The organism is Gordonia sp. 852002-51296_SCH5728562-b (assembly GCF_001665475.1).
Lineage (GTDB): Bacteria > Actinomycetota > Actinomycetes > Mycobacteriales > Mycobacteriaceae > Gordonia > Gordonia sputi.
The window spans coordinates 1-57,671 of record NZ_LZMI01000065.1 but is presented as its reverse complement, the minus strand read 5'-3'; the positions used below and the strand labels follow the sequence as shown (position 1 = coordinate 57,671).

Genomic DNA, 57,671 nt, shown 5'->3' with positions numbered 1-57,671 from the left:
TCCATCGGAACGCGGTTCTTGCCGCCGGATACACCGACAACGACCTGCGCGCGTCGCTGCGTCGACGGGAGATCGAGCGTGTCCATCGCGGGGTCTTCGTCGTCCGCGCCGAGCGGACTCGGCTCGAACGCCACCGGCTCGTCGCGCTCGCGTCCGTGCGAGCCGTGAGGGGTGATGGCGTGGGCGCAGGGGATCTCGGGCCGGGCGAGTCGGGCGCTGTCGAGTCGGGCGCCGGGAAGCCTGAAGTGGAGGAGTCGGGCGCAGCGGTATCAGGAGTGGAGGAGTCGGGGCCGAAGGCTCGCGCTGCGCTGAGTCATCAGAGTGCCGCGGCGGTGCATGGCCTCGAGATGCTCTCGCCGACGCTGACGCGCGTCCATTCGACGACGGTGAGTGGTGCGGGATTTCGAACCGCGACCCATCACCGCCATGTCGCGGCACTGTCTGACGACGAACTCGTCGAGGTCGACGGCGTGCTGATCACCTCGATCGAACGAACGGCCGTCGACATTGCCTGCGGGGCACAGACGTTCGCCCAGGCGCTCGCCGTTGTTGATTCGGCTCTGCGGCTCGGTGCCGACCGCGACGGCATGACCAAAATGCTCGCCGGCAAGCGTCGTGGTGTGGGTCTTGCGCGCCGAGCGCTGCATCACGCCGATGGGCGGTCGGAGAATCCGGGCGAGTCGTGGAGTCGGGCGCAGATGATCGAGGCGGGTCTGCCCGCGCCGCGCCTGCAGCACACGTTCCGCGACGTCGACGGCGAGCACGTGGCGCGTACCGATTTCGATTGGGGCGGGAGGCTCGTCGGAGAGTTCGACGGCAAGGTGAAGTACGCGAAGCTACTCAAACCAGGGGAAGACGCCACTGAGGTCGTGGTGCGCGAGAAGCGTCGGGAAGACGAACTCCGCGCGATGGGCATCATGGTCGTGCGCTGGACCTGGGACGACCTTCGCGCAGGGAGAGTGACAGCGCTGATTCGACGCTGGCTGGTGACGTTGGCGCTGATCGTCGAACCTGCCAGCGCATGAATGTGTGTCGTATCGAAGGATGTGGGCGCTGCAGCACACACATCCTTCAAGACGACACACATTTACGACGCCGCGCACCGGCCCCGGTGGCCCGTGCAGCGTGACGTTCGGCGCCGGCGCCGGACCGCGGCGTCGCCAGGCGCGCTCAGCGCAGGGAGTCGTAGACCGCCTTCTCGAACTGTTGCGACGCGGCGACGGCGGCAGGGTCGAAGAATGGTAGGAGCTGGGTGGCCCAGAGTCCGCCGATGCCTCTTTGGGCATCGACCCAGAAGTAGAGGTTGGCCAGCCCGGCCCAGCCCATCGAGCCCGCGCTGCGTCCGGTCGGTGCCTGGGAATTGTTTGTCATCGCGATGAGATTCCACCCCTTGTCGACGCCGGGAAAGAAGTCGACGTCGTTGGTCTTGCGTGGGTTGACGCCGGGGAGCGGCGTGATCCCGAGCGCCCCGAGGTGGTTGCGTGTCGCGGCGTCGACCGTTTCCCGGCGGAGGAGCTGTTGCCCCGAGTCGGATCGGCCGCCGCGCAACCAGAAGCGGATGAATGTGAGGAAGTCATCGGCTGTGGAGTAGAGGCCCTGGCCGCCCATATCGAGTTCGGGGTCGTCGGGCGAGGTCGGTGGCCGCAATGCCTTGAGGTGACCGTCGCCGATGCGCACGTGCAGGGTCGCGCTCCGCTCGAGCATCTGTGGTCCGCGTCGAAAAGTGGTGTCGCGCATACCTAGTGGTGTGAGTAGCCGTTCGGTCATGACGTCGCCGAGTCGGCGTCCGGTCGCGCCCTCTATGACCCTGCCCGCCCAGTCGAGGTTCGTCCCGTACTCCCATCGGGTTCCGGGATCGAACATCAGTGGTGCTTGCAGCGATGCCTTGGTCGCGGTCGCGACGTCGGGCAGGCCGAGGTCCGCGACCGCTCGCGCGCAGTCGGCGTCGAAGAAGTCGTAGGCGAATCCTGCTGTGTGAGTGAGTAATTGGCGGGTGGTCACAGGAGTCCGTGGCGCGCGTATCACCGGTGTGTCTCCATCGAACCCGGTGAGGACGCCGATCCCGGAGAGGTCGGGGGCGTACTCGGACGCGGGGGCGTCGAGGTCGAGGAGGGCGTCGAGGTCGAGGAGGGCGTCGTCGACGAGTTGCAGTGCCAACGTTGCGGTCAGCGGTTTGGTCATCGAGAACAGTGCGAGAACGGCATCCGCGGCCAGCGCCTCGTCGGTGCCCGCGGTCCGTGGACCTGCAGCTTTGAGGTAGATCGTGTCGTCGGCGGTGGTCACACCTGCGACGACGCCGGGTAGCGCGCCATCCGCGGGCGCGGCGTCGACTATGTGGTCGAGTGCGGCGGTGTCGAGGTCTGCGTCGTCGGGGGCAGTGCCGTCGAGGTTCATGACGCCAGACCTTCGACGAACGATGCGAGACGTCGGAGTCCTTCGGTGAGATCGGCCGTCGATGCCGCGTATGACAGTCGGACGTGATCATCGGCCGTTGCGACGCCGAAATCCTTTCCGGGAGTGAGTGCTACGTGCGCTTCGGTGAGTGCGCGCTCGCAGAATTCCCACGAGCCCAGTCCGGTGTCGGAGACGTCGATGTACACGTAGAACGCGCCGTCGGGGATGACCGGCACACGCAAGCCCATCGCAGTGAGTGCGTCGAGTACGAGTTGTCGGCGCGAGACGAACTCGCGGCGTCGATCTTCGCATACCGCAAGGGATTCCGGACTGAAGCAGCTCAGCGCAGCGTACTGTGCCGGCGTGGGTGGGCACACGTAGAAGTTCTGCGCGAGGCGCTCGACGACGTCGACCATGTCGGGTGGCAGGATGCACCAGCCGAGCCGCCAGCCCGTCATGCCGAAGTACTTCGAAAAGCTGTTCACCACAACAACATCGGGGCCGGTGGTGGGATCGGCGAGGACGCTGCGTGGAGGCCGGCCGTCGGGCCCGGGATCGGAGAGTCCGAGGTAGATCTCGTCGACGATGCTCCACCCGCCGCGCGCGGCAACGCGGTGGCACAGCTCGACGAGCTCGTCGTAGGGCAACGACGTGCCGGTCGGGTTCGACGGCGACGCCACGATCACCCCGCGTGTGCTCTCCGACCACGCGGCGTCGACGGCATCCGGGGTGAGCTGGAAGCGATCGGAGACGCCGGTCGGCACCAAGCTGACGCGCGCGCCGAACGCCTGCGCGAACTGTCGATTGCACGGATACGACGGATCGCCGATCAGCACACCGTCGTCCGGGTCGATCAGCGCGGCGCATGCGAGAAGCAGCGCCGCCGACGCTCCCGAGGTGACTGCGACCTGCTCCGCCGTGACGCCGTTGGCGCGGAAGTGGTGGCGATAGAAGTCGGCGATGGCCTCACGTAGTTCGGGGAGGCCAAGTGCGCCCGTGTACGTCAGTGGGCGGCCGTCGGAGACCTCTCGGGCTGCCGCGAGAAATGCAGGCGGAGCACCGAAATCGGGTTCGCCGATGCTCAGCCGAATCACCGGGCTGCCCTGCGCCTCGACGGCGGCCGCTCTGCTCGCGAAGTCCATCGCGTAGAACGGTGCGACCTCCTGGGCGCGCTGCGAGATCTTCATTCATCTCATTGTGCGCGACGGTGCTCGCGAGATGTTTCGGGGTGGGGGAGTGATCTCGACTCGGGTGCTCGCTGCGCTCGCGCCCGCTCGATCAGCGGAAGGGGTGATCTCGACAAGCTCGATCAGCGGAAGAGTGGCTCGATCAGCGGAAGAGTGGCTCGATCAGCGGTGGACCAGCTCGATTGGCGAAAGCCGCCGCTCCCGCTCGGCTTTTCGCCGAGCGGGAGCGAACCGTTTGCGCGGCGCAGGTCAGGGCACGTAGTTGAAGGTGTCCGGGTCGGGGCCGCGGCGCTTGTTCTTGTTGAGGCCGTCGATGGCTGCGACGTCGTCGCCGGACAGCTCGAAGTCGAAGATGTCGAAGTTCTCCTCGACGCGCGAGCGGGTGACCGACTTGGGGAAGATGATGTCGCCGCGCTGGATGTGCCACCGCAGGGTGACCTGGGCAGTCGACTTACCCTTCTCCTCGGCGATCTTCTTCAGGACCGGGTCGTCGAGGACGTCGCCTTGCGCGATCGGCGACCACGCCTCGGTCGCGATGCCGTGGTCGGCGTTGAATGCCCGCAGATCGTCCTGCGTCAGATAGGGGTGCACCTCGATCTGATTCACCGCGGGCACGATCTCGGTCTCGGCGAAGAGCCGCTCGAGGTGGTGCTTCTGAAAATTCGACACTCCGATGGCTCGCGCCTTGCCGTCGGCGTAGATCTTCTCCAGCGCCTTCCATGTCTCGACGAAATCCCCGACCTCCGGCAGCGGCCAGTGGATCAAGAACAGGTCGACGGCGTCGACGCCCAGGTCGGCGAGCGTCTGGTCGGTGGCCTTGAGTGCGTCGTCGTACGCGTGGAATCCGTTGTTGAGCTTGCTGGTGATGAACACCTGGTCGCGCGGGATGTCGGACCCGTTGACGCCCTCACCGACCTGCTTCTCGTTGCCGTACATCTCGGCCGTGTCGATGTGGCGGTAGCCGACGTCGAGCGCGGTCCGCACCGCGTCGACCGTCTTCTCCGGCTCGATCTGGAACACACCGAAACCGAGCTGCGGGATCTCGACGCCGTTGTTGAGGGTGATGATTGGGACTGTCATGGAACACCTTTCGCGTCTATGGAACTAGCAGATACATCGCGATTGCCGGGGGACTCCGTGCACGCTCGGTCTGCATGCGCGGCGCCGTGGCCGAGGCCTACCCGGCGAGATTGATCGATCCGACTTCGGGTCAGAGATCAGCGGTCAGGGCAGCAAGACGAACTTGCCGCGCGGATGCGACGACAAGATGTCGTCGAGTGCCTTGGCGGCCTGGTCCAACGGATACGTCCCGGCGACATCTGTCATTAGAGCGCCCGATGCCGCGTCGGCGATGAGGTCGTCGATTGCGTTGCTGCGGTTCTCCTTGCTCTGCGGAGTGGAACCGTTGATCAGCACGATGCCGTCGTCGCCGCGTCCGAACGCCGCGATGCTGACGATGCGGTCGCGGTCGCGGTCGTCGACGAGCGCGAGGGACACGTCGATCGCCTCGTCGGTGCCCACCGTGTCGATGGCCACCGTGACCGGGCTTTCTGCAGCCGCCGCTTGTACGCGCTCGAGAAGGCCGTCGCCGTATGCGACGGGGATGGCCCCGAGTTCGCGCAGATGGTCGTGATTGGCGGGCGCGGCGGTGGCGATGACGGTTGCTCCGATCTTGCGTGCCAACTGCACCGCGATGACGCCGACGGCTCCGGCGCCGCCGTGGATGAGCACGGTGTCGTCGGCCTGCACGCCGGCGGTGGCGATCGCGTCGGCAGCGGTGACACCTGCCAGCAGGAGACTCGCCGCATGTTCGTCGTCGAGTCCTGCCGGTTTGCGGTGAACCGACCTCTCGTTGACGACGACGTGGTCGGCGTAGGCGCCTGAGATCGGGTAGGCGATGACCTCGTCGCCGACCGCGAAACCGGGTGTCTGGCCGTCGAGTGGATCGCCGACGGCACGGACGACGCCTGCGAGTTCGTTGCCGATGGGGATGGGAAGTTTCGATTCGTCGGTGCCCATCACTCCGCGCACGGTCTTGGCGTCGGCGGGATTGACGCCGATCGCCGTGACATCGATGACGACCTGTCCCGGGTCGGGGAGTGGCAATTCGGCCTTCACGATTTCGACGACCGTCGAAGGTTCGCCGTACTCGTTGGCCACAGCCTGCCGCGCGGTGACGGCGGCCGACTCGATGTCGAGTGTGTTCTCGTTGGTCGGTGTCTTCGCTGAGTCAGTAGTCGAGGAGTCTGAGTTCGTTGAATCGGCCATAGCTGCTTCAAGGCGTAGGCACCGTCGCGCTATTCCGATCCGAAGGTCACTGTCCGGTGTCGATCGCGCGAACTCGGGCACCGCGCATCACGACCGCATCGCGTCTGGGCCGATGCGCGTGATCGACCTCACGCGCGAGTTGGCGGCCGAATCTGCGATCTCGCGATGTCGGCGGAGTTGGCTCAGCGCTGAAACCATGCTTCCGCATTGTCGGCCAGTGCCTTCTCGATGCGCAGCTTCGACGTCTCGGAAAGGCTCGCGGGCAACGCATCTGGCGCGAACCATGCGACGTCGGTGTTCTCGTCGTCGGCTGCGCGTGGCGTACCTGCGACGTGGCGGACCAGGAAACACACGTCGAGGTATTGCGTCTGATCGCCGTTGGGATAGGTGACCATCGGAGTGACGTCGACGCTGGTCAATCGAACCACCTCCGCGTCGACGGCGGTCTCCTCGGCGATCTCCCGGATGATCGCTCGTGCGGGCTCTTCTCCCGGTTCGAGCACGCCGGAGACGACCGCCCATTCGGCGGTGTCGGCGCGCTGCGTGAGCAGGATGCGTCCGCGGTCGTCACGGACCACTCCGCTCACACCGGAGAGCCACAGCGGCATATGCCCTACGTGGGAGCGCAGTTCGGTGATGAATCCGGGAATCGGCATGAGGCCATCTTGCCGTGGTCGGTTGGTTTTGTGTCGTAGGTCCTCGGGTCGTGCGGTGGAGTGGCAGGATCGGCTACGAGCGATCCGGGTCGAGCGTGCGGGCAGGAACATGCAGGCGAAAGGTGTAATCGATGCGCGGTAAAGGTGTCTTCGTGGTGCTGGTCGGCATCGGACTGGTCGGGGTTGTGTGGGCGATTGTCGACGTTGTCGATCGCGGGTGGTCGAGTGTTCCGGGTAGCACGTGGGTGTGCGCGGTGCTCGGGCTGGTGCTCGTCGTCTTCGCGTTGTATCGGGAGTTCGGCGGGTCTCCCCTGATCACTGTCGACCACGAGAACATCGCCGAGGAGTACGAAGCGCAGAAGCGCGCCGACGGCCTGGAGGCCAACTGGATCACCAAGCCCGGGTATGCGGACGCACAGACCGACGCCGCCCTCGGCCGCGACGACCCGGAGAAGAAGTAGCTGCGACACGAGCCTTGTCGAGTATGTGTTCGACGAATCTGTCGGTGGTGGGTGCTTCACTGTGATGTGCGCGTGTAAGAGCACATCCGATCGCCGAGATGAGGCATGGCAGTATGAACACCCCTACTTCGCACAATGTGTCGCGCGGGCCGTCCGCATTGCCCGGTTGGGCGGAGATGCGGACGTGGCTGATCCGGGAGCTGGGCGCGATGCCGAACGCGGCTGTACTCGATCTCGGACCCGCCGGACTCGACACCACAGTTGCTCCTGACGCCGACGTCGAGTGCGCCCAGGTGCACGTCCTGCACGGCGATGTCTACCTGGTGAGATTGTCGACGGCCCTGATGGAACATCCTCGACTTGCCGGCTATTCAGTACCGCGCTCGGTGCGCAATCGGTGGCGCCTCGACGACCGCTTCGACGACTGCACCCACGGTTATCTCGTGAGCGCCTCCGCAGAACTCATCGCCGACATCTGCATCGGCTGGTTCCGGGACCGGTGTGCGTGGGGCAATCCGGCATCCCTCGGGTGGAGTTACACCGCGCCGCAGCCGGCTCGGGGATGCCCCTGATCTTTCCCCCAGATCGGCTCCGAACAGGTGATTTCCCTGCAGATCTCGCGCATCGTGGAGTCATGACCACTTCATATGACAGCACCAGCACATCGTCGAACAGCAATAACAACAATGGCTCGGGAATGGGCTTCTGGAAGATCCTGGGGATCGTCGTCGTGGCGCTGATTGCGCTCGCGATCATCGGCCCGGTACTCAAGGGGCTCTTCTGGGTCGGACTCATCGCCCTCGCGATCTACGGCGGCTACATGCTCTTCCGGTCGTCGCGGTCCTCGAAGTCGAGTGGTGGTTCATCCGGCTTCTGAGTACGGCGAACGATCACCCGCGAATTCGCTAGCGCGACAGCATGATTCAGTTCAGCGGATTCGGTGAGGTGTGGGACGTCCAACTGCCGCGCGAGATGGTCACCAGGTTTGTTACGTGCGTACCATTGTCCGGTGTCCGTTGACAGCGATGCCGTACCGGTGACCCGGCTCCTCGTGCAGACCGGCCCGGATGCGCCCGACCCAGCCGTGAAGAGCGAGTCGACCACGCTCGCCGAACCGATCCACCCACCAGAGGCCGCACAGGCCTCCGAACCGACCGAGCCCGCGGACCCCGCCGAGTGCCCAGACGACTCGACGGGGATCGCTGACTCGATGGGGATAGCCGGCTCGACAGGGATTGCTGCCGGCTTTGCCGACCAGGCCGATTTCGGCGCCGTCACAGGCGAAATCGATACGCGAACGGGCGAGTTCTTCACGCGGATGAATCGTCGTGACCGGCCCGGAGCCGCGTCGACCCGTACGGGTGGACACAGCGCGCACGCTCCGCGCAGCGCCGGCGCGGCACGGCGTCGACGATCAAGCGAAGCTGCGCGGTCGGCGGCCGATGCCCCGGTGCCGATCCTCGACCGACTCACCCGCATGGCGGTCTCCGCGCATCGGGTCACTGATCCGATGTCAGTACCCGGCGAGATCACCATTGACCTCGACGACGCCTGGCAGGCCGCACAGTCGCCGGGATGTCTGCGCCTTTTCGTCGCGGGAAACGGTTGTGAAGGCACCATCGCGATCGTGCTCACCCGGTTCATCGTCGACCATCACACCGACCTCGGTGCACTTCTCGACCATGCGCCTGTCGAGGCCCGCGCCCTGCCGGACTGGGATGAAGACGACGTCGTCACCACTGCTCGGGGATTCCGGACGGAGGGGGCGTCGCTGCAGACCGGGACGTACCTCGATCTCGGCGAGCGTAGGTTCTGCGCACTGCGGTACGAGGTCTTTGCGCGCGGGAACGTCGCGTACCTGGTCCACACGACCGGCATAGTGCCGCTCCGCGAAGGGCGCGAGCTGTGTCGTGAGGTCGTCGCCGCGGTCAGCAGCGTGGGGCTCGACGACTGAGCTCGGGGTAGTCGGGGTTTCGAGGTGACGCCCGGGGTGGATCAACGAGGGGGAGAGCAATGGTGAGTCGTGCCGATCGCGTCGTCGACTTGGAGTCGGTACTCGCTGCGGAAGCCCAGTTCGTCGACGATCCGACCGACCAGGGTTGGCTGACCGCGACGGCAGCGGGTGAACGGGTCTACGTGCGGATGGGCGATTTTCCCGACGAGGATCTCTGGTCACTCTGGCTCGGCGACGGTCGGTGGATGGATTTCACCGTGCCTCCTGCTCGCTGGAACCTGCGTGTCCGCGCCGCCCGCTGGTCGGCCGACGCCCGAGAACGGCTCCCGAAGAACGAGTTCCACGACTGAGGGTGGTCTCGACAAGCTCGACCAGCGGGGGAAGCTCGAGGAGCGGCCCCCACTCCGGCCTAAATGTGTGTCGAACGTAAAGATGTGGGTGCTGCAGCACCCACATCCTCACAAACGACACACATCTACCGAGCCAGGGGCGTGGTCTCGACAAGCTCGACCAGCGGATCGGGCTCGACCAGCGGGCGTGAGCTCGATCCCTCCGGATGTGGCTCGACCAGCGGTGGTCTCGACAAGCTCGACCAGCGGACCAGCGGCGGCGGCGTCAGGAACGGCGCGACGAGTCGGGGGTCACCAGTTCGCCGGGCATCTCGCTCGCGTCGGCGGCGACGGCGGCGAGCTCTTCGCCGAGTGATTCGGCAGGCTGATGCGACTCCGCGGCGGCACCGTCGACCGTCTCGACCTTCATCGTCTTGCTGCCGGTGAACAGCGACGCGATCGCGCCGATCACGCAGCAGATCATGGCGAAGGTGAACGCCGCGGTGAGGCCGTCGGAGAACGGATCGCTGATCAGGTGCGGGAAGAAGTTGAGCCCGGTGAGGTGATCGGCGCTGGCCTGCGGAAGTGACTGCAGTGCCTGGCCCCCGACCTCCTTGATCGGGTTGTACCCGAGGAACGCGGCGAACAGAATGCCGACCGTCGGCAGGTGCGCGATTCCGTTGGCAGCTTCCGACGGCATGCCGTTGGACGTGAGTCCGCTGTACATGGCCGTCGGCAGGTGCTGGCTCAGACCCGCGATCATCAGCGAGAAGAAGAGGCCGATCGACAACACCATCGCAGCGTTCTGGAACGTCGTCATCATGCCCGCGCCGGAACCACGAGACGTGATCGGAAGGCTGTTCATGACCTCCGCTCGGTTCGGCGAGGCGAACAGGCCCATGCCGACGCCGTTGATCAGCAGGATCAGTGCGAACACCCAGTAGTCGAAGTCGACGGGGATCGCGATGAGTGCCGCGAAGGTGCCTGCAGTGATGAGCATGCCGAGCGTGGTGAACCACTTGGTGCCCAGCTTGTCGCTGAGCGCGCCCGACACCGGTGCGCTGAGGAGGAAGCCGATGGTCATCGGAACCATGTAGATACCTGCCCACAGCGGGGTGCGGCTGTAGTCGTAGCCGTGCTGCGGTAGCCAGATTCCCTGCAGCCAGATGATGAGCAGGAACTGCAGTCCACCACGACCGATCGACGCCATCAGGTTGGCGAGGTTGCCGTATGCGAAGGAGCGGTTGCGGAACAGAGAGAGTTCGAACAACGGGCTCGCGACCTTGGTCTCGATCAGCACGAAGATGGCCAGGACGATGACACCGCCGATCAGGCCGGCGAGGACCCACGGGTTCGTCCACCCCATGTTCGAGGTGCCGTAGGGCTGGATGCCGTAGGTGATGGCGATGAGGATCGCGACCAGGCCGACGGCGAAGGTGACGTTGCCCCACCAATCCATCTTGGCGTGCTTGCGGACACCGGTGTCACGCAGCTTGAGGTAGGCCCAGATGGTTCCGACGACGCCGAAGGGCACTGAGACCAGGAAGATGTAATGCCACTGAATCGGCGCGAGCAAACCGCCGACGAGCAGGCCGAGGAACGAGCCTGCGATGGCTGCGACACCGTTGATGCCCATTGCCAGACCACGCTGGTTCGGTGGGAAGGCGTCGGTGAGGATGGCCGACGAGTTGGCCATCAGGAACGCTCCTCCGACGCCCTGAATGATGCGCCAGAAGATCAGCCAGATAGCTGCCTCGCTGCCGTCGAACCAGGTGATCGCCAACAGGATCGACGAGACGGTGAAGATGGCGAAGCCCATGTTGTACATCCGGGCGCGACCGAACATGTCACCGAGTCGTCCGAAGCTCACCACCAGCACCGCGGTGACGACGAGGAATCCCATCATCATCCACAGCAGGTAGCTGGTGTTCTCGGGGAGAAGCGGATTGAGGTTGATGCCCTTGAAGATGTCAGGCAGCGCGATGAGCACGATCGATGAGTTGATGGTCGCGATCAGCATGCCGAGCGTCGTGTTCGACAGCGCTATCCACTTGTAGTGGGGATCGTGAGCGGGAGCCTGTGCCGGTTGGGCGGACCCGGCGCCGTTAACCGCAGTGGTCATGTGAATCCTTTTGCAAAGTCAGTGAACGGAGGAAGTCGTCAGTGGAGATATCTGGTGGTGGGGATGGGGGGCACTCCGCGGAGCAGGTGATGCCGTCAGGTCGAGATCTCCTCTGCCAGCGCGTCGGCGAGATCCTCGATGGCCGCGTGGACGCGCTCTCGCTGCTGAGAATCGAGCCGCTCCATCGCGGCTCCGAGTAACTGGGCTTTTTTGGTACGAGCGTGCGTGATCACATCCGCGCCTTCGGGGGTTGCCACCAGGAGACGCGCCCGACCGTCCTCGGGATCGGGTGTCCTGGTCACGTACCCGAGTTGCTCGAGGCTCGCGACGAGGCGTGAGATCGTCGGCAACGCGACCGACTCACGCTCGGCAAGTGCCGACATGCGCAGCGGGCCGTGCGCGTTGATCGTCCAGAGCGCCGATGCCGTTCCGACGCTGAGATTGCCGGTCCCACTGGTGCGAAGTGCGCGGGTGACGCGAACCAGATGATGGTGCAGCACCGCGACGTCGTTGGTGCCTGCCCCGTCGAGCGTCGTGGAGATGATTGAAGTGGAGTCGGACAGGGTGATCACCTTCTTTGTCAATCGTGCTCGATTGGTCGAACTTGTCGATAACTGTGTTGTTTTCCGGGCTACGAATGCCCTGATGACGAGAAGTCGGTCAAGGGACCCAGCCACGATCAATATAGTTGCTTGATGCTAAGTAATCGAATCGTAAACTCGGCGAAGGGTGTTCGCTCGAGGGGTGTCTGTGCTTCGGGAGGAATGAGCCGTCGGCGTCGGTACGTTGGATGTGGCGACCCATTCACCGACGAAACGAGGACTCTCATGACCCAGGTGATCATCATCGGCGGACACGGCAAGATCGCACTGCGACTGGCCAAGATCTTGAGCGACAGGGGAGACAAGGTCACCTCCGTCATTCGTAACGACGCCCAATCCGACGACGTCTCGGCGACCGGCGCGGAGCCGCTGCTCGCAGATGTGGAGAAGCTCGACACGGCCGGCCTCGCCTCGGTCCTGGCGGGACAGGACGTCGTCGTGTGGTCGGCAGGTGCTGGTGGTGGAAGTCCAGAACGCACCTACGCCGTCGACCGGGATGCGGCCATCCGGTCGATGGATGCGGCGAAAGCGGCAGGCATCGACCGATACATCATGGTTTCGTACTTCGGCGCCGGACCCGATCACGGTGTGCCGGAAGGTGATTCGTTCTACGCGTACGCGGAATCGAAGGCCGAGGCCGACGAGTATCTGAAGAAGACCGACCTGGAATGGACGATTCTCGGACCGAGTGCACTCACGGACGACCCGGGCACCGGCCGCATCGACGTCACGCACAAGGGCGACTGGACGAAGGGGCACACCAGCCGCGACAACGTCGCGCAGGTCGCGGCGGCCGTGATCGTCGAGCCGTCGACCATCGGCACGTTCATCGAGTTCAACGACGGCTCCACGCCGATCGCGGAGGCCATCAAGCCAGCATAATCGGGTGGTGACCCCTGACCTCGGTGATCCAGTGAGTGGCAGACTCAACGCCCTCGGCAGACTCGGCGACATCGTCGGGTCGTCGCACGTCCTCAGCGACGCCGATGCGATGGCGGGTTACCTCACCGACTGGACAGGTCGCTGGACCGGCAGCGCCGTCGCGGTTGTCAGACCCCGCACCACCGAGGAGGTGTCCGCGGTCGTCGGGCTGTGCACCGACGAAGGTATCGCGATCTGTCCGCAGGGCGGCAATACCGGGCTTGTCGGCGGGTCGATCCCGCCCGCCGATGCCTCGACTCCGGCGATTGTGCTGTCGACCACACGTATGACCGACATCGACGAGATCGACACGGTCGGTCGCAGCGTCGGCGTGCAGGCAGGGGTGACGCTTGCGGCACTCGATGCGCGGGCGTCGAGTGTGGGTCTCCGGTTCGGCGTCGATCTCGCGTCGCGCGAGTCGGCAACGCTCGGCGGAATGGTGGCGACCAACGCGGGCGGCACCCGAATGATCCGGCATGGCAACACCCGCAGTCAGCTACTCGGGATCGAGGCCGTGCGCGCAGATGGACAGGTCCTGCGCCGCTGGCGCAGTCTCGTGAAAGACAATGTGGGATACGACATTCCGGGCCTGCTCGCGGGGAGCGAGGGAACCCTGGCCGTTATCACGCGCGTGCTCGTCCGCCTGGTTCCGACGACCGGAGCGACCGTCGTATTCATCGCTGCGATCGACGACGTATCGGTTGCACTCGCGCTGATCGACGCCGTATCCGATGCCGGCCTGACTACAGAGGCCGCGGAAATCATGACCCAGGCGGGCGTCGACCTGGTGCACGAGCACGGAGTCCGACGGCCGTGTCGACTCCCGCGCAGTTCTATGTCCTCCTGGAGGTCTCGGGTCCGCACGACGCGGAAGACGTTGTGCTGCAAGTGCTCGACGGTCAGTCGGGCGTCGTCGACGCGGTCGTGGAACCGGGTCCTTCGCGCGATCTGTGGCTCGTACGTGAGAGTCATACCGAATCCATTGCGCGGTCGACGACGACGCCGGTGGTCAAGCTCGACGTCTCGGTTCCGCTGCGGGAATTGCCGGTGGCCTTCGATGAGCTCGCTGCCATCGCTGATGACGATTGTCGGCCAATCCTTTTCGGGCACGTGGGCGACGGGAACATCCACGTGAACCTGCTCGACGTCGCCGAGAAATCGGTGGAATCGTTGAGTGACAAGGTGTTTCGAATCGTCTCCGCCCACGGCGGCAGCATCAGCGCGGAACACGGAATCGGCCGCGCGAAAGTCGCCTGGACCGGGCTTGGCCGATCGGCAGTCGACCTCGACACGATGAGGGCGATCAAGGCTGCGCTCGATCCGTCGGGGCTTCTCAACCCGGGAGTTCTCTTCGGGTAGCGACCGCATCGCGGTGTTCTGAAATGCCTGATCTTTTGAATTGCCCCTGCCACGAATTGCCCGCATTAGCGCCGACCACCTCGAACAGGCGATGCGAGCGGCGACACACTCGGTTGAGCAACTACTGACCGACCACATGACCGGTCTTGCGCCCCCATTGGCCCCTATGCTCAATCGCGAATTTATGATCAAAACCAGTCAATTCACGGGGGAATCAGTGCTGCGCAACGGATTTCGTATTTGTCCGATTCGTTCACGTCGCATCGGGTCGACGGTCGTCACGGCAGTGTCTGCGGCGCTCCTGGCCGCAGCGCTTCTCGCGCCGACGGCGGATGCGGCGACAAGCGTCGGTGCAGACCCCGTGGGTAGCGGTCCCGTACAGTCCAACTTCCGCGCGGCGGCACGATTCTCGAATCCCGAAGCGAATCCACCGGGCGCAAACAACTGGGCCTGTCGACCATCTGCTGCCCATCCGCGTCCCGTCGTTCTGGTGCATGGAACCTGGGAATCGGCGTATCAGACTTGGGCAGGCTTTGCGCCGGTGCTTGCGAGGCACGGATTCTGTGTCTTCGCACCGAACCTGGGAATACTGTCTGCGACCGATGGTGGCGGAATACCCGCACGGCAGCACGGCGGCGAGTACGGCGCGGGCCACGTCGACGAGTCGTCGGCACAGCTTGGTGCGTTCGTTGATCGGGTGCTGCGGGCGACCGGTGCGCGCCAGGTCGATCTCGTCGGCCACTCTCAGGGCGGTGTCATCGCGCGCGGCTACCTGAAGTTCCACGGTGGTGCGGATGCGTCGAATCCTCAGCGCAACAAGGTGTCTCACGTGGTGACAATGGTCGCGACCAATCATGGTACGACGATGAACGGATTGGTCGGTCTCGAGAACGATCTCCGGGCAGTGAGCATCGACATGAGCTCCGAGGTTGGCGCAGCGTCGGGCCCCGCCGGTGCGGATCAAGAGGTGGGGTCGGCGTTCATCACTCGACTCAACCGCGGTGGTGACACTCTGCCGGGAATCGGCTACACGGTGCTCACCACTATCTACGACGAGGTCTCCACGCCGTACACGGCTTCGTTTCTGACGGCTGGTCCCGGTGCCCGCGTCGAGAACATCGTGATCCAGAACGGCTGCGCCGACGACCACACCGAGCACACCGACTTCACCTACTCGCCACGAGCGCAGTCCCTGGCGCTGCGGGGCCTCGGCGCCGACGCCCCGGTGGTGTGCGTCGCACGGTGACGGCCGGTGGGGATCACACTTAGTTGAGATCACCGTGATTCATGGTCTGGGCTCATCGGCGTGGTGGTGCGTAGCGTCGAATAACCGTGACTGCGACTCCCACGACCGCATCTGATCCGCTCGCCGGATCGCCGAACGCCGCGAGCACGCCGAACGCCGCGAGCACGCCGACCGCTGCAAGCGCGGAGCCGCGGACAGACGAGACCGACGGCGAGCGGCGTCGGCGGTTGCGGACCGTCGCGGTGGCGAGTCTGCTCGGGACGACCGTCGAGTGGTACGACTTCTTTCTGTACGCGACCGCGGCGAGTCTTGTCTTCAACACGGTGTTCTTCCCGCACCAGAGCGGATTCGTCGGCACTCTGCTCACGTTCGCGACCTTCGCCGTGGGGTTCGTGGTGCGTCCGATCGGCGGCGTCGTGTTCGGTCACATCGGTGACCGGATCGGCCGGAAGAAGACGCTGGCGTTGACGATGGTGATGATGGGCCTCGCGACCGCACTGATGGGCGTGCTGCCGACGGCCGCGCAGGTCGGGATCGTCGCACCGATCCTGCTCCTGGTACTCCGCGTCGTGCAGGGGTTCGCGCTCGGCGGGGAGTGGGCGGGTGCGGTCCTGCTCGCCGTCGAGCACAGTCCGCGGGGGCGTCGAGGCTTCTTCGGTTCGATTCCGCAGATCGGTCTGGCGCTCGGCCTCGCACTGGGCACGGCGATGTTCGCGCTGTTGCAGGTGGTTTTCGACGACGACGCGTTCCTCGCCTACGGATGGCGCATCGCCTTCCTCGGCAGCATCGTGTTGGTCGTCATCGGGTTCGTGGTGCGCCTGAAGGTCGACGAGACGCCCGCCTTCCGGGAGGTCGACAAACTCTCCCAGAAATCGTCTGCGCCACTCAAGGAGGTGGTGCGTCGACCGTATACGCGCAACACCGTGCTCGGGCTGCTCGCTCGCTGGGGTGAAGGGTCGGCGTTCAACACCTGGGGTGTGTTCGCGATCGCCTATGCGACAACACAACTCGTTCTGCCCAAGGTCTCGGTGCTGATCTCGGTGACAATCGCCTCGCTGGTGATGGCCGTGCTGCTACCGGTGTCGGGCGTGCTCACCGACCGGTTCGGCCCCAAGCGCGTGTACCTGGCGGGCATGATCGCCTACTCGCTTGCGGTGTACCCGGTGTTCGCGCTCTTCGGCACCGCCGACCTCATCTGGTTCACCGTGGGACTCGTGGCGGTGTTCGGCGTGGTGCACGCCCTGTTCTATGGCGCGCAGGGCACGCTGTTCGCGAGCCTGTATCCGACGCCGGTCCGCTACACCGGGCTGTCGGTGGTGTATCAGTTCTCCGGCATCTACGCGTCGGGTCTCACGCCGCTCATCTTGACCGCGCTGCTCGGCGCGGCGGGTGGCACGCCGTGGCTGGCCGCGGGCTACCTGGTGCTGACCGGACTGATCAGCGTCGTCGCCACCTCGCTGATCCGCCGCAGCGACCAGTTCTTCTAGGAGATCATCGAGCGCGCGCAGTCGTCGCGTGGTGATTGGGGTGTTGTGCGCGGGAGACGACAGGGAATGGCGCGGGTGTTCGAGGTGGTTGGCAGTGTCGTGCAGAACGTTTCCGACACGGCCAGTGACGCAGAGATGTCGCTGCTGCCGCTTCTCGACCAACGAGTGAGCGCATCGAACTTCGACGGGGCGTACGAGATCCTGCCGCACACTATGAGGCAACACCATGTCGGCGATAGGTCGGGTTGCCCGCGGCGTCGATCCACGTATCAATGCCGCCGGTGGCGCGACCTCGGCATCGGACCGCCGCTCGCCGTCTGACATCACGTTCGCACGGCATCACGCGGGCGTGGACGGGCGGGTGTGAGGCCCGGCCGGCACCTACAGCGCCGCGAGAACCTCCGACGATTCGACGGGCAGCGAGAACATCGGATAGTCGAACGAGATGGCGTTTTCGTGTTCGGCCGGCGACGTCGCGGCGGTGCAGTCGGTCAGCGTGATGACGCGGTAGCCGTTCTCGTAGCCTGATCGCATCGTCGACTCGACGCAGCAGTTGGTGAGGAATCCGGCGAGGATGATCGTCTCGATTCCCTTGCTGCGCAGAATGAAATCGATGTTGGTGCTCGCGAAGGTGTCGAGGCCGCGCTTGCCCTCGATGAGGATGTCGCCCTCCGTCGGGGTGAGATCGTCGACGATCGCGGCACCCCACGTGCCCTTCACGAAGGCGTTGCCGTCGACGACGCCCTTGAGGATTCCGTACGGGTGTCGGGTCAGTTCGCCGTAGCCCGGCGCGAAGGTGATGGGTGCGTGCATGATCGTCACGCCTGCGGCGCGGGCCTTGTCGACGAGTGTGACGGTGTTGGACAGCATCCCCGTCGAGTCCATGACCTCGGCGACGGCGTCGTGCAGAACGCCTCCGTCGCTGGTGAACTCGTTCTGGTACTCGATGAGAACCAGTGCGGTGGTTGCTGGGTCGAGGGTGAGCGTGTCGTCGGCCATGAATACTCCCAGTGTGCAGTGATCGGGGTCACAAGAATTCAACTGCGTGCTGGGTCGTCGCGCAAGGTTGTCGGTGAGCGCGCGTCCCCGCCGAATCGGTGAGACGATGCAGACGTGACGACCGATCAGGTGAGTGACCGGCTGGCCGAGCTCGCACAGCGCTGCGGAGTGAGTATCGGCTACACCGGTTGGGATCAGGAGTATCACGAGGTATCGCGGGACACGCTGGTTGCGGTGCTCGCATCGCTCGACGTCGCGGCAGGCACCGACGTCGAGATCGAGCAGTCCCTGGCAGAACTCGACGTCGCCCCGTGGCGGTCCTTCCTGCCCCCGGTCACCGTTGTCACCGAGGGTGATGACACGACATTTGCTGTGCACGTTCCGCACGGCGATCCGGTTGCGGTCTGCATCCGAACGGAATCGGGGGACACGCTCACGCCGACACAGCTCGACGTATGGATTCAACCGCGGGACGTCGATGGTGTGCTCACCGGGCGGGCGACGTTCGCGTTGCCGTCGGATCTGCCGCAGGGCTATCACGAGATCGTCGCGGCCAATCCGGCGCGCGACGTCAACGCGACTGCACCCTTGATCGTCACACCACGTCGGCTCTCGACCGCAGACGACCTGCTCGGCGCGCAACAGTGGGGGCTGGCACTGCAGCTGTACTCGGTGCGTTCGGCGTCGTCGTGGGGGGTCGGCGACTTTGCCGACCTCGCCCAGGTATGCGAGGTCGCGGGCAGTGTCTACGGCGCCGACTTCGTGCAGGTCAATCCGATGCATGCCGCGTCACCACGCCCACCTGTCGAGGCATCGCCATACCTGCCTGCGACGCGTCGTTTCGTCAATCCGCTCTACATCAGGATCGAGGAGATTCCCGAGACCGACGATCTGCCGAAGGCGCAACGCAAGTGGATCAAGGGACTGCAGAAAGAGTTCTTCACCGACGACCTCGATCCGTCGAGAATCAAGCGCAATAAGTCATACCGGGCAAAGCTCGACGTGCTCGAACTCGTCCACGACGTTCCGCGCAGTAAGCGTCGAGATCACGCCTTTCTGCGGTTCCGAAAGCGAGAGGGCAAGGGGCTCAAGGGTTTCGCTACGTGGTGTGTTCTCGTAGAACGGTTCGGAAGTGATGAGACCGCCTGGCCGGACAAGGCTTCTGATCCGCGATACCTCAAGCGAATTCGCCGTCGGTACAGCGATCGCGTCGACTTCTACATGTGGTTGCAGTGGATCTGCGACGAGCAGCTGGCCGCGGCCCAACACGCGGCGACGTCGTCGGGTATGAGTATCGGGATCATCACCGATCTGGCCGTCGGCGTCGATCGACACGGGGCCGATGCCTGGATGCTCGGTGACGTGCTGGCGTCCGGCGCGACCGTCGGCGCGCCGCCCGACGGGTTCAATCAGCAGGGGCAGGGCTGGAATCAGCCGCCCTGGCATCCCGGCCGACTCGCGGCGGCAGGCTATGAGCCGTATCGCGACATGCTGCGGACAGTTCTGCGGCATGCAGGTGGCCTCCGCGTCGACCACATTCTCGGGCTCTTCCGGCTGTGGTGGATTCCCGACGGTATGGGTCCCGCGGGCGGCACGTATGTCCGCTACGACCACGACGCACTGCTAGGCATCCTGGCACTCGAGGCGCAGCGGGCAGGTGCGGTGGTGATCGGTGAGGATCTCGGAGTCTTCGAGCCGACGGTGCAGACCGCGCTGGCGCAACGCGGAATCCTCGGGACGTCGATCCTGTGGTTCGAGCACGGCCCATACGCACCCATCCCGCCGGAGGAGTACCGAGAACTATGCCTCACCTCGGTGACCACGCATGACCTGCCGCCGACGCTGGGCTACCTCGCAGGCGAGCACATCGATCTACGCGCTGAGCTCGGATTGCTCGAGACGTCGGAGTCGGAGGAACGCGCCCGTGACGCGCGCGACCGCGACGCCATCCTCGACCTCGCTCGTGCACGCGGGCTGCTCGATCCGGACACCGCGCTGACGAGTGCTGAGACCGTGGAAGCGCTGTATCGGCTCATCGCGGCAAGCCCGTCGGTGCTGCTCGGAGTGGCGCTCGTCGACGCCGTCGGGGAGCGTCGGATTCAGAACCAACCGGGCACCGACAGCGAGCAATACCCCAACTGGTGCATCCCCCTCGCAGACGAGGACGGGACCGTCGTGCTTGTCGAGGATCTCGCCAGTAGTCGTCGGTTCGCCGACCTCGTCGCGGCCCTGGTGGGAGAGGGCGTCGGCGCGCATCGGCGCTCGTTGCCCGAGTAGTGACCGGCCGAGGTCTGACTTACCGGGATCGGTTGGCCTGAAGCGCAATCATGCGAAGGCGCGGGCGTTCTCGCGTCGCACGGCCACGGCGGTCAACACCAGCGCGATGAGCGCGAGCACACCGACGGCCACATTGAACACGACCCCCGACGTCTTGAGTCCCCAGTGCGATGCCGCGATACCCTCGCCGACGATGGGGATCGAGATGGCGACGTACGCGACGACGAAGAACGTCGACATCACCTCGGCGCGACGATCAGCGGGACTTGCGGCGACGACCGACGCGAGTCCCTTGCTGAACGAAAGGCCTTGTCCCGCACCGGCAATCAATGCTCCGATGACGAGCAGCGTGAACGAGGCGGCGAGTAGTCCGCCCACCAGGACGGCCATGCCGACGACCAGGAGCGCACAGCCCGCGATCAGTGCGCGTTCGGTGGGGATCGTGCGACCCGCGATCTGCGCTGCGGCGGACGCGCCGAACAGGAGGAACACCAGACTACCGGCGAGTGCGGGCGAGTGGATGCCGAGCACGTGCGAGACGAACGACGGGGTGACGCCGGTGAATGTGCCCATCACCGCGAAACCTGCGAAGGCCGCGATCGCGGCACGTGCGAAGACCGCGCGTGTCTCCGGCGGCACCGACAGCTTCTGAACCGACAGGCGGGTCCCTTCCTTGCGCGTCACGGGCTCGGTCATGAACCAGATGCCGACGAACACGATCGCCAGCAGCACGAGGTCGACGATGAACGCGGTGCGCAGCGGCGCCGGGGCGAACTGCGCGAGCAGTCCGGCGATCAGCGGACCGAGGCCGAGTCCGCCGATGTTGGCCGCGGTCGCGAGTGCGGGCGCGCGGTGACGCCAGCTCGGAGGTGCGAGTTCGATGACCGCTGCGGTCGCCGCACCTGCGTAGATACCTGCCGACAGGCCGGAGAGCACACGTCCGATCATGAGCTGCCACACCGGGCCCGCGGTCAGGAAGACGACGGCGCTGATCGCCGAGAGGATCGCGCCGGCGATCAGCAGGGGACGCCTGCCGAGGATGTCCGACCAGCGTCCGAAGCAGATCAGGGCAACGATCACCCCAGCCGCGTACACGGCGAAGATGATCGTCGTCGTGGTGACGCCGAATCCGAGGTCCTTCGCGTAGATCGAGTACAGCGGAGTCGGCAACGTGGTGCCGAGCATCACGACCGCGAACGCTGCGATGGCCGCGACGAACGACCGTGCCCCACCGGAGTGTGTTTCGAGGGAATCAGACCGTGCGGGAGCTGATCCTTCAGAGTGTGTGGGGCCGGGCGTCTTCGTCATAGGAGGCCTAGCGTCGAAGTGCCCCAGGGTATTCCGCAGCGGCATGTGGGTGCGCGACGGACCTGGTGCGCGCGACGAGGCCCCGGACCGGTGAGCTGGGGAAATGGTGAATGCGTGTCTGGTGAATGTGTGACGTACGTAAGGATGTGGGTGCTGCAGCACCCACATCCTTCGATTCGACACACATCTGGCGATCGATCGGAGCAGGCCGCTGCCGCAGCGTCGAATTCATGCCGTGAATGTCTCTATCGCCGCACACGGTGCACCGGCCCGTTACGGTGGATTCGTGCCAGCCATCGATCCCACGATTCTTGCCACCACGTCGCGCATGCCGTTCGCAGTCGACGAGATTCACAAGCTCGGCGTCACCGGACGTCGGGTGATCGCTGCCGATACGTTCAGTTCTGCGCCGGGAAGCCATTCGCGGGGAGCTGCCAAGCATTACACGGTGCCTGCACCGACCCAGGAGACCGAGGCGTTCATCGCCGCGGTCGTCGACATCATCGACACCGAGAACGTCACCTGGTTGTTGCCGATGTTCGAGGAGGTGTTCTACCTCGCCTACCATCGCGACCGGCTGCTGGCGGGGCACCCTGACCTGGAGCTCTTCTTTCCGGACTTCCCGACGCTGCATCGCGTACACGACAAGGTGAGCTTCGCCGAACTGTGTCGCTCACTGAATCTTCCTGTGGCCGAATCGATCACGGCGACAAACGACGATGAGCTCCGCGCGGCGACGACTCACTGGGAGCACTGGTTCGCGCGCGCCGCCTACGGCCGCGGTGGGCTCGACGTCGTCACGAATACCGGTCCGCTCGCCGCGGAGACGAGTCTCGACGGCGTACATCCCACCGCGGAGGATCCGTGGTTGGTGCAGGAGTACCTGAAGGGTGTCGACCGGTGTAGCTGGAGCGTGGTGCACCACGGCGAGGTGGTGCTGCACTCCTGTTACGAGCACCCGTTGGCCATCGACAATCGCGGCGGAATCGTGTTCGAGTCCGTCGATTCTCCCGAGTCGCTTCACGCGGCACAGACCATCGCGCGCGAATTGAACTGGCACGGCCAGATTAGTTTCGACTTCTTGGTGACCGACGACGGCGTGCACCACATGGTGGAGTGCAACCCGCGCCCCACCGCCGGATGCACTATCGCCACACCGGAGGAATTCGACGCCGCGCTGTTCGATCCGGGTGAGCTGGTCGTGGTGCCCCCAGGACGCAAGAAGATGATCAAGGCGGCCGTGATCCGCGACGTCCTGATGCACCCGTCGCATTGGAAGGCCAATCGCGCAGCGGCCAAGGGCGCGGCGGGTGTCTACGACCAACGCAAGGATCACCTGCCACTGCTGTACTCGGCGCTGTCGTTGCAGCACGTCGCCAAGTACCGCAGGCAGCTCGGTGTCAATCGCCAGAAAGGCGAGCAACTCGTCGCCACGCAATTCTTCGACGTCCTCTACGACGGCTCATCCATCGGCTGAGGTCCCGCCGACCGGAAGCCGCCACTCTTTGCCTCCGAAGTGACCTGGGTTACTGTGTTCGTAGGTCACAGATACTTCGGGGAGTGAGGTCGGATCGTGGTGCAGCCAGATCATGAGGTCGTCATCGTCGGCGCAGGTTTCGGTGGAATGGGCGGAGCCATCGAACTCAAGCGGCAGGGCGTCGAATCGATAGCGATTCTCGAACGCGAAGACGACCTCGGTGGCACGTGGCACGTCAATCACTATCCCGGTCTCGCCGTCGACATCGCGTCGGTGACGTACTCGTACTCGTTCGAGCCGAATCCGTTCTGGTCGCGGCTGTTTGCTCCCGGCGCAGAACTCAAGCGCTATGCCGAGCACATCGCCGACAAGTACGACCTCAAGCGTCACATGGAGTTCGGCACGAGCGTCGAGAAGGCCGAGTGGGATGAGCAGGCGCGGTTGTGGACCGTGTACACCGCCGACGGTTCGAGTCGTACCTGTCGGTACTACGTCACCGCCACGGGGTTCCTGTCGCAACCGCACGTCCCCGACTTTCCCGGTCTCGACTCGTTCGAAGGGAAGGTGCTGCACACCGCCGACTGGGAGGACGGATTCGACTTCACCGGGCGTCGGGTCGCAATCATCGGCACCGGGGCGACGGCGGTGCAGTTGATTCCCGAAGCCGCCCGCGACGCAGCGCATCTGACGGTCTTCCAACGCACACCGATCTGGGTGGTGCCCAAGGTCGATTTCGCCATTCCCGCTGCGCTGCAGAATCTGTTCGCCACTGTGCCGCTCACGCAACGCGCCGCTCGTCTGGTGAACACCTCGCTACTGGAGATGCTGATGGTGTTCGGCGTCCTGCACTTCAAGCAATTCAAACCGGGAAACAAGGCCGCGGCACTGCTGGCCCGGGCGCATCTGCGCGCTCAGGTTCCCGACGGCGCGACCAGGAGGGCGCTGACACCCGACTACGACTTCGGGTGTAAGCGACCGACATTCTCCAACAAGTACTTTCGGGCCTACGCCCGCCCGAACGTGACGTTGGAGACCGGCGGCATCGGGCACTTCGAACCCGACGCCATCGTGAGCGCCGACGGGACGCGGCACGAGATCGACACGCTCGTACTCGCCACCGGATTCGACCTGTGGGACACCAACTTTCCCGCGATGACCGTGATCGGATGGGAGGGCCGGGACCTCGGAAAGTGGTGGCGCGACAACCGTTTCCAGGCCTTCGAGGGTATTACCATTCCGCGTTTCCCGAACTTCTTGTCGCTCAACAGTCCGTACTCCTACAGTGGCCTCTCGTACTTCACGACGATCGAGGCGCAGATGAAACACATCGCCCGGTTGTTCGGCGAGATGCGTCGACGCAAGACGGAGGTCTTCGAGGTGACCGACGCCGCCAACGACGCGTTCCTCGACGAGGTCACCGAGCATCTGCAGTCGTCGGTGTTCTATCGCGGAAACTGTGCGACGTCGCGCAGCTATTACTTCGACCCGCACGGCGAGGCGACGCTCCTGCGTCCGAATTCGACGCTGACCACGCTGCGTGAGATGGACAGCTACCCGCTGGACTCCTACTCCTATCGCTGAGTGTTGCTGGGGGAGAGGAGGATTCGGTGCTGCGTCACGATCCGACGTTCGCGGTGAGGTTGATCAGCAGCGCGACGATCACGGTGCCGAAGAAGTAGCTCAGCAGGGCGTGGAAGACCAGTGTCCGACGAAGCCGTGACGAGCCGACGTCGGTGTCGGAGATCGCGTAGCTCATCCCGACCGTGATCGCGACGTACACGAAATCGCTGTAGCGCGGTGACTCCGACTGATGGAAATCGATGAGCGGCGCGTCGCCCTTGTCTTCACTGACGCCGTCGCCGCCGAAGTACATGCGTGCGTAGTGGGTTGCGTACATCGTGTGGATGGCGGCCCACGATGCCACCACCGACAGCAGTGCGATGAACAGGAGTACCGGGTCTTTTCGGGTCAGCACCTCGACGATCCCGATGAGGCTCACGAATGCTGCCAGCAGCACGATGACAAACGCGCCCAGGCGCGTCGGCTCCTCGCGACTGGCGTGCGTCTCGGTTGCCTCGTTGTCCATCGGCCACAACGCCAACCACGTCCACAGCACGAACAGGCCTGCGCCGATTGCCCAGCCGGCCAGCGGCGCAGCGGTGGGACGTTCCGACCAGATCCCTACCGCGACGGCCCAGCCCACCACGATGCTCACGAGGAGCCGAACCAGCACCGGTGCGTCGCCGCGGTGGATGCGCCACTTCGGATGTTGAGAGTTCATGGAGCAAGTACACACCGCGCGGCCCGCAATAGAGTGGGGACATGCGCGCGTGGTCAGTCACCCAGCCTGCACCGATCGACGAACACCCACTCGATCTGGTCGACAAACCGGTCCCGACGCCCGGTTCTGGCGAACTCTTGGTCAAGGTGCGCGCGTGCGGTGTCTGCCGTACCGATCTCCACGTCACCGAGGGCGACCTGCCGGTACGTCGGCCAGGCGTCACGCCAGGACACGAGGTGGTGGGTGAAGTCGTCGAGGTGGGGGAGGGTGCGCGAGGCTTCGAACGGGGCACGCGGGTCGGGGTCGCATGGCTCCACCAAACGGACGGCACGTGCACCTACTGTCGGCGCGGGAGCGAAAACCTCTGTCCCGCTTCGACATACACCGGGTGGGACGTCGACGGTGGATATGCCGAATACGCAACGGTGCCCGCCGATTTCGCTTATCGCCTTCCGGAGAACGTCGACGACGTCACCCTTGCGCCCCTGCTGTGTGCGGGGATCATCGGGTACCGCGCACTCAAGCGCGCCTCGCTACCGGAGGGTGGTCGCCTTGGCCTGTACGGCTTCGGCGGCAGCGCGCACCTCTGCGCGCAGCTCGCGATCGCGCAGGGCGCCGAGGTTCACGTCATGACCCGCGGCGCACAGGCGCAGGCTCTTGCCCGATCGTTGGGGGCGGCCTCGGTCAACGGTGCCTACGACGCCCCGCCGGTCCCTCTCGACGCAGCGATCACCTTCGCGCCTGTCGGCGACCTGGTCCCGGTGGCGATGCGCGCACTCGACCGGGGAGGGGTGCTGTCGATCGCCGGGATACACCTGTCCGACATTCCCGCACTGAACTATGAGCGAGAACTGTTCTACGAGAAGGAGATCCGCTCGGTTACCGCCAACACCCGCGACGACGGACGCGAATTCCTCGAGCTCGCCGCCCGCTACGGTGTCGCGGCGACGACACACACCTACCCGCTGTCGAAGGCCGACCAAGCGCTGTCCGACCTCAAAGCGGGCCGATTCGACGGCGCCGCCGTACTCGTTCCCGACTGACGAGTGCCACCAGTTTCAGACCGGTGCCAGCAGCTCCGGTCCGTTGTTGGCCACGCGGTTCACCAGTGGCGAGACCTCGCGGATCGCGATCGCGTCGGCGATGGCCTCACTCGGCGGCGCGAAGAGCTCCGACGGTGCGGGGTGGTCGGGATCGAGCCAGGCATCCCAACTGTCGTAGGGCATGATCCGCGGCATGCGGTCGTGTACCTCGCGCAGGTCGCCGACGGCGTCGGTGGTCAGGATGGTGCAGCTCAGCAGGGGTGGCGCGTCGGGATCTGTGCGGTCGTGCCAGGCCGACCACAAACCCGCCATGAACAGCCGTGTCCCGTCCTTGGGTGACATGAAGAACGGGATCTTGGTCGGCTTTCCCTTACTGTTTTCCGGGCCGGGCTTCCACTCGTACCAACCGTCCATGGGCACGAGGCAGCGCTTGGACTTCACCGAACTGCGAAACGAACTCTTCTCCGCAGCGGTCTCGGCACGGGCGTTGAACAGCAACGGTCCCTTGCCGACCTCTTTGGCCCACGTCGGTACCAGCCCCCATCGCATCGCTCGCACGCGCAGCCGCGGATCGTCGTGCGGGTCGCCGTGAGAATGACGTTCGACGACGGTCAGGATCGTCGACGTCGGTGCCACGTTGTAGTTGGTGCCCAGGGTCCGCGGTGCCTGATCGGTGTTCGGCTGATCGGGGCTCGGCTGGTTGGCGCTGGTCTGGTCGTCGGGTGTGGGTGGCGCAGCGGGCACCTCGTTGACCGCGTCGATCTCGGCCGCGAGCTTGGCAGGGTCGGTCGTCACCGCGAAACGTCCACACATGCAGTCCATGCTGTCACGAGGGGCTGACACGAGGGGCTGACAGGGACAGGGAAACGCTCAGGCGGCGATGTCGGCGGTGATGGCCGAGGTCGCGGCGACCAGGTCGGTGGGCGACAGCTCCACTTCCAGGCCGCGTTTACCTGCACTGCACAGGACGCGATCCCACTCGAGAGCAGAAGAGTCGACGACCGTCGGCAGCGCGGTTCGCTGGCCGAGTGGTGACACACCGCCGAGGACGTAACCGGTGGATCGGGTGACTGCTTTCGCCTCGGCCATCACCGCCTTCGACGCTCCGAGTGCTGCTGCCGCGGCCTTGAGCGACAGCTTGTGCGGCACCGGTACCACGGCGACGGCAAGGCCGCCGGGGCCGCCGGTCAATGCCACGACGAGCGTCTTGAAGATCTGCTCGGGTGCAACCCCGAGTGTCGACGAGAGCGCATCCACCGCTTCCGCTCCATACGCCTCGGACTTCCGATCGTGGGTGTAGCTGTGTACCTCGTGCGGCACATCAGCCCTGCTGAGCGCCGCGAGCGCGGGGGTGGCTGCCATCGGAACCTCCAGATGTGTCAGCGGGGCCGCAGACGCGGGCACCGGAAGAAATCGGACATGCGCGGAACAATTGTCGGCGCAGCCCTGTTGACCAACAATGTCAGGACGCTCGCAACCCCTGTTCAGCGGGCGATCACCACAGATCAATACCGCGACATCACATGCCGCGACATCAACAGCACGAGCGTATTCAACAGATCGAGGAGGTGGATTGCCGTGGGAGCGACGTTGCTCGAACGACCGAGGCAACCACGACCTGGTGAGCTGCGAGAAGGAGCCGGGTCGGTAAGCTTGATCGACATCACCGGTGCACCTGCGCAGACCCTCACCGGGTTGGGCGGCATCGGAGTCATCAGCGAAGGGAATTACGTGGCTTCTCCCGAGTCCCCCGACTCTGACGGCGGTGCTGACAGGACAAGCGACACCGCCTCACAAGCGTCGAAAACCGAAGCACCGGAAACCGAAGCGTCGGCAATCGACGATTTGACCGCAGCAGCGGGTTCGGCGGCACCTCGTCGCGCTGATCCGTCGGAGACCGACGCCGATCTGACAGAACGGTTCGAGCGCGACGCGCTCCCGTTGCTCGATCAGATGTACGGCGCGGCGCTGCGTATGACGCGCAATCCCGCCGACGCAGAGGATCTGGTTCAGGAAACGTACGTCAAGGCTTTCTCGGCATTCGCGTCGTTCCGTGAGGGGACCAACCTCAAGGCCTGGCTGTATCGCATCCTGACCAACACCTACATCAACGGGTACCGCAAGAAGCAGCGTCAGCCTGCCCAGTACCCGACCGACGAGATCACCGACTGGCAGCTCGCAGCCAATGCCGAGCACACGTCGACCGGTCTGCGTTCTGCTGAGATCGAGGCGCTCGATGCCCTGCCCGACGACGAGATCAAGGCTGCGCTGCAGGCACTTCCGGAGGATTTCCGGATGGCCGTCTACTACGCCGACGTCGAGGGTCTTCCGTACAAGGAGATCGCCGAGATCATGGACACTCCCATCGGAACGGTCATGTCACGACTGCATCGTGGTCGACGTCAACTGCGTGAACTGCTGACAGACGTCGCACGCGATCGTGGCTTCCTCCGTCAGCCTGCCTCCGAGAGCGGAGTGGCACGATGAGCGACTCGACTCCCGATGTGGCGCCGGTACCGCCTGCCGACGATCCCGAATTCACCTCACTCGATTGCTCCGCGGTCATCGCCGATGTGTGGCTTGTGCTCGACAACGAGTGCGACGCCGCCGCTCGCGCCCGACTTCAACAGCATCTCGACGAGTGCCCGTCGTGCCTGGCGCACTACGGCATCGAGAGCCAGCTCAAGGCGCTGATCAACCGCAAGTGCGGGGGAGATCGTGCGCCCGACAGCCTGCGTGACCGGCTGCGCGTCGAGATTCGCAAGACTGTCGTCGTTCGCGAAACGCGGTATTCCGCGGGCGAGTGACCCGGCTTTCGACGAAGCGACGCAGGTCCAACCGGTACCGATTCCAGGATTCCGGGTGCGACGTGGGATAATCACTGAGCACATCGGAGACGAAGGAGGCCCGTCATGGGTAAGCGCGGACGCAAGAAGCGCGCACGCAAGAAGAGCGCAGCCAACCACGGCAAGCGCCCCAACGCCTGAGCTGCGTGCCAGACGAAAGCCCGGAGCGTGATCGACGGTCATACCGACCGCGTCCGCCCGGGCTTTTTCGTGTCGTGATCGCTTGCCGGCAGTCGGGCGCCGCGGTGCGCGCCCTGCCTGTCACAGCGGTGGACTAGTTTGTTCACATGGCAGAAGACGTTGTCGCCGAGATCGTGGCGAGTGTTCTGGAAGTCCGCGCAACCCCTGGTCAACGCATCGAGATCGGCGACACGCTGGTGCTGCTCGAATCGATGAAGATGGAGATCCCGGTCCTCGCCGAGGAGTCGGGAACGCTCGCAGACGTCAGGGTCAAGGTGGGCGATGTGATTCATGCAGGCGACATCATCGCCACCTACGAGTAGCCGCGCACCCTCACCGATGTCGACGCTGGCCGATCTCCTCGCCGAATACACAACACTCTCCGACCGTGCAGCGGCATATCTGCAGCGCGTCGTCGCCGAATGGCAACTGCTCGCCGACCTTTCCTTCGCCGATTTCCTGCTCGCCGTGCGCGCCGAGAACGGCGAGGTGGTGACGGTCGCGCAGTGCCGACCCAACACGGCGTCGACGGTGTTTCCGAGCGATCAGGTCGGCATGGTCGTCGGTGCCGACGCCAACCCGCAGGCGCTGCGCGCATTCGACGAAGGGCACATTCTCCGCGAGGAAGACCCCACCTGGATCGGTCCGGTCGCCATTCGGCGCGAGGCGGTTCCCGTCGGATTCTCCGGTGAGGTCATCGGTGTTCTCACCCGGGCTGTCGACCTCACTCATCCGCGACTGCCCTCACCGCTCGAACTGGCATATCAGGACTCGGCGAACGACCTGTGCCAGATGGTTGCCGACGGCACGTTTGCGCGGCTAGAGGTCAACCCGCGAGGCTTGTCGACCCCACGCGCGGGCGACGGTTTCGTGCGGATCGACGAGCGCGGCGTCGTCCTTTATGCGAGTCCCAACGCGCTGTCGGCGTTTCATCGCATGGGGTGGACGTCGGAGCTCTCGGGGAGACGACTGTCGGACGTCACGACGTCGCTGCTGACCGACCCATTCGAATCTCACGACGCCGCCACCATGATCGACGTCGCCGCGGGCGTCGTCGCGCCGCCGGAGGGGCCGTACCCCGACATCGGAATGCGTATGGAAGCCGACGCGCGCCGGGCGACCGTGCTGCTGCGGGCGGTGCCGTTGCGTCCGCGCGGTGTGAGTTCCGGTGCCGTGGTGCTGATCCGCGACGTCACCGAGGTCAAGCGTCGAGACCTCGCACTGATCAGCAAGGACGCCACGATCCGGGAGATTCATCACCGGGTCAAGAACAACTTGCAGTCGGTGTCTGCACTGTTGCGTCTGCAGGCACGTCGCACATCCAACGAGGAAGCGAGATCGGCACTCGTCGAGGCTGTCCGACGAGTGGCAGCCATCGCCACCGTGCACGAGTTGCTCTCGGGCAGCGTCGACGAAGAGGTCGACATGGACGAGGCCGTCTCCCGGCTGCTTCCCACGATGGTCGACGTCGCCGCAGGGGAGACGCCGGTGTCGGTGAGCCACCGTGACCGCCTCGGGGTGCTCCCCGCCGAGCTGGCGATGCCGCTCGTGATGGTGCTGACCGAGCTGATACAGAACGCCGTCGAGCATGGGTTCGCTCGCCCACGCGGGGATGACCGTGTGGACGACAATGGAGACGGCACAGCTGCGGTGCGTGACGACGCCAGGATCGAGATCTCCGCCGACCGCGACGTGCGGCGCATGGTGGTGACCGTGCGCGACAACGGCTCGGGGCTGCCGGCCGATTTCTCCATCAACGACTCGGAGCGCTTGGGGCTTCAGATCGTGCAGACACTTGTCGCGATCGAGCTCGGAGGTGAGTTGGAACTCGGGCCGAACCCGGAAGGTCGGGGAGCGCAGGCGCGCATCGCAGTTCCATTGCACGCCCGCACGCCGACGTGAGGGCAATACAAAAAGACCCGGCGCGATGGCCGGGTCTTTTTGTTGGTCCCCCACGGGACCGTGGTCGATCAGACTGTTTGTAAGTCGATCTAGACGCTGCTGCGGGTCCGCGTGCGTGCCGTACGACGCTTCAGTGCTCGACGCTCGTCCTCGCTCATGCCGCCCCACACACCGGCGTCCTGACCGGACTCGAGAGCCCAGGACAGACATTCGGCGGTGACGGGACACCGCGCGCAGACGAGCTTCGCATCGGCGATCTGTGCGATAGCCGGACCGCTGGTTCCCACCGGGAAGAACAGCTCGGGGTCCTCGTCGCGACAGATTGCCTTGTGACGCCAGTCCATTCCTTCTCCTTCAGGTGCGTGTGTTGCGCGCACCACTCGTCATCGAAATCTTGCTTCTTGTGGCTGTAACCATCAGTTCACGTAGACACACCAAATGTTTCCGTGCTGTTGCTTGTGAATACTTTCACGAATTCAGCTGAAGTCAATGGTGTTCCGCTGACACGTGTGCAATATCACTCTCCGTGACCCCTGGTGGGAGGGGGGTGGTGCACTCGCGTCCGTGCCAATGTTCTATGCTACGCCGGTTGTTCGATTATTGCCGATATGTTTCCGCAGCTAGTGGCGTAGATCGCATTCTGACACCCAGGAGCGTGATCGTGGTCACCCAGCGATTGCCGTCTGCCTGGGCGTAACCCGAAATTCACCTGACCCGAGAGTCAGGTGAGGCCGGATGAGGCGGTCGAATTTGCGCTGCTAGGGGGCGATGTGCATGGCAGTGAAGCGCTGAGTGACTGTGCTCAACTGGTCCTGGAGGATCGGCCTCATCTGGGCCTCATCTCGTCAGGGAGCGACGACGCCGAGTACGGACTCGCGGTGCGAGAAGTGGATCGACGTGAACGCCCCGACGTAGTCGCCGTCCATCTGGACGTCGATCGGCTCCTCGGCGTCGAATTGGACCCACTCGACGTCGTCGTCGCGAATCAGGTGTGGCGCTTTGGGGTCGCGCTGCGTGAGCAGACGCGTGGCGAGTCCGACGTTGCGCAGTAGGCCTGTCGACGTGGCAGCGAACAGGCCCAGGCGTGCGGTGAGGTCGGTGCCGGGGTTCGTGCGGATCTCGTGGTTGCCCAAGAACGTCCAGGGCGTGGTGTTGGAGACGAACGCGAATCGCACACCGTCGATCGGCTCGTGGCCGTCGAACTGCACGCGAAAAGGGGGCTGGCTCGACGATCCGCGTATGAAGCAACTGACCGTCGTCCACAGATATCGGCCGGGTGTTGCCGCTTTGCCCGCGTGGCGCTTGTCCTCCATCGCGTGCACCACCACCGCGTCCATACCCATTCCCGCGTTGAACAGAAACCAACGAGTATCCGTGTGTCCCAGGCCGATTCGATGAATCGACGAGGCGTCGACGAGGTCGATCAGCTGGCGCGTCGCGCGCAGTGGGTCGGACTCGATGCCGAGGGTCCGTGCGAAGACATTGGCGCTGCCGCCGGGGATTATCGCGAGCGCCGGGCGGGGGAGTGTCGGATCGAACTCGGCCGGCGATCCGAGAATGCCGTTGGCCACCTCGTTGACCGATCCGTCGCCGCCGTGCACGACGACGATGTCGTATCCCTGTTCTCGGGCACGCGCGCCGAGTTCGCCCGCATGACCTCGGTGCGTGGTGTGCTCGACGTCGACCGGGACATGGGCGCTGAGGGTATTGACGAGCGCGTCACGACCCGCGGCGGTGGTCGCGGTCGCGAAGGGGTTGACGATGAGCATGACGCGCACGACTCCCGAGGATATGGGGTCGCAGCGAACGCCGACCCTGCGCCCCCGTACTCCGAGCACCCAATACTCTGGACGGGTGAGCAAAAAGCAGGACCCCGCCGGTCGTGGCGCCCGTAGGTCGGCACCGCGAGACGGGCGTGAGAAGGCCGAGACGACGTCGGACACGGACGAGCTGTGTCCGGTTCAGCTACGCGTGGCAGGGGCCATCACGGCGCTCGAGGGTGCCATTGCGGTCATCTTCGCCGTCGTCCTGGTGATCCGTGCGGCTGCGGGCCACCATGAGGCCGCGATCAGCGGATATGGCACCGCGGCCTGGTTCGGAATCATCTTCGGTGGCGTTCTCGTCGGCGGGATCGCGCTGATGCGCGGTCGTCGGTGGGGTCGGGCCATCTCGTTGGTCGCTCAGATCCTGCTCCTCCCGGTTGCCTACTACCTGTTCACCAGCCACCAGGTGGGATTCGCGATCCCCTTGGCGATCGCGGCGGTGGTGACACTTGTCCTGCTGTTCCATCCGGCATCGGTGCGCTGGATCTCGGGCGACATGGACGCTTCTGAGTGAGTGGCGTGCCTCGGAGTAGGCGCTGGACGGGGGCGTCGAAGCGAACTGAGGTATTGATTTCGATCACACGATGGAAATTGTGTGTGACAACCCGGTGCGCTCGAGACGTTGTGATCTGACGGGTCGTAGAGTGATCGCATGACGCGGATGCTGGCGGTAGCGAATCAGAAGGGTGGCGTCGCCAAGACGACCACTGTCGAATCCCTGGGCGCCGCGCTCGCCGATCTCGACGCGTCGGTGCTCGTCGTCGACCTCGATCCGCAAGGGTGCCTTACGTTTTCGTTGGGGCACGATCCCGATCAACTCCAGGCATCGGTCCACGACGTGCTACTGGGTGACGAGGAGATCGCCGACGTTCTCCTCGACACGGCCGACAACGTCACGCTGCTCCCCGCGACGATCGACCTCGCGGGCGCCGAAGCGCTGCTGTTGATGCGGCCGGGGCGCGAGTACGCGCTCAAGCGGGCGCTCGCGGAGGTGGCCGAAGATTTCGACGTCATCCTGATCGACTGCCCGCCCTCGCTGGGAGTCCTCACGCTCAACGGGCTCACCGCGGCCGACGAGGTGATCGTGCCCCTGCAGTGCGAGACGCTCGCACATCGCGGCGTCGGACAACTACTGCGCACGGTCAACGAGGTTCAGCAGATCACCAACCCCAACCTGACGATGCTGGGTGCCGTCGCCACATTGTTCGACGCACGGACGACCCACAGTCGTGACGTCCTCTCCGACGTCTCGGATCGGTACGACCTCCCCGTGATCGAGCCGCCCATCCCGCGGACGGTGCGGTTCGCGGAGGCATCGGCGTCCGGCGCGTCGGTGATGCGTGGTCGAAAGAACAAGGGCGCCACGGCATATCGCGATCTCGCCGAAAACCTCTGGAAGCACTGGGAGGCAGGCGAGGACGTGCGGACCTTCGATCCGAGCTGAGCTTTTGATCCGAGCGTCAGCCCGCGTCGGTGGGAACCAACGCGCGGACCGTCGAGCCGGTTTGTTCGACGACGTTGTTGCCGATGACCCGAAGGCTCGTGGTAGCGGTGACTGAATCGCGCGGGAATGCGATGGAGCCGGTTTCGCGGCCGTTCGCGGGGTCGCGCACGCTGATGCCGGCCCTCGTGGGGAGCAGGAGTGAACCGGCCATCGTCTCGCCGGGCCCCAGCGTCTCCGGTACCTGATAGGTGGGTCGCATGGTCTGGCCGTCGAGCACGACGGTGGCGGCTCCGGTGAAGTAGGTGACAAGTCCCTCGCTGGTCAACGCGACGCTGTCGACGGGCGGTGATTCGGGGCCCTGCACGGTGCTCACCGGTCCTTCGACCCCGTCGGAGTCGAAGACGCGAATCGTGGCCTCGCCGGGCCGCGCGGCGACCTGGCCGGGGGCCCCTGCTCGGTCGGCTCTGCCGTCGTAGACGGCGATCCCCGAACTGCTCATGGCGATCAGCACCGGCGGTGGACCCGAAGTGGTGTCGGTGATCAACGTCGACCCGTATTGCTTGACCTTCTCGTCGCTGTCGAGCACCGCGCCGAGCACAGTGAGCCGATAGCCGGGGTCGTTCTTGCAGCGTTCGATGACTGCGACGCGATCGCCGCTGATGGTGCCGGAGTAGAACCTGCAGTCGACGCGGCCGGGTTGCGTCCCCGGCTTGACCGGGGCGGTGACCCGTCCGTACTCGATTCCGCGCACCAGATTCGATCCCCACGTCTCCAGCCGATGGCTGCCGAGCGCGAGTACGTACCCCGAGTCGGTGACGAGTCTCAGTTCGTCGTCGGCATCGGAGGTGCGCGCGCCCTTGCGCTGCCCCGTCGAGGAGGCCAGGGCTGTCACCTCGGAGCATCCACGCGAGTTGCGGTACACCGCCAACACCTCGTCGGCGCTCGTCGGCCAGGCGGCCGCGGTGGAACACAGCGGGAGATCTCGAGCGTATCGCCACAGTTCACGGCCCGTCGTCGGGTCGTGTCCGACGACGGTGCCGTGGGAGTCGGTGCCGTTGTCTGCGGTGACCACGACAGAGCGGGACATCGCGGGCACGTTCGTCGCGTCCGACGACGCCGTCCACGCGACCCGCAATCCCTGCGGGACCGCCGTCGCGGGCGCGACTTCGGGCGCGGGCGCTGATGCCTGCGCACTGTCGGTGTGGCGGACGGGACTCACCGCCCACACGACGATGCCGACTACGACGACGATCACGACGACGACAGCAGAAATCGCCAGGTCGACGCGTGTGCGTCGTTCGGGGGCGATGCGTGTCACGGGCGCCCCGGGCGCGGTTGGATCACCTCGGTGCAGTCCTAGTCGGCCGTGGCGGTCGCCGGTGTGGAGTCTGCGGCGTGAGTGGTGTTCGCGTCGGAACCGCGGCCCGCGCCTCCGCGTCGACGACGACGCCTGCGCGGCTTGTTCTCGCCGTCTTCGGTCGACGCCGGGTTGTCAGTGTTGGACGCCGTCACTTTGTCTGTATCAGTCGCGTTGCCTGCGTCGGTCGAGGAGTGCTTGTCGCCGTTCGACGCGGCGGCGTTGTTGGAGCCGGACTTGCCGCCTCGGGTGCGACGACGCGTCCGCGAACTCGCGGTGCGCTCGGCGCGGTGGGTGCGCTCGACGCGTTCGCCTTCGGGGCGCTCGCGCTTGGGTGCGGCGACGCGGCCGGTTGCCGACTCGGGGATACCGAGTTCTTCGCGCAGATGGTCAGACGTCGAGTAGGTCTCGGCGGGCTCGGGCACGCCGAGCTTGAGGGCCGAATCGATGAGCTCCCAGCGATGAAGCTCGTCCCAGTCGACGAGTGTGATGGCAATACCGGTGCGACCGGCGCGACCCGTACGACCGATGCGGTGCACGTAGGTCTTGTCGTCGTCGGGGCACTGGTAGTTGATGACGTGCGTGACGTCGTCGATGTCGATGCCGCGTGCTGCGACGTCGGTGGCGACGAGCACGTCGATCTCGCCGGTGCGGAACTTCTTGAGAGCCTTCTCGCGTGCGACCTGACCGAGGTCGCCGTGGACGGCGCCGACGGAGAAACCGCGCTCGGCGAGGTCGTCTGCGACCTTCTGCGCGGTGCGCTTGGTGCGCGTGAAGATCATCGTCGCGCCGCGGCCGTCTGCCTGGAGGATGCGTGCGACGAGCTCTGCCTTGTCCATCGCGTGTGCGCGGTACACGTACTGCGTGGTGCGCTCGTGCACCGCGGAGTCGTTGGCGTGCTCTGCGCGGATGTGTGTCGGACGCTGCAGGAACGTGCGGGCGAGGGTGACGATGGGGCCGGGCATGGTCGCGGAGAAGAGCATCGTCTGCTTCTGCTCGGGCAGTGCAGCCACGATGCGTTCGATGTCGGGGAGGAAGCCGAGGTCGAGCATTTCGTCGGCCTCGTCGAGAACGAGAACGGCCACCTTGCCGAGGATCAGGTGGCCCTGCTGCGCGAGGTCGAGGAGACGGCCGGGGGTGCCGACGACGACGTCGACGCCCTTGTTGAGCTCGGCGATCTGTGACTCGTACGGGCGGCCGCCGTAGATGGAAGCGATGGTGAGGGGGCGCTGCTCGCCGGAGGGGAGCGTGACGGTGAGGTTCTTCGCCGCGACCTCGAGGTCGCCGGTGACCTGCACACAGAGTTCGCGCGTCGGCACGATCACGAGCGCGCGGGGAGTGTTGTCGAGCGGGCGCAGGCCGCTCTCCTCGGCGTGCATCAGGCGGTGCAGCAGCGGAACGCCGAATCCGAAGGTCTTGCCCATACCCGTGCGCGCCTGGCCGATCAGGTCGCTGCCTGCCAGTGCGAGGGGGAGGGTGAGTTCCTGGATCGCGAACGTGTGGGTCTTGCCGTCAGCGATCAACGCGTCGACGATGTGCTGGTCGACGCCGAGCTCGGCGAAGGTGGGGGGAGTGTGGGTGTCGTCGACGATGGTCGTCTGCACGCCGGGTTCTGTCATGTTTTCTTGTGTGCCTTTCGCATCTGTTCCAGCACGCACGAAAAGGCTCCACTGAGAAGGTCACCGCGATCTGACGGCGATGACGTGCAGGTCTCCGCTTCCGGAGCAACCCGAACTGCGAAGGCGTGGGCTCGATGAGTGCGCGCGCAATGTCTGGTGCCCCGCGGTCGGTGTGGATCGTTGCCTACAGGTCGCGCGGTGTCGCGGCGACGATCTCGATGCCGCCCGGATGATCCCATTCAGTGTGTCCATGGGAGTCCTCGGCGTACCAAGATGTCACGGTCGCGTCAGTGCACCGTTGTCAAGTGTACTTGGTGAAGCGATCGCGGCCGACCTACCATCGCCTCATGTCGTCTGCCGCGCCTTCACACGAGTCTTCTGCTGAGTCATCTTCTGGGTCGTCCTCGTCTTCAGGGCCGGCCTCCGCCACGTCGGTCGATCAGGAGGATCCGGCGATCGGAAAGCTCTATTCGGTTCTCCTGGCGGGCGAGTTCGCCGCATTCCACCGGCTGATCGACGAGTCGGCGATGGCGCCCGACGTGCAGGGGCGTATCAACATCGCGCGCATGGTCGCTTCGGAGATCGCGCACTTCGAGAACCTGTCCGAACAGGTGAGCCGATACGGCATCGACCCGGCCGAGGCCGTGGTGCGCTACAGCGGGGTCTTCGACGAGTACCACCGCGTCACCAATCCCAAGACCTGGTACGAGGCGCTGGTGAAGGCATACATCGCCGACGGCCTGGCAGCCGACTTCTACGCTGAGGTCTCCGGTGCGCTGCCCGCGGGACCTCGCGCGGTGGTCGCCGAGGTGATGTCGGCGACGGGGAGTTCGGCGTTTGCCCGCGACGAGGTGCGCAAAGCCATCGACGCGAACCCGGCGCTGCGGTCGCCGCTCACGCTGTGGGGACGTCGCCTGCTCGGCGAGGCCATCACACACGCACAGTGGGTGCTCGCGGCTGAGGAGGAGGTCACCGACCTGCTCTTCGCGGGCGCGGCGTCGTTGCAGGGCATGGCGGGATTCTTCGACGTCGTCGCCGACCGACACAGCGCACGCATGGCCGACCTCGGCCTCGGCTGAAAGCCTCCGATCCGCCGGTTGTTCGGGTTCGTTCGCTGTCAGCGGAGCGGGTGTCCGTGTCGATCAACCCTGCACTAGCCTTATGCCGAAGGCATGCGGCGCTCGAGAGATCGGGCGCCGGAGTCGTGCAAGACGAGAAGTCGCGCGCGGCGACTCGCCTCACACATCAGTCGCGCGAGCTCCGCGCGACATCGCCAACGGAAGGGTGGCCATGTCCGTCGAAGTGAAGATCGGCATCACCGACAGCCCGCGAGAACTGTCCATCCAGTCGACGCTCAGCGGCGACAAGGCATTGGCCGCTGTGGAGTCCGCCCTCTCGGGCAAGGAGTCGTTGCTGTCGCTGACCGACGACAAGGGTTCACGGTTCCTGATCCCGGTCACCAAGATCGCCTACGTCGAGGTCGGCAGCTCGGAGACGCGTCGCGTCGGATTCGGGAGCTGATCGCCCGAGAAAGCCAGTCCCGGCCCCCGACGGTCCTATCGACCGGAGGGGGCCGTCGGCATATCGCGCTACTCGGCGGTCCCGGATTCGCCGTGTTTCGGCACGTGCGACAACCCGCCCCAGAGCAGCGCGACCGTGGTGTCGACCGCTTCGCTCTTTGCGATGGGGCGCTTGGCCTCGAGCCAGTACCTGGCGTTGACCTGACTCGCGCCGACCAGTCCGGCCGCGAGCATCCGTGACCGGTACGGGTCGAGTCCTGAATCGTGCATGACGAGCCCGTAGACGGCGTCGACGCAAGCCTCGGTCGCGCCCTCGACCCGACGGATCACCGCGGGATCCAGGGCGTCGGACGAGAAGATCAGGCGATAGCCGGAGTTGTCCTCGTCGATGAAATTGAAGAATGCAGCCACCGCAGCCCGTACGCGTTGGCGGTTGTCGGTGGTGGTGAGCAACGCGTTGTTCACGTCGGTCACGAGCTTCTCGGCGTGCGAGTCGACGACCGCGATGTAAAGGTCGAGTTTTGACGGAAAGTGTTGGTACAGAACGGGTTTACTGACTCCTGCGTGGACGGCGATCTCGTCCATGCCCGCAGAGTGGTAGCCGCGTTCGACGAAGATCTCGCTGGCGGCGTCGAGGAGTTGTCGCCGCCGTGCGCTGCGGGGCATCCGGGTCCCGTTTCTGGTACCCGATGACGATGCGTTGGCGCTAGGTGGCATGGATATAGGGTACTCGGGCCTCCCCGCAACGTGACCGGGGTCGCACCCTTTGTCGACTGTCCGGTGTCGCGCAGGTGGCTTACTGGTGGATGGGTGCCGTTGGCCTCCCCGGATTGAGAGGGTACCTGTGAGAAAGTTGTCCGTGTGAGCCACACAGACAGTGGGCCCGAACAGTCGGGGGACGACGTCGACCCATCCCGTCGGGGCGGCGCATCGACACGTCGGGTCAGGGCAGGGGACGCGGTGCCGCGTGCTGCGCGTGAGTCGCGTTCGCAGCAGCGGGCGGCGCGATCATCGGTCGAGGACACCACCCGGATCGAGACGATCCGGACCGGCGCGACGCCGCACTCGGGTCCGGGGTCCAAATCGGGTGCACGTCCGCGGTCGCGGCCGCTGCCGGATCAGCCGCTGCGTGCGCGTTGGGATCCGACCGACGACAACGGCCGGGCAAGGGTCGACCGCGACGCTCAACCGGAGCGGAAGAAGCAGAGCGCACTCGGTCGTTTCGTGTCCACTTACGGGTGGCGCGCCTATGCCATTCCGGTCCTGATCATCCTCACCATCGTGCTGATCGTGGTGACCGTACGCGACGACGATTCGAGCTCGGACGCGTCGAGTTCCGACGTCACGCCCGCGGCTCAGCGGAATACCAACGTCACCAAGGAGACCAAGCCGGTCGGCGCCCCGACATCGTCCATCAAAGACGTCTCGCTGCCTGCCGGAACGTTGCCCGACGGGGGGCCGTACACGCAGCAGGGTGAGAAGACCTTCCACGTCGTCCCCGGTTCCGGAAAGCAGATCGGTACCGGACCGCAGGTGTACACATACACAGTCGAGGTGGAGGACGGCGTCGCGCCGTCGGATTACGGCAGCGATCGCACGTTCGGCAAGATGGTCGACGCCACGCTCGCCAACAGTCGGAGTTGGATCGGCGACGGCAAGGTCGCGTTTCGGCGCATCGCCGACGGCGAGCCGGATCTGCGGATCTCGCTCAGTTCACCGGGCACCGCGCGGGAACTGTGTGGATACCAGATCAAACTCGAGACGTCGTGCTTCTATCCGCCTGACAAGCGGGTGACCATCAACGAGGCCCGCTGGGTGCGGGGTGCGCTCTCCTACGAGGGCGACGACGTCGCGTATCGGCAGTACCTCATCAATCACGAGGTCGGCCACGGCATCGGCTACGAACACCACGAACCCTGTAAGCACAACGGTGCTCTCGCGCCGGTGATGATGCAGCAGTCCTTCGGGGTCGCGAACTCCCAGATCATGGCGCTCGACCCCGACATGGAGGCCGACAAGACCTTCGTGTGCAAGCCGAATCCCTGGCCGTTCCCCGACAGGTGAGGCCCCGCGTGTCGCGGCCGTCGGGAATGCCCGTGTGAGGCGAGTCGTTGTCTCGATGAGTTGGTTTTCCTTTCAGACGGTTTTTCTACACGGAGGCGTCCACGTGTCCCTGCCACCGCTTGTCGCGCCAGCGGCAGAACTCTCCAATGACGAAGTAGCCCGCTACAGCAGGCACCTGATCATTCCCGACGTCGGGATGGACGGTCAGAAACGGTTGAAGAACGCTCACGTGCTCGTCATCGGTGCCGGTGGTCTCGGTTCGCCGACGTTGCTCTACCTCGCGGCAGCGGGTGTGGGAACCATCGGCATCGTCGAATTCGACGTCGTCGACGAGTCGAACCTGCAGCGACAGGTCATCCATGGGCAGTCCGACATCGGTCGGCCCAAGGCCGAGAGCGCACGTGACTCGATCCAGGAGATCAACCCCTACGTCACCGTCAACATCCACGACGAACGCCTCGAGCCCGAGGGCGCGATCGAGCTGTTCTCGCAGTACGACCTCATCATCGACGGCACCGACAACTTCGCGACCCGCTACCTGGTCAACGATGCCGCGGTGCTCGCGCACAAGCCGTACGTGTGGGGATCGATCTATCGATTCGAGGGCCAGGCGTCGGTGTTCTGGGAGGACGCACCCGACGGACGCGGCATCAACTATCGCGACCTCTATCCGCAGGCGCCGCCGCCCGGGATGGTTCCCTCCTGCGCGGAGGGCGGCGTGCTCGGCATTCTGTGCGCGTCGATCGGCTCGATCATGGGTACCGAGGCCATCAAACTCATCTGCGGTATCGGCGAGCCCTTGCTCGGTCGTCTGATGGTCTACGACGCATTGGACATGACCTATCGCACCATCAAGATCCGCAAAGACCCTGAGGGCGAACGCATTTCCGGACTCATCGACTACGAGGAGTTCTGCGGTGTGGTGTCCGACGAGGCCGCGCAGGCAGCCGACGGGTCGACGCTCACTCCGCGCGAGCTCAAGGAGCGTCTCGATTCCGGCGAGAAGCTGGCGCTGATCGACGTCCGCGAGCCCGTCGAATGGGACATCGTGCACATCGACGGTGCCACGTTGGTCCCGAAGGGCGACATCCTCTCCGGCACGGCGCTCGCGCAGATCCCGCAGGACCGTCCGACGGTGCTGTACTGCAAGACCGGTATCCGGTCGGCCGAGGCGCTCGCCGCGTTGAAGCGCGCGGGTTTCGCCGACGCCACCCATCTGCAGGGTGGGGTCACCGCGTGGGCCAACCAGGTCGACAAGGAGCTGCCGGTCTACTGAGCGTCGTTCGTCGCAAGTCCGGCGCGCCACGCGTCGCTGCAGCAAATACGACGTTGCGCTCGGTAATCTCTGCAGACGTGCAGAATCCGCAACCGCCCGATCACGTGCTCAACACGTTCGGGCTCACCTCTCACCCGCCCATCGCCATGGGCGACACCTGGGTGGGCGGCTGGCGGGTCGGCGAGGTGGTGCTGTCCCTCGTGCCCGACCACGCGCGGGCAGCCTGGTCGGCGTCTGTGCGCGAGAACCTCTACGTCGAGGGTCTGCGCATTGCGCGACCGTTCCGCGCGACCGACGGGCGGTACGTCGTGTCGGGGTGGCGCGCGGACACCTACATCGCCGGATCTCCTGAACCCCGACACGACGAGGTGCTCGCCGTCGGTGACCGTCTGCACGAGGTGCTCGCCGACCTCGAACGTCCACGCTTTCTGTTGCAGCAGCCCGCGCCGCCGCACACCGACGTCGACGTGTTCGCCGCGGCCGACCGCGCCGCCTGGGAGGACGTGCCGTTGCGTTCGGCGCGCGCCGCCGGAATGACCGAACCGACGTCCGACGACGGCAGGCGCAGCGTCGACATGCTCAAGACACTCGGGACGCTACGCAAGCCAGTCGACGTGCCGTCGCAGGTGGTGCACGGCGATCTGTTCGGCACTGTCCTTTTCGCGGGTGCGGCCGCCCCCGGCATCACCGACATCGTGCCCTACTGGCGTCCTGCTCCGTGGGCGTCGGCGGTCGTCGTCGTCGATTCGCTCGCCTGGGGTGGAGCCGACGACGACTTGGTGCAGCGATGGTCCGATCAACCCGAATGGGCGCAGATGATGTTGCGCGCCACCATGTTCCGGCTCGCGGTGCATGCACTTCACCCGCGCTCGACTGCCGGCGCGCTGCCGGGGCTTGCGCGGGTCGTCGACATCGTGCGGATGATGCTCTAGCGGCGATCTCGGCCGCATATCTGGCTCCGCGCCGTGAAGATGTGTGTCCAATCGAAGGATGTGTTTGCTGCAGCAACCACATCCTTCGATACGACACACATTTGCGCTAACGGATCGTCAGTCCGGAGCGGCAGACTCGGGAGCACGTCACGGAGGTGAGATCTCCCAGCGGCAGTCACGCAGCGCGACGCGGTCGTCGCGGATGGGTACCCCCTCGGCGCGTAGTCGTTCCAGTTGACGCGTCGCCAGGTGTGCCGCGGGGCGCCCCGACGCAGGAACAACCCGATGCCACGGGAGGTCGGCGGTGTCGGTGCGCATGATCCAACCGACGATGCGCGGCGACGAGAGCCCCGCTGCGGCCGCGAGGTCGCCGTAGGTGCTCACCTGGCCTACCGGGATTGCCGCGACCAGCTCGCGCACGGCTTCGACGTCGGCCTCGCTGATCGGAGCCAACGACTCCTCACCTGCCTTCGGGGAGGAGACCTGCGCCCTCGCGGATGAGTGTGGCGCACAGGTCGGGCTCGAGGAACGGCACCATGTGTGCGCAGTCGGCGTGGTGGACGGCGACGCCCGGGCGTTCTGCTGCGCAGGCGTCGAGGAATGCGCGACCGACGAACGGAGGGTCGACGCGGTCGGCGACGACGACGTCGGTCCCGACGCCTCGCGGTGGCAGGACGAACGGTCGGGCCATCTCGCTCCACGCCGTCGCCGCGGCGGGTGCGCTGATCCGCCACCCGACCCGGCCGTGTGGACGGTCGACGAGATGCTCGTCGAGTTCGCGGTCGAGGTCGTCGGTGGGAACCTCGGCCCATCCCTCGGACAGCTTCGCGGCGCGCGCGGCGTCGGCGTTGGCGTAGTCCCAGTTGTCGAGACTGTCGGTCGAGACTTCGAGCGCGAACACCGGGTCGAGGCCCTGTGCGGGGTCGAGAAGGATGAGCCGACGGACCTGGTCGGGCATCCGGGCTGCCAGGCGTACGGCGATGGCACCACCGAACGAGTGACCGACCAGCACGAACGGTTCGTCGGCGCCGAGCTGTGTCTCGACAGCGGTCGCGACGGCGTCGACATGGTCGTCGAGGCCCCACGGTGGCCGCCACGGCGACCTGCCGTGCCCGAGGAGATCGGGTGCGATCACGCGGAGCTCGGGAATGCTGCTCGACGCGAAGTGTTCCCATCGTCGGCCGTGGCCGGTGAGACCGTGCAGTGCGACGACCGACGGGCCGTCCGGAGGGCCGAAGACGTAGGTATGCAGTGGAGCCATGAACTCATCATGCCCCGCGCCGTATGCGTTCGGGGTGCGCCACCCCGGCTGCTCGTCCGGGTGGGGAAGTCGTCGGAACGGGTGTCGGAGGCGCGTGATTCGATGGACTCGTGGCTCGACGACAAGGGGGACCGGGACCGTCCCGGACTCAGGCACCCCGCACACGCTCTCGTGAGGGGCAGGGTGGCGGCACGGCTATGCGCACCCATCTCGTCGCATCGACCACCGGGCCCGACGGTGCGCAGGGGGCCGCGCAGCCGAGGGTCTGGCCCGCGCAGGTGCAGGCTGTGATCGACGGTGAGGCACCTGCCCCCGGCGACGGCTCGGGCTGGCAACCCTGGCGGGTGCACGGCGGGCCCGGAACCGGCAAGACGTCGCTCGTCGTCGACGCCGCCGTCGCGCGGTTGCTGTCTGCCGACACGGACCCGGAGTCGATCCTCGTGCTCGCGTCGAGCAGGCGCGCGGCGGTCGCGCTGCGCGAACGGATCACCCGCAGGGTGTTGGCGGCGTCGGGTGGCTTCGGAACAGGTGCAGGCGGTGCGTTGCGCGAACCCCTCGTCCGCACGATCCACTCGTACGCGTTCGCCATCCTGCGGTTGCAGGCGAGCGCGCACGGCAATCCGCCGCCTCGTCTGATCACCGGTTCGGAGCAAGACGTCGTGCTGCGGGAACTGCTCGCGGGCGATATCGAAGACGGTGCGGGCTACTGGCCGAAGTTGCTGCGTCCCGCGCTGGGCACCGACGGCTTCGCGCAGGCACTACGCGACCTCATGATGCGGGCCGCTGAACGTGGCGTCGGCCCCGAAGAACTCGCGTCGCTCGGCCGCGCACACCGGCGTCCCGAATGGATCGCCGCGGCGCGCGCGTATGCACAGTACGAGCAGAACATGCTGTTGCGCGGGGCCGTGGGGCTCGCGACTCCCGGTGCGTCGGCGCCCGCGGTCGACGCCGCAGAGCTCGTCGGGTCGGCACTGTCGGCGTTCGCGACAGATCCCGAGCTTCTCGCGGGGCAGCGCAGTCGCATCCGGCACCTGATCGTCGACGACGCGCAGCACCTCGACCCGCAGGCCGCAGAACTGGTCCGACTCGTCGGCACCGGAACCGAATCGACGATCATCGCCGCCGACACCGACCAGTCGATCTTCGGTTTCCGTGGTGCGAGTCCGCGTTTCGCCGACGGACTGGCCGATCCGGGGTCCGAACGCGACATCGTGTTGAGTGAGAACTTCCGCTCGCATCCCGACATCGGCGAGGTCGGCCGCGCGCTCGCATCGCGGCTCCCCGGTGCTCGGCCGCATCCTTATCCACGCGCGTCGGCAACCGCGGACGACGAGGCCGCCGCGGCGGTCAGGGTGTTCTCGTCGGCAGCCAAGGAGGCCACAGCCATCGCCGACCTGCTGCGTCGTGCCCATCTGTTCGAGGGTGTCCCGTGGTCCGACATGGCGGTCATCGTGCGATCGGTCCATCTCGCATTGCCCGCGCTGCGGCGAGCGTTCCGATCCGCGGGCGTCCCGCTCACGACGCCCACCTCCGATCTGCCGATCCACCGGCAACGGTCCGTCGCGGCGCTCATGACGGTGCTGTGCGCGGTCGCGGCGCGCTCGGACGCAGCTGAGGAAGCTCCTTCTCCCGACGAGACGTTCTCCATCGACGACACCGTCGCGTTGCTGACCGGCCCCATCGGAGCTGCCGATCCGGGCGCGATGCGCCGGCTGCGTCGTGGTGTGCGAAGGTGCGACGAGAAGGCGGAGCGGGCTGCGTCGTCGGCGGGAGACGCCGCGGGTGTGACTGCAGCGCAACGTGATTCGCTGACATCGTTGCGGGAGGCGCTGCTCGACGGCGAGGTTGCGCAGCGCTACCTGCGCGCGCTGTCCGACGCCGAAGCCGCGCCGTTGCGCCGTGCACTCGACGTGATCGCTGCGGCGTTGCGCGCTCATCGTGCCCGACGCGGCGTCGAGGAGACGCTGTGGGCGGCATGGCAGGCGAGTGGGCTCGAGCGTCGGTGGGTCGGCAGTGCGATCCGGGGCGGGCCCGCGGGTGAGCAGGCCGACCGCGATCTCGACGCGATGATGGCGATGTTCGAGGCGGCAGGCGACTTCGCAGACACCCTCCCGTCTGCCGGTCCCGCGGCATTCGTGCACTACCTGAGCCAGCTGCAGATCCCGCGTGATTCCCGAACCGCCTCTGCGGCAGCCGATTCCGTGACTGTGCTGTCCGCGCACGCCGCGGCGGGCCGCGAGTGGGAGGTCGTCGCTGTCGCGGGTGTCCTCGACGGGCTCTGGCCCTCGTTGCGAAGTCGGGGCAGCGTGCTCGCCACCGCCGAACTTGTCGATCTGCTCGACGGCGTCGCACCTGACGGGATCGACGTCGTCACGCGTGGTGCCGGGGCGCTGGCCGACGAGCGACGTCTGCTGCTCGTCGCGTGTACGCGGGCGCGGCGTCGACTCCTCGTCACAGCGGTCGAGGACGGTAGTGGCGACGCATCGCCGTCGAGGTTCGTCGCCGAAATCGCCGCGGCTCTCGGCAGCGCGTCCGACACGGACGCGGAGGCGCCGCAGGTCATGGAGGGCGTCGCGCTCGATCCCGGCGTCGATCGTGTGCTGTCGCTTCCGTCGCTGGTGGCCACCCTACGGTCCGTGGTGATCGCCGGTGCGCAGGAGCCAGAACTCGACGATCGCACCAGGGCGGCCGCCGAACTCCTTGCCACACTTGCCGATTCCGACATACCGGGTGCGCACCCGCGTGACTGGTTCGGTCTGGCAGAGGTGAGCACCGATGCGCCGCTGTGGCGTCCGGACGACGGGCCGATCACGCTGTCGCCGTCGAATATCGAGAGTCTGAGTAGGTGCTCGTTGCGTTGGCTGCTCGAACGCAACGGTGGGCGCGACGGCGATGCGACGCCCGCGATCGCGGGCAGTCTGGTGCACACGCTGGTGCAGGCGGTTGCGGGCAACATCGATCCGGCCGAGGTGACCGGCGCGTTGCGCGACATCTGGGAGCGCGTCGACACCGGAGCCGCGTGGTATTCGGCGCACGAGCTGGAACGAGCCGAGGAGATGCTCACCAATTTCCGTGACTGGCTGCGTATTTCGCGCGATGACCTGCGCGAGCGTGGTGTCGAATCGGCCATCGACGCGACGGTGCCCGGCGTCGACGATGATCCACCGGTTCGGTTGCGCGGTCGCGTCGACCGGCTCGAGGCCGACTCGGCGGGCAGGCCCGTCGTCGTCGATGTGAAGACCGCGAAGACCGCGGTGTCGCGCGCCGATGCCGAGGAGCACGCACAGCTCGCCGCCTACCAGGTGGCGCTTGCGCACGGCGGTGCGGCGCAGTTTCCGCCCGACGCCGACGGCACCCTCGAACCCGGGGGTGGGCGCTTGGTGTTCGTGTCGGCGAACAATGCGTCGACGGGCGCGGCCGAGCGTGTCCAACCTCCGCTGACGCCCGAACTGCTCGACGAGTGGATCACCGTGGTGCGGTCGGCGGCCAAGGCGAGCGTCGGGCCGGTGTTCGACGCGACGCCCAACCCCGGCTGCGGACACTGCGCATTGCACACGAGTTGTCCCGCCCAGTTGCGTGGCAAGGCGGTGATCGATGACTGACGTCGATGTGAGGCGCGCGCGTGTCTCCGCGACCTCGCTGGCCGCCGCGCTCGGATTGCCCCTACCGACAACCGAACAGGTCGCGGTGATCGAGGCGCCGCTGGAACCGCTGCTCGTGGTCGCCGGTGCCGGTGCGGGCAAGACCGAGACCATGGCGTCGCGGGTCGTGTGGCTCGTCGCCAACGGAATGGTCTCACCCGACGAGATCCTCGGACTCACGTTCACCCGCAAGGCGGCCAGCGAACTCGGGGCCCGCATCCGGCGTCGACTCTCGATGCTCGCGGGGTCGCCAGCCCTGGTGAACTGGGACCCCGACGGCATGCTGGCCGCACGGCTGCGTTCCGCCGATCCCGAGGTGAGTACCTATCACGCGTACGCGGGCAGGCTCATCGCCGATTACGGGCTACTGCTGCCCGTCGAACCGAGTTCGACGCTGCTGAGTGAGACCGAGCTCTGGCAGCTCGCGTTCTCGATCGTGTCGAACTGGACGGGGCCGCTGCACACCACCAAGGTGCCCTCCGGCGTGACCGAGGCCGTGCTGCGGTTGCACGGCGAGATGGCAGAACACCTCGTCGATCTCGACACGTTGACCGCATGGGGCGACGATCTGCGGTCGATGGTCGATACGTTGCCGCCCGGTCCGCGGCAGCGTGCGGCACCGAGCAAAGACCTCATCAAGATCCAGGAGGTCATCGACGAGCGTCGCGAACTGCTGCCGATGGTGGCAGCGCTGCGGGATGCGATGCGTGAACAGTCCGCTCTCGACTTCGGCAGTCAGATGTCGCTGGCCGCCCAACTGGTGCAACGCAATCCGGATGTCGCGGCGGGCGAGCGGCGCTCGTTCCGGGCCGTGCTTCTCGACGAGTACCAGGACACGGGTCATTCGCAACGCATCCTGTTGTCCACGCTGTTCGGCGGTGCGGCTACGAAAGCGTCCGGAGGCGAACGCATTCCGACGGTCGCTGTCACGGCGGTCGGCGATCCGATCCAGTCCATCTACGGCTGGCGCGGCGCGTCGGCGGCGAATCTTCCTCGCTTCACCGCCGATTTCCCGCGCTCAGACGGCAAGCCGTCGGAACGACTCGAATTGCTGACGAGCTGGCGTAACCCCTCACACACGCTCGAGCTGGCGAACCGGACGTCGGAAGAGTTGCGGCGCAGAGGAATTCCGGTCAGTGTGCTGCGTCCGCGACCCGACGCGCCGTCGGGGACCGTCTCGATGGCGCTCACCCCGACGGTCGTCGACGAGCGGGCATGGGTGGGTGAGGCCATCGAACGCCATTACCGTGACGCCGAGCGTGACGGCGTCGACCCACCGACCGTCGCGATCCTGGTGCGTCGCAACGAGGATTCGGCACCGTTGGCAGCAGAACTCGAGAGTCGGGGAATCCCGGCCGAGGTGATCGGTATCGGCGGGTTGCTCCATGTACCGGAGATCGAGGACGTCGTCGCGACGCTGCGGTTGATGGCCGATCCGATGGCCGGGACCGCGGCGATGCGGCTCCTGACCGGCGCGCGTTGGCAGTTGGGCGCAGCCGACATCGCCGCACTGTGGCGCCGTGCCACAAACCTCGCCGCCGACGCCATCGCTGCGTCCGGTGGTGCGGTCACCAGCCGCGAAGAACTCGATGCCGCGCTCGACGCCGTGCTGCCGACCGAGGTCGTCGACCGTGCCGGAATCGCCGACGCCGTCGTCGATCCGGGCGATCCGGATGCGTACACACCGCAGGGATACGCACGTATCCGGGCGTTCGGCGCGCAGCTGGAGGCGCTGCGCAGGCGCATCGGCCAGCCGCTGCCCGAGCTCGTCGCCGACGTCGAGAACACGATCGGTGTCGGCATCGAGGCTCAGATCAGGGCCCGTCGCATGCGTGGCGCGATCACCGGCCGCGAACATCTCGATGCCTTCGCCGAGTACGTCACCGCGTACGCCGACCGTCCCGGCGCGAATCTGCCCGGCCTGCTGGCCTTTCTCGACACCGCCGAGACCATCGAGAAGGGACTCGAGCCCGGCCGGATCGAGGTGGCCGAGCAACGTGTCCAGATCCTCACGGTGCATGCTGCCAAGGGCCTGGAGTGGGATGTCGTCGCCCTGCCGCACGTCGCCGCACGGATCTTTCCCGGCGGGCGGGCCGATACGACGTGGATGCGCAGCGCCAAGGAACTGCCGGGGCCGCTGCGCGGCGACCTCGCGGAGCCGGGGACGGGGGAGGGTTTCCCGACCTTCGACCTCGCAGGCGCAGGCATCAGCAACCGCAAAGAGCTCGCCGAGGCGCTGACACTACACAAGGAGGCGATCGACGAGCGTCGGTTGGAGGAAGATCGTCGACTCCTCTACGTCGCGTTGACGCGAGCGCGCCACGATCTGCTCGTCTCGGCGCATCACTGGAGCGAGACCGGCGACAAACCGCGTGGCGGGTCGGAATTCTTCGACGAGCTCGTCGCCATCGTCTCCGATGCCATCGCCGACCCTGCCGTCGATTCCGAGGGCCTCAGCATCGACGAGCTCGCCCCGCCGCCGGACGACGGTGCGACGAACCCGTTGGCCGAACAGGTCATTCGCGCGCCGTGGCCCGCGGATCGGCTGGGTGCGCGCCGCGAGGGAGTCGACGCGGCCGCCCGACTCGTCCTCGACGCGGTCGCCGCGCGCAGCGCTCCGGCGCTCTTCGACGCGCCCGCGGGTGATGTCGCCGGGTCGGGCGCGACGGCGGAAGATCCCGAGGTCGCGGAAGAATCTGAGATCGCGGAAGAATCTGAGATCGCGGAAGAACCTGAGATCGCGCAGTGGAGAGCGGAGGTCGACGCCCTGCTCGCCGAGCACCACCGAGGCAACCAGGCCTTCGTCGACGTCGCACTCCCGACGCACCTGTCGGTCAGCCAACTCGTCGAACTCGACGCGGACGAAAGGGAATTCGCACGGCGACTCCGCCGTCCGACGCCGTTTCGGCCCAATCCGACGGCACGCCGCGGTACCGCTTTCCACGCATGGGTGGAGCGGTGGTTCGGTGCGACGCGGCTGCTCGATATCGACGAACTACCGGGTGCCGCCGACTCGTCGGCCTCGCCCGACGCCGATCTCGACGCGCTGCGCGAGGCGTTCCTGGCGTCGAAGTGGGCGTCGCGGAATCCCAGCGAGGTCGAGGTCCCGTTCGAGACGGTCATCGGCGACACGGTGATCCGCGGCCGGATCGACGCGGTGTTCGCCGAGCCCGACGGCTCGTGGGTCGTCGTCGACTGGAAGACGGGTGCGGTACCCGGTGGTCGGCGTGACGGGGCCTCGAAGGGCTCGACCGTCGGTGGCGCGCAACGAGAATCCGTCGACATTCAGCTCGCGGCGTACCGGATCGCGTGGGCGCAGCTCGCAGGTGTTCCGGTGGAGCGGGTGAGCGCTGCGTTCCACTACGTTCGGCACAACTACACGCTCGAGCCCGAGGTGTTGCCCGACCATGACGATCTCGTCGCGCTGCTCGCGCGAGAGTCGGATCAGTGATACACCTCCCGGATGCATTAGATTCACACCCTGTGAAGCAAAAGTGGTTCGGCTGATGCGCGGACGCGGATTCCGACGTCGATGGCGGGGCGAGGAGCTGTCCGACGGCCCCGACTACGCGCTCGTCGGCGTCGTCCGTATTCCGGAGCTCAAGCAGAGTCCGGCTCGCGCCATCGGGCGTCGGGTCATCTTCGCGGTAGTCGCGCTGTTCTTCACGGCCGTTCTCGTCTACGTCGACCGCAGCGGATACCGCGACGTCCAGGAGAACCCGCTCTCGTTTCTCGACGCGATGTACTACTCGGCCGTGACGCTGTCGACCACCGGTTACGGCGACATCACACCGTTCACTCCGTCGGCCCGACTGATCAACCTGCTGATCATCACCCCGCTGCGCGTGCTGTTCCTGATCGTGTTGATCGGAACGACGCTCGAGGTGCTCACCGAGCGGTCCCGCCAAGCTCTCAAAATCCAGCGCTGGAGGAACAACTTGCGCAACCACACCGTCGTCATCGGGTACGGCACCAAGGGTCGCACCGCGGTCGACGCGATGATCGGCGACGGCATCAAGCCGGCCGAGATCGTCGTCGTCGACAACAATCCGGGAGTCCTCGAGCATGCGGAGGCCGACGGTCTCGTGACCGTCCGCGGAGACGCCACCAAGTCCGATGTGCTGCGGCTGGCCGGTGTCGCGCACGCCGCCAGCATCGTCGTGGCCGCCAATCGCGACGACACCGCCGTTCTCGCCACGCTCACGGCGCGCGAACTCAACCCGCGCGCGAAGATCGTCGCGTCGATCCGGGAGTCGGAGAACACGCACCTGATGCGGCAGTCGGGTGCGAACTCGGTGGTCGTGTCGTCGGAGACGGCGGGCAGGCTCCTCGGTATCGCGACCATGACTCCGTCGGTCGTCGAGGTGATCGAAGACCTGCTGACTCCCGACGCGGGGTATGCAATCGCCGAACGCGAAGTCGATCCGACGGAAACGGGTGGCTCACCCGCCCACACCCGCGACATCGTCCTCGGCGTGCTGCGTAACGGTGTGCTGCACCGTGTCGACGACAGCGAGGTCGAGCAGATCGAGGCAGGCGACCGCCTGCTGTACGTCCGCAAGGGCGCGGGCGACTGAGGTTCGCCACCGGCGAGTGAGTCGGGGTAGAACAGTCTTCATGGGCGCCTTTGTCTTCGACCAACCGCCGCTGCTGTCCCGGGGCACGTTCAACCGTGCCGACGAGGTCCGCGACGAACCCGACCGTATGCTCGCAGGCTGGCCGACTGCGCGCGTACTTCGCATCGATACGGGCGGTCGCTATCCCGTTGAGCCAGACGGGGCGCTGCGGTGGGTCAGCAGTTCGGAGTTCGGAGACGAGCCGCCGGCCGACGCGGTCTTCCTCGCACACACCGACACCGACCTGTGGACGATCAGGGTCGAAGGACTCGATGGCAAGACCGCCGATCCTCGACGTGGAGCCTCCCGACTCGACGCCGACGAGGCCGGACTCCTCGCCACCGCGCTCGGCATCTTGAATTGGCATGCGACAGCCCGGTTTTCGCCGGTTAATGGCTCGCCCACCGTCCCTGCGCGTGGCGGTTGGGTACGTCGAAATCCGGAGACCGGCGTCGACGAGTTCCCGCGCACCGACCCCGCGATCATCACCGTCGTCCACGACGGCGCCGACCGAATCCTGCTCGGACGCCAGGCCGTCTGGCCCGATCGGTGGTACTCGACGCTCGCGGGCTTCGTCGAACCGGGAGAGTCGTTGGAGCAGTGCGTGATCCGTGAGGTCCACGAAGAGGTCGGGATCACCGTGAGCGAGCCGCGCTACCTGGGATCTCAGCCGTGGCCATTCCCCAGATCACTGATGCTCGGCTTCTCCGCGCTCGGCGACCCCGACGAGCCGCTCCAGTTTCTCGACGGCGAGATCGGCGACGCGCAATGGTTCACGCGCACCGAGGTGCTCGAGGCCCTCGACCGTGGCGACGAATGGCTGCGGGGCATGCCCGAACCCGACAATGCCGGAGGTGCTGGGGCCGACGGCGAGGACGCCCCTCGGCTCCTGCTGCCCGGCTCGATCTCCATCGCGCGGGCGCTGGTCGAGGCCTGGGCGCGCACGCCCGCCTGACCGGGTCTGTCTCAGACGCCGAGCTTCTTCTTGACGTCGGTGATCGACGGGTTCGTGGCGGTCGTGCCGTCGGCGTACTGGACTGTCGGAACCACGTGGTTGCCACCGTTGACGCTGCCGACGAACTCGGCGGCGTCGGGGTTGCGCTCGATGTCGATCTCGGTCCACTCGAGGCCCGAGCTGCGTAGGGCCGTCTTGAGTCGCGCGCAGTAGCCGCACCACGACGTGGTGTACATCGTCAGCGCGGCGGGGGTCTGGTTTTCAGATGTCTCGCTCATGGCATCCACAACACGAACTCGTCGGCGCGTGTTCCCGGCCTGTCCTCGACGGTGAGGTGTGGCGCGCTTGTGGACAGCGGCGAGCGGGCTCGCGGCGGCGTCGTATGGGGGTGCCATAGTGGAACCCGTGTCCGACAGCCCCTCACCGCCCCGCGCCGCACGTGACCGCAGCATCCTCGACGGACTCGACCCCGAGCAGCGGGCCGCAGTCCTCGCGCCGCGCGGTCCGGTGTGTGTGCTGGCGGGTGCGGGTACCGGCAAGACACGCACCATCACGCGACGCATCGCTTATCTGATCGATCAGGGGCAGGTCAATCCCGGTCAGGTGCTCGCCGTGACGTTCACGGCGCGGGCTGCGGGGGAGATGCGCGGCAGGCTGAGGTCGCTCGGCGTTGGCGTCAGCGGTCCAAGCGTGTTGGCGCAGACGTTCCACGCTGCGGCCATGCGCCAGCTCCGCTACTTCTGGCCGCGCGCGTTCGGCAGTGCGTCGTGGGAGCTGCTCGACAACAAGTTCCCACTTGTCGGACGTGCGGCACGCAAGGCCGGACTCGACAGTTCCACCGACACCGTGCGCGACCTGATGTCAGAGATCGAGTGGGCAAAGGCCTCGCTCATCGGACCCGAGGACTACGTCGCTGCCGTCACTCGTGCCACCAGAGAGACGCCCGCACCCGCCGCGCAGGTCGCCAAGGCGTTTGCCGCCTACGAGGACGCCAAGGTCTCACCAGACGGCGACCGCCTCCTCGACTTCGACGACCTCCTCATCTACATGACGACGATCATCGAGTCCGACGCCGGGCTTGCCGACGAATTCCGTTCGCGCTACCGGTGTTTCGTCGTCGACGAGTACCAGGACGTGACGGCGGTGCAGCAGGGTCTGCTCGACGCCTGGCTTGGTCCCCGCGACGACCTGACCGTGGTCGGCGACGCCAACCAGACGATCTACACGTTCACCGGCGCCACGCCGAAGTACCTTCTCGATTTCGGCCGCCGATTTCCCGACGCCACGCTCGTGCGCCTCGAACGCGATTATCGGTCGACGCCGCAGGTGGTCAGCCTCGCCAATCGGGTGATCGGGGCCGCGCGCGGACGGATCGCCGGGACAAGACTGCAACTGATCGGACAGCGCGACGCCGGCCCTGAACCCGAGTTCGCCGAATACGACGACGAGCCGAGCGAGGCGTCGGCCGTGGCGTCGGCCATCAAGCGTCTGATGAACTCGGGCATACCCGCCTCCGAGATCGCAATTCTCTACCGGATAAACGCACAGTCGGAGAATCACGAGCAGGCGCTTACCGAAGCGGGCATCCCGTACCAGGTGCGTGGCGGCGAGGCGTTCTTCACCAGGGCCGAGGTCCGTCAGGCCATGCGGCAGCTCTCGCTCGTGGCGCAGCGGGGAATCCGCGACGACGTCGAACTCACCACGGTGGTGCGATCGGTCCTCGGCGAGCTCGGCATGTCCGACGACGAGCCGACCGGTGCACAGGCGAAGGCCCGTTGGCAGTCGTTGCGTGCGCTATCCGGGCTTGCCGACGACATGCTTGCCGACAACCCCGCCCTGACACTGCCCGAACTCGTCGCAGAACTCGACGCACGGTCGCAGGCTCGGCACCCACCGACCGTCCAGGGCGTCACGCTGTCATCGCTGCACGCGGCGAAGGGTTTGGAATGGGATGCGGTGTTCCTCGTGGGACTGACAGAGGGATCGCTGCCGATCAGTCAGGCCATCAAGGGATCGTTCGACGACGTCGAGGAGGAGCGTCGACTCTTCTACGTCGGCGTCACCAGAGCCCGCGAACACCTCCACATCTCGTGGGCGATCGCCCGCAACGAGGGTGGTCGTGCGCGACGTCGTTCGCGATTCCTCTCCGACCTCGTGCCCGACGACTCGCCCGCGTCGCGTATCGCGCCGGCGTCGAAGCGAGCACCGCGAAAGGGCCCGACGTGCCGGGTGTGCGGGTCGCGGTTGCTCGATTCGACTGCAACTCTGCTCGGCCGGTGCGCCGATTGTCCGTCGGATCTCGATGAGGGCCTGCTCGTGGCGCTCAAGGAGTGGCGCCGCACCCGGGCGGACTCGAAGAAGGTTCCCGCCTTTGTCGTCTTCTCCGACAAGACATTGCTCGCGATCGCAGAGCAGCGGCCGACGGATTCTGCTGCGCTGGTGTCGATCTCGGGCATCGGTGCCGCCAAGCTCAACGAATACGGCGAAGAGGTCATCGAAATCGTCAAAACCGCAGGTCAAAAATAGGTTGTGCGCTCCACGGCGAACCGAATAGTCTGGTTCGCGTCAGCACGGGAAGGTCACCGGCACATTCATGTGTGCCACGACCCCTCGCGAAACCATCGAGACCGAAAGGAGTGGATCAGTGAACGGAATCGCCAACGCAATCGTGATTGCGAAGACGATCGTCGACGATGCGGCAGCTGCTGTGTTCTTCGAATCGATCGCAGCGATGCCAGATGCTCATCGCATCACGCACCATGCGCCGCGCGCATACGCCGTCAGTGACCACGCCTGGCGTGCTGCAGACCTGCAGCCCGCACCGTGTCTCGGTGCCACCGGTTTCCCACCGGCAGCACCGGTAGCGAGCACTGCCGCAGCGAAGCGAGCGATGCAGCGGTTCCCCGTACTGACTCGGGATCTCTCCACGTAGGAGGGTTTCGACAGCCACAACGGCCACGGGTGAATCGCACAAGGCGACCCGTGGCCTTTCTCGTGACGGATCACCGAACCACCACACCAGTGGATCGGCGACTCCCATCACGTCGAGGCCGAGGGCCATCGCCACAGACGATGACCAACCTCGAACAGATGTGGAGTACCAGATGACCGTCGAATGTGTTCTGGAGTCCTGTATCTCGGCGGACCGTGAGGTCGCTGCCGGGAACGCGCTGAGTGCCGCACCGGCACTGACCGCTTCGACCCTTCCGTGCCAGGAAGCCGACGCCGACCTGTGGTTCGCCGAAGACCCCCGTGACCTCGAGCGTGCCAAGGCCATGTGCGCCGACTGCCCGCTGCGGGCGCAGTGCCTGCAGGCTGCGCTTGATCGTGCCGAGCCCTGGGGCGTCTGGGGCGGCGAGATCTTCGAGCGTGGTGCTGTGATCGCGCGCAAGCGCCCCCGCGGCCGCCCGCGCAAGACCGCGGCCTGACATGGACGGACACGACCCACGCGGCCCCCGCCTCATGCGACACGACGTCGCAGATGGCGGGGGCCGCGTTGCGTTCTGGTGACCTGCGACCTGGTGCGTGGGTCACCGTCAGGGACGCGCGGTCAGGGTCGCGCGCGAAAGCAGACCGCCCACTCGTTCGTCTCCACCTCGACGTCGCCCGGAAGATGCCGTCCGCGGTCACGAGTCGACGCGCCTCCGCGAAGATCGCGTCCTGGAGTTCTGTCGATGGCACGTGATGCAGCATGGTCAGACATACGACAGCCGTGTAGAGCGAACTCCAGATGCTCCTTGTTTGATCACCACATCATCGCGCAAAGCACGCCGCCACAGGAAGACTCGGTCAGCGTGGGTAGGTGGTGATGGTTTCGCCTGTGCGGGTGCTGGTCCAGGTGATGGAGAGGTCGGTGTGGATGGT

The 57,671-nt window shown here is 66.0% G+C and carries 52 protein-coding genes and 1 pseudogene (1 of these 53 running past the window's edge); 33 read left to right on the top strand and 20 right to left on the bottom strand.

Annotation, left to right across the window (positions count from 1 at the left end):
* On the top strand, positions 1-1,025 hold the 3' portion of the coding sequence (locus A5766_RS12355; RefSeq protein WP_064904923.1) for a hypothetical protein. 79 nt of this gene lie to the left of the window's left edge; the window shows 1,025 of its 1,104 coding nt (coding positions 80-1,104); its start codon lies beyond the left edge, outside the window; it ends in the stop codon at positions 1,023-1,025.
* Between the two features lie 145 nt (positions 1,026-1,170).
* Here A5766_RS12355 and A5766_RS12350 read toward each other — a convergent pair whose 3' ends face one another.
* The 5 genes from A5766_RS12350 to A5766_RS12330 form a co-directional block, all read right to left on the bottom strand.
* On the bottom strand, positions 1,171-2,394 hold the full coding sequence (locus tag A5766_RS12350; protein ID WP_005203755.1) for a serine hydrolase domain-containing protein: 1,224 nt from the start codon (positions 2,392-2,394) through the stop codon (positions 1,171-1,173).
* Positions 2,391-3,581 (bottom strand): aminotransferase class I/II-fold pyridoxal phosphate-dependent enzyme, encoded by a 1,191-nt coding sequence (locus tag A5766_RS12345; RefSeq protein WP_064904921.1) that lies wholly within the window; start codon positions 3,579-3,581, stop codon positions 2,391-2,393. The genes A5766_RS12350 and A5766_RS12345 overlap by 4 nt, the downstream gene beginning before the upstream one ends.
* Positions 3,582-3,830: 249 nt before the next feature.
* Positions 3,831-4,661 (bottom strand): aldo/keto reductase, encoded by an 831-nt coding sequence (locus A5766_RS12340; RefSeq protein ID WP_064904919.1) that lies wholly within the window; start codon positions 4,659-4,661, stop codon positions 3,831-3,833.
* A gap of 144 nt (positions 4,662-4,805) precedes the next feature.
* On the bottom strand, positions 4,806-5,849 hold the full coding sequence (locus A5766_RS12335; protein WP_064904917.1) for a quinone oxidoreductase family protein: 1,044 nt from the start codon (positions 5,847-5,849) through the stop codon (positions 4,806-4,808).
* 182 nt (positions 5,850-6,031) lie between these two features.
* The gene (locus A5766_RS12330; RefSeq protein WP_064904915.1) at positions 6,032-6,505 is read right to left on the bottom strand and encodes an NUDIX hydrolase; all 474 of its coding nucleotides are present in this window, start codon (positions 6,503-6,505) and stop codon (positions 6,032-6,034) included.
* Positions 6,506-6,636: 131 nt separating this feature from the next.
* Here A5766_RS12330 and A5766_RS12325 point away from each other — a divergent pair, with 131 nt between their 5' ends.
* The 5 genes from A5766_RS12325 to A5766_RS12305 all read left to right on the top strand — a co-directional run bounded on the left by A5766_RS12325 (position 6,637) and on the right by A5766_RS12305 (position 9,270).
* Positions 6,637-6,966, top strand: a complete 330-nt coding sequence (locus A5766_RS12325) for a hypothetical protein (RefSeq protein ID WP_064904913.1) — start codon at positions 6,637-6,639, stop codon at positions 6,964-6,966.
* Positions 6,967-7,079: 113 nt separating this feature from the next.
* Positions 7,080-7,538 carry a hypothetical protein gene (locus A5766_RS12320; RefSeq protein WP_064904911.1) on the top strand — a complete coding sequence of 153 codons (459 nt, stop codon included), beginning with the start codon at positions 7,080-7,082 and terminating at the stop codon, positions 7,536-7,538.
* A 62-nt stretch (positions 7,539-7,600) separates the two neighbouring features.
* Entirely contained in the window at positions 7,601-7,843 is a 243-nt protein-coding gene (locus tag A5766_RS12315; protein WP_064904909.1) for a hypothetical protein, read from the top strand.
* A gap of 132 nt (positions 7,844-7,975) precedes the next feature.
* Positions 7,976-8,920 carry a hypothetical protein gene (locus tag A5766_RS24710; protein WP_064904907.1) on the top strand — a complete coding sequence of 315 codons (945 nt, stop codon included), beginning with the start codon at positions 7,976-7,978 and terminating at the stop codon, positions 8,918-8,920.
* A 59-nt stretch (positions 8,921-8,979) separates the two neighbouring features.
* Positions 8,980-9,270: a hypothetical protein gene (locus tag A5766_RS12305; RefSeq protein WP_064862366.1), complete on the top strand. Its 291-nt coding sequence runs from the start codon at positions 8,980-8,982 to the stop codon at positions 9,268-9,270.
* A gap of 265 nt (positions 9,271-9,535) precedes the next feature.
* Here A5766_RS12305 and A5766_RS12300 read toward each other — a convergent pair whose 3' ends face one another.
* Together A5766_RS12300 and A5766_RS12295 are read right to left on the bottom strand one after the other, a co-directional pair.
* Positions 9,536-11,371 carry an MFS transporter gene (locus tag A5766_RS12300; protein WP_064862367.1) on the bottom strand — a complete coding sequence of 612 codons (1,836 nt, stop codon included), beginning with the start codon at positions 11,369-11,371 and terminating at the stop codon, positions 9,536-9,538.
* A 95-nt stretch (positions 11,372-11,466) separates the two neighbouring features.
* A complete protein-coding gene (locus A5766_RS12295; protein WP_156527450.1) occupies positions 11,467-11,943 on the bottom strand; it encodes a MarR family winged helix-turn-helix transcriptional regulator in 477 nt (158 codons plus the stop codon).
* A 255-nt stretch (positions 11,944-12,198) separates the two neighbouring features.
* On the opposite strand from A5766_RS12295, the gene A5766_RS12290 reads away from it, so the two are divergent.
* The 4 genes and pseudogenes from A5766_RS12290 (at position 12,199) to A5766_RS12275 (ending at position 16,986) form a co-directional block, all read left to right on the top strand.
* The gene (locus A5766_RS12290; protein WP_064862368.1) at positions 12,199-12,855 is read left to right on the top strand and encodes an SDR family oxidoreductase; all 657 of its coding nucleotides are present in this window, start codon (positions 12,199-12,201) and stop codon (positions 12,853-12,855) included.
* Between the two features lie 31 nt (positions 12,856-12,886).
* Positions 12,887-14,253, top strand: a pseudogene (locus A5766_RS12285) (FAD-binding oxidoreductase).
* A gap of 286 nt (positions 14,254-14,539) precedes the next feature.
* Positions 14,540-15,499: an esterase/lipase family protein gene (locus A5766_RS12280; protein ID WP_231894631.1), complete on the top strand. Its 960-nt coding sequence runs from the start codon at positions 14,540-14,542 to the stop codon at positions 15,497-15,499.
* 86 nt (positions 15,500-15,585) lie between these two features.
* Complete coding sequence (locus A5766_RS12275; protein WP_064862370.1) at positions 15,586-16,986, top strand: MFS transporter; 1,401 nt, start codon at positions 15,586-15,588, stop codon at positions 16,984-16,986.
* 381 nt (positions 16,987-17,367) lie between these two features.
* Here the strand turns inward: A5766_RS12275 and A5766_RS12265 are convergent, their stop codons facing one another.
* Positions 17,368-17,985, bottom strand: coding sequence for a cysteine hydrolase (locus A5766_RS12265; protein WP_005203718.1), 618 nt, complete (start codon positions 17,983-17,985; stop codon positions 17,368-17,370).
* Between the two features lie 114 nt (positions 17,986-18,099).
* Between A5766_RS12265 and malQ the strand changes: the two genes are divergently transcribed.
* On the top strand, positions 18,100-20,262 hold the full coding sequence (malQ, locus tag A5766_RS12260; protein ID WP_064862372.1) for a 4-alpha-glucanotransferase: 2,163 nt from the start codon (positions 18,100-18,102) through the stop codon (positions 20,260-20,262).
* 48 nt (positions 20,263-20,310) lie between these two features.
* Here malQ and A5766_RS12255 read toward each other — a convergent pair whose 3' ends face one another.
* Positions 20,311-21,570 (bottom strand): MFS transporter, encoded by a 1,260-nt coding sequence (locus tag A5766_RS12255; protein ID WP_082965512.1) that lies wholly within the window; start codon positions 21,568-21,570, stop codon positions 20,311-20,313.
* 328 nt (positions 21,571-21,898) lie between these two features.
* Between A5766_RS12255 and A5766_RS12250 the strand changes: the two genes are divergently transcribed.
* Positions 21,899-23,047, top strand: a complete 1,149-nt coding sequence (locus tag A5766_RS12250; RefSeq protein WP_210734946.1) for an ATP-grasp domain-containing protein — start codon at positions 21,899-21,901, stop codon at positions 23,045-23,047.
* Between the two features lie 99 nt (positions 23,048-23,146).
* Complete coding sequence (locus A5766_RS12245) at positions 23,147-24,628, top strand: flavin-containing monooxygenase (RefSeq protein ID WP_039854825.1); 1,482 nt, start codon at positions 23,147-23,149, stop codon at positions 24,626-24,628.
* 34 nt (positions 24,629-24,662) lie between these two features.
* Here the strand turns inward: A5766_RS12245 and A5766_RS12240 are convergent, their stop codons facing one another.
* Positions 24,663-25,328 (bottom strand): DUF1345 domain-containing protein, encoded by a 666-nt coding sequence (locus A5766_RS12240; protein ID WP_005203704.1) that lies wholly within the window; start codon positions 25,326-25,328, stop codon positions 24,663-24,665.
* 41 nt (positions 25,329-25,369) lie between these two features.
* Between A5766_RS12240 and A5766_RS12235 the strand changes: the two genes are divergently transcribed.
* Positions 25,370-26,371 (top strand): zinc-binding alcohol dehydrogenase family protein, encoded by a 1,002-nt coding sequence (locus A5766_RS12235; RefSeq protein ID WP_039854786.1) that lies wholly within the window; start codon positions 25,370-25,372, stop codon positions 26,369-26,371.
* Positions 26,372-26,386: 15 nt separating this feature from the next.
* Here A5766_RS12235 and A5766_RS12230 read toward each other — a convergent pair whose 3' ends face one another.
* Complete coding sequence (locus A5766_RS12230) at positions 26,387-27,184, bottom strand: SOS response-associated peptidase (protein ID WP_039854824.1); 798 nt, start codon at positions 27,182-27,184, stop codon at positions 26,387-26,389.
* Positions 27,185-27,241: 57 nt separating this feature from the next.
* Positions 27,242-27,733 carry a Cys-tRNA(Pro) deacylase gene (ybaK, locus tag A5766_RS12225; RefSeq protein WP_005203697.1) on the bottom strand — a complete coding sequence of 164 codons (492 nt, stop codon included), beginning with the start codon at positions 27,731-27,733 and terminating at the stop codon, positions 27,242-27,244.
* A 483-nt stretch (positions 27,734-28,216) separates the two neighbouring features.
* Between ybaK and A5766_RS12220 the strand changes: the two genes are divergently transcribed.
* The 5 genes from A5766_RS12220 to A5766_RS12205 all read left to right on the top strand — a co-directional run bounded on the left by A5766_RS12220 (position 28,217) and on the right by A5766_RS12205 (position 31,299).
* Positions 28,217-28,858 carry a sigma-70 family RNA polymerase sigma factor gene (locus A5766_RS12220; protein ID WP_197500860.1) on the top strand — a complete coding sequence of 214 codons (642 nt, stop codon included), beginning with the start codon at positions 28,217-28,219 and terminating at the stop codon, positions 28,856-28,858.
* On the top strand, positions 28,855-29,178 hold the full coding sequence (gene rsrA / locus A5766_RS12215) for a mycothiol system anti-sigma-R factor (protein ID WP_064863712.1): 324 nt from the start codon (positions 28,855-28,857) through the stop codon (positions 29,176-29,178). Before A5766_RS12220 ends, rsrA begins: the two co-directional genes overlap by 4 nt.
* Positions 29,179-29,283: 105 nt before the next feature.
* The gene (locus tag A5766_RS25530) at positions 29,284-29,358 is read left to right on the top strand and encodes a 50S ribosomal protein bL37 (RefSeq protein ID WP_109239415.1); all 75 of its coding nucleotides are present in this window, start codon (positions 29,284-29,286) and stop codon (positions 29,356-29,358) included.
* 146 nt (positions 29,359-29,504) lie between these two features.
* A complete protein-coding gene (locus A5766_RS12210) occupies positions 29,505-29,720 on the top strand; it encodes a biotin/lipoyl-binding carrier protein (RefSeq protein WP_064863713.1) in 216 nt (71 codons plus the stop codon).
* A 16-nt stretch (positions 29,721-29,736) separates the two neighbouring features.
* Entirely contained in the window at positions 29,737-31,299 is a 1,563-nt protein-coding gene (locus A5766_RS12205; protein WP_064863714.1) for a sensor histidine kinase, read from the top strand.
* Between the two features lie 89 nt (positions 31,300-31,388).
* On the opposite strand, the gene A5766_RS12200 is transcribed toward A5766_RS12205, so the two are convergent.
* Positions 31,389-31,643 carry a WhiB family transcriptional regulator gene (locus A5766_RS12200; RefSeq protein ID WP_005170735.1) on the bottom strand — a complete coding sequence of 85 codons (255 nt, stop codon included), beginning with the start codon at positions 31,641-31,643 and terminating at the stop codon, positions 31,389-31,391.
* Positions 31,644-32,144: 501 nt separating this feature from the next.
* Complete coding sequence (locus tag A5766_RS12195) at positions 32,145-33,068, bottom strand: diacylglycerol/lipid kinase family protein (RefSeq protein ID WP_064863731.1); 924 nt, start codon at positions 33,066-33,068, stop codon at positions 32,145-32,147.
* A 181-nt stretch (positions 33,069-33,249) separates the two neighbouring features.
* Here A5766_RS12195 and A5766_RS12190 point away from each other — a divergent pair, with 181 nt between their 5' ends.
* Both A5766_RS12190 and A5766_RS12185 read left to right on the top strand, forming a co-directional pair.
* On the top strand, positions 33,250-33,636 hold the full coding sequence (locus A5766_RS12190) for a hypothetical protein (protein WP_064863732.1): 387 nt from the start codon (positions 33,250-33,252) through the stop codon (positions 33,634-33,636).
* 138 nt (positions 33,637-33,774) lie between these two features.
* Positions 33,775-34,566, top strand: a complete 792-nt coding sequence (locus A5766_RS12185; protein ID WP_005203682.1) for a ParA family protein — start codon at positions 33,775-33,777, stop codon at positions 34,564-34,566.
* Between the two features lie 16 nt (positions 34,567-34,582).
* Here the strand turns inward: A5766_RS12185 and A5766_RS12180 are convergent, their stop codons facing one another.
* Positions 34,583-35,884, bottom strand: coding sequence for an Rv3212 family protein (locus A5766_RS12180; protein ID WP_197501443.1), 1,302 nt, complete (start codon positions 35,882-35,884; stop codon positions 34,583-34,585).
* 38 nt (positions 35,885-35,922) lie between these two features.
* Positions 35,923-37,542 (bottom strand): DEAD/DEAH box helicase, encoded by a 1,620-nt coding sequence (locus A5766_RS12175; RefSeq protein WP_064863715.1) that lies wholly within the window; start codon positions 37,540-37,542, stop codon positions 35,923-35,925.
* Positions 37,543-37,889: 347 nt separating this feature from the next.
* On the opposite strand from A5766_RS12175, the gene A5766_RS12170 reads away from it, so the two are divergent.
* Complete coding sequence (locus tag A5766_RS12170; protein ID WP_064863734.1) at positions 37,890-38,621, top strand: ferritin-like fold-containing protein; 732 nt, start codon at positions 37,890-37,892, stop codon at positions 38,619-38,621.
* Positions 38,622-38,832: 211 nt separating this feature from the next.
* Positions 38,833-39,063 carry a DUF3107 domain-containing protein gene (locus A5766_RS12165; RefSeq protein ID WP_005203675.1) on the top strand — a complete coding sequence of 77 codons (231 nt, stop codon included), beginning with the start codon at positions 38,833-38,835 and terminating at the stop codon, positions 39,061-39,063.
* A gap of 68 nt (positions 39,064-39,131) precedes the next feature.
* On the opposite strand, the gene A5766_RS12160 is transcribed toward A5766_RS12165, so the two are convergent.
* Positions 39,132-39,779, bottom strand: coding sequence for a TetR/AcrR family transcriptional regulator (locus tag A5766_RS12160; protein WP_064863716.1), 648 nt, complete (start codon positions 39,777-39,779; stop codon positions 39,132-39,134).
* 144 nt (positions 39,780-39,923) lie between these two features.
* On the opposite strand from A5766_RS12160, the gene A5766_RS12155 reads away from it, so the two are divergent.
* The 3 genes from A5766_RS12155 to A5766_RS12145 all read left to right on the top strand — a co-directional run bounded on the left by A5766_RS12155 (position 39,924) and on the right by A5766_RS12145 (position 43,334).
* The gene (locus tag A5766_RS12155; RefSeq protein ID WP_372495529.1) at positions 39,924-41,126 is read left to right on the top strand and encodes a DUF3152 domain-containing protein; all 1,203 of its coding nucleotides are present in this window, start codon (positions 39,924-39,926) and stop codon (positions 41,124-41,126) included.
* Between the two features lie 55 nt (positions 41,127-41,181).
* Positions 41,182-42,402 carry an adenylyltransferase/sulfurtransferase MoeZ gene (gene moeZ / locus A5766_RS12150; RefSeq protein WP_064863717.1) on the top strand — a complete coding sequence of 407 codons (1,221 nt, stop codon included), beginning with the start codon at positions 41,182-41,184 and terminating at the stop codon, positions 42,400-42,402.
* A gap of 77 nt (positions 42,403-42,479) precedes the next feature.
* Positions 42,480-43,334: a TIGR02569 family protein gene (locus A5766_RS12145; protein WP_064863718.1), complete on the top strand. Its 855-nt coding sequence runs from the start codon at positions 42,480-42,482 to the stop codon at positions 43,332-43,334.
* A 147-nt stretch (positions 43,335-43,481) separates the two neighbouring features.
* On the opposite strand, the gene A5766_RS12140 is transcribed toward A5766_RS12145, so the two are convergent.
* The gene (locus A5766_RS12140; RefSeq protein ID WP_064863719.1) at positions 43,482-43,787 is read right to left on the bottom strand and encodes an MGMT family protein; all 306 of its coding nucleotides are present in this window, start codon (positions 43,785-43,787) and stop codon (positions 43,482-43,484) included.
* 7 nt (positions 43,788-43,794) lie between these two features.
* Positions 43,795-44,595 carry an alpha/beta fold hydrolase gene (locus tag A5766_RS12135; protein ID WP_064863720.1) on the bottom strand — a complete coding sequence of 267 codons (801 nt, stop codon included), beginning with the start codon at positions 44,593-44,595 and terminating at the stop codon, positions 43,795-43,797.
* Positions 44,596-44,792: 197 nt separating this feature from the next.
* On the opposite strand from A5766_RS12135, the gene A5766_RS12130 reads away from it, so the two are divergent.
* From A5766_RS12130 to nudC, 4 genes are read left to right on the top strand one after another with little or no spacing between them, the layout of a single operon-like run.
* Entirely contained in the window at positions 44,793-48,197 is a 3,405-nt protein-coding gene (locus tag A5766_RS12130; protein WP_197501441.1) for an ATP-dependent helicase, read from the top strand.
* A complete protein-coding gene (locus A5766_RS12125) occupies positions 48,190-51,687 on the top strand; it encodes an ATP-dependent DNA helicase (RefSeq protein WP_064863722.1) in 3,498 nt (1,165 codons plus the stop codon). The genes A5766_RS12130 and A5766_RS12125 overlap by 8 nt, the downstream gene beginning before the upstream one ends.
* A 55-nt stretch (positions 51,688-51,742) precedes the next feature.
* Entirely contained in the window at positions 51,743-52,813 is a 1,071-nt protein-coding gene (locus A5766_RS12120) for a potassium channel family protein (protein ID WP_064863723.1), read from the top strand.
* A 40-nt stretch (positions 52,814-52,853) separates the two neighbouring features.
* Positions 52,854-53,807, top strand: a complete 954-nt coding sequence (nudC, locus tag A5766_RS12115) for an NAD(+) diphosphatase (RefSeq protein WP_064863724.1) — start codon at positions 52,854-52,856, stop codon at positions 53,805-53,807.
* Between the two features lie 11 nt (positions 53,808-53,818).
* Here the strand turns inward: nudC and A5766_RS12110 are convergent, their stop codons facing one another.
* Positions 53,819-54,085 carry a mycoredoxin gene (locus tag A5766_RS12110; RefSeq protein WP_049698979.1) on the bottom strand — a complete coding sequence of 89 codons (267 nt, stop codon included), beginning with the start codon at positions 54,083-54,085 and terminating at the stop codon, positions 53,819-53,821.
* A 127-nt stretch (positions 54,086-54,212) separates the two neighbouring features.
* Between A5766_RS12110 and A5766_RS12105 the strand changes: the two genes are divergently transcribed.
* The 3 genes from A5766_RS12105 to A5766_RS12095 all read left to right on the top strand — a co-directional run bounded on the left by A5766_RS12105 (position 54,213) and on the right by A5766_RS12095 (position 57,235).
* Positions 54,213-56,333 carry an ATP-dependent DNA helicase UvrD2 gene (locus A5766_RS12105; protein WP_064904960.1) on the top strand — a complete coding sequence of 707 codons (2,121 nt, stop codon included), beginning with the start codon at positions 54,213-54,215 and terminating at the stop codon, positions 56,331-56,333.
* 118 nt (positions 56,334-56,451) lie between these two features.
* Positions 56,452-56,739: a hypothetical protein gene (locus A5766_RS12100; protein WP_064904901.1), complete on the top strand. Its 288-nt coding sequence runs from the start codon at positions 56,452-56,454 to the stop codon at positions 56,737-56,739.
* Positions 56,740-56,911: 172 nt separating this feature from the next.
* Positions 56,912-57,235, top strand: coding sequence for a WhiB family transcriptional regulator (locus A5766_RS12095; RefSeq protein WP_039854811.1), 324 nt, complete (start codon positions 56,912-56,914; stop codon positions 57,233-57,235).
* Positions 57,236-57,671 lie beyond the last annotated feature (436 nt).

Coding starts and splice junctions, on each gene's coding strand:
- A5766_RS12350 (WP_005203755.1), bottom strand. CDS start 2,394: ATGAACCTCGACGGCACTGCCCCCGACGACGCAGACCTCGACACCGCC.
- A5766_RS12345 (WP_064904921.1), bottom strand. CDS start 3,581: ATGAAGATCTCGCAGCGCGCCCAGGAGGTCGCACCGTTCTACGCGATG.
- A5766_RS12340 (WP_064904919.1), bottom strand. CDS start 4,661: ATGACAGTCCCAATCATCACCCTCAACAACGGCGTCGAGATCCCGCAG.
- A5766_RS12335 (WP_064904917.1), bottom strand. CDS start 5,849: ATGGCCGATTCAACGAACTCAGACTCCTCGACTACTGACTCAGCGAAG.
- A5766_RS12330 (WP_064904915.1), bottom strand. CDS start 6,505: ATGCCGATTCCCGGATTCATCACCGAACTGCGCTCCCACGTAGGGCAT.
- A5766_RS12325 (WP_064904913.1), top strand. CDS start 6,637: ATGCGCGGTAAAGGTGTCTTCGTGGTGCTGGTCGGCATCGGACTGGTC.
- A5766_RS12320 (WP_064904911.1), top strand. CDS start 7,080: ATGAACACCCCTACTTCGCACAATGTGTCGCGCGGGCCGTCCGCATTG.
- A5766_RS12315 (WP_064904909.1), top strand. CDS start 7,601: ATGACCACTTCATATGACAGCACCAGCACATCGTCGAACAGCAATAAC.
- A5766_RS12305 (WP_064862366.1), top strand. CDS start 8,980: ATGGTGAGTCGTGCCGATCGCGTCGTCGACTTGGAGTCGGTACTCGCT.
- A5766_RS12300 (WP_064862367.1), bottom strand. CDS start 11,371: ATGACCACTGCGGTTAACGGCGCCGGGTCCGCCCAACCGGCACAGGCT.
- A5766_RS12290 (WP_064862368.1), top strand. CDS start 12,199: ATGACCCAGGTGATCATCATCGGCGGACACGGCAAGATCGCACTGCGA.
- A5766_RS12265 (WP_005203718.1), bottom strand. CDS start 17,985: ATGGCCGACGACACGCTCACCCTCGACCCAGCAACCACCGCACTGGTT.
- A5766_RS12255 (WP_082965512.1), bottom strand. CDS start 21,570: ATGACGAAGACGCCCGGCCCCACACACTCTGAAGGATCAGCTCCCGCA.
- A5766_RS12250 (WP_210734946.1), top strand. CDS start 21,899: ATGCCGTTCGCAGTCGACGAGATTCACAAGCTCGGCGTCACCGGACGT.
- A5766_RS12240 (WP_005203704.1), bottom strand. CDS start 25,328: ATGAACTCTCAACATCCGAAGTGGCGCATCCACCGCGGCGACGCACCG.
- A5766_RS12235 (WP_039854786.1), top strand. CDS start 25,370: ATGCGCGCGTGGTCAGTCACCCAGCCTGCACCGATCGACGAACACCCA.
- A5766_RS12230 (WP_039854824.1), bottom strand. CDS start 27,184: ATGTGTGGACGTTTCGCGGTGACGACCGACCCTGCCAAGCTCGCGGCC.
- ybaK (WP_005203697.1), bottom strand. CDS start 27,733: ATGGCAGCCACCCCCGCGCTCGCGGCGCTCAGCAGGGCTGATGTGCCG.
- rsrA (WP_064863712.1), top strand. CDS start 28,855: ATGAGCGACTCGACTCCCGATGTGGCGCCGGTACCGCCTGCCGACGAT.
- A5766_RS12210 (WP_064863713.1), top strand. CDS start 29,505: ATGGCAGAAGACGTTGTCGCCGAGATCGTGGCGAGTGTTCTGGAAGTC.
- A5766_RS12205 (WP_064863714.1), top strand. CDS start 29,737: ATGTCGACGCTGGCCGATCTCCTCGCCGAATACACAACACTCTCCGAC.
- A5766_RS12200 (WP_005170735.1), bottom strand. CDS start 31,643: ATGGACTGGCGTCACAAGGCAATCTGTCGCGACGAGGACCCCGAGCTG.
- A5766_RS12195 (WP_064863731.1), bottom strand. CDS start 33,068: ATGCTCATCGTCAACCCCTTCGCGACCGCGACCACCGCCGCGGGTCGT.
- A5766_RS12185 (WP_005203682.1), top strand. CDS start 33,775: ATGACGCGGATGCTGGCGGTAGCGAATCAGAAGGGTGGCGTCGCCAAG.
- A5766_RS12175 (WP_064863715.1), bottom strand. CDS start 37,542: ATGACAGAACCCGGCGTGCAGACGACCATCGTCGACGACACCCACACT.
- A5766_RS12170 (WP_064863734.1), top strand. CDS start 37,890: ATGTCGTCTGCCGCGCCTTCACACGAGTCTTCTGCTGAGTCATCTTCT.
- A5766_RS12165 (WP_005203675.1), top strand. CDS start 38,833: ATGTCCGTCGAAGTGAAGATCGGCATCACCGACAGCCCGCGAGAACTG.
- A5766_RS12160 (WP_064863716.1), bottom strand. CDS start 39,779: ATGCCACCTAGCGCCAACGCATCGTCATCGGGTACCAGAAACGGGACC.
- moeZ (WP_064863717.1), top strand. CDS start 41,182: ATGAGTTGGTTTTCCTTTCAGACGGTTTTTCTACACGGAGGCGTCCAC.
- A5766_RS12135 (WP_064863720.1), bottom strand. CDS start 44,595: ATGGCTCCACTGCATACCTACGTCTTCGGCCCTCCGGACGGCCCGTCG.
- A5766_RS12130 (WP_197501441.1), top strand. CDS start 44,793: ATGCGCACCCATCTCGTCGCATCGACCACCGGGCCCGACGGTGCGCAG.
- A5766_RS12125 (WP_064863722.1), top strand. CDS start 48,190: ATGACTGACGTCGATGTGAGGCGCGCGCGTGTCTCCGCGACCTCGCTG.
- A5766_RS12120 (WP_064863723.1), top strand. CDS start 51,743: ATGCGCGGACGCGGATTCCGACGTCGATGGCGGGGCGAGGAGCTGTCC.
- nudC (WP_064863724.1), top strand. CDS start 52,854: ATGGGCGCCTTTGTCTTCGACCAACCGCCGCTGCTGTCCCGGGGCACG.
- A5766_RS12110 (WP_049698979.1), bottom strand. CDS start 54,085: ATGAGCGAGACATCTGAAAACCAGACCCCCGCCGCGCTGACGATGTAC.
- A5766_RS12095 (WP_039854811.1), top strand. CDS start 56,912: ATGACCGTCGAATGTGTTCTGGAGTCCTGTATCTCGGCGGACCGTGAG.